General features: G+C 71.5%; 52 protein-coding genes, 1 tRNA gene and 2 pseudogenes (1 of these 55 running past the window's edge). 35 read left to right on the top strand and 20 right to left on the bottom strand.

Annotated features, from left to right (window positions below; translation table 11 throughout):
- Together ACZ4SW_RS14860 and ACZ4SW_RS14855 are read right to left on the bottom strand one after the other, a co-directional pair.
- On the bottom strand, positions 1–317 hold the beginning of the coding sequence (locus ACZ4SW_RS14860) for a class I SAM-dependent methyltransferase (protein WP_468242463.1). 337 nt of this gene lie to the left of the window's left edge; only the first 317 of its 654 coding nucleotides appear in the window; it begins with the start codon at positions 315–317; the stop codon falls past the left edge of the window.
- Between the two features lie 72 nt (positions 318–389).
- Complete coding sequence (locus tag ACZ4SW_RS14855; protein ID WP_468242461.1) at positions 390–956, bottom strand: nucleoside deaminase; 567 nt, start codon at positions 954–956, stop codon at positions 390–392.
- A gap of 83 nt (positions 957–1,039) precedes the next feature.
- On the opposite strand from ACZ4SW_RS14855, the gene ACZ4SW_RS14850 reads away from it, so the two are divergent.
- Both ACZ4SW_RS14850 and ACZ4SW_RS14845 read left to right on the top strand, forming a co-directional pair.
- Positions 1,040–2,005, top strand: coding sequence for an antibiotic biosynthesis monooxygenase (locus ACZ4SW_RS14850; RefSeq protein ID WP_468242458.1), 966 nt, complete (start codon positions 1,040–1,042; stop codon positions 2,003–2,005).
- Positions 2,006–2,120: 115 nt separating this feature from the next.
- Positions 2,121–3,497 (top strand): FAD-binding oxidoreductase, encoded by a 1,377-nt coding sequence (locus ACZ4SW_RS14845; protein WP_468242456.1) that lies wholly within the window; start codon positions 2,121–2,123, stop codon positions 3,495–3,497.
- A gap of 30 nt (positions 3,498–3,527) precedes the next feature.
- Here ACZ4SW_RS14845 and ACZ4SW_RS14840 read toward each other — a convergent pair whose 3' ends face one another.
- The 4 genes from ACZ4SW_RS14840 to ACZ4SW_RS14825 all read right to left on the bottom strand — a co-directional run bounded on the left by ACZ4SW_RS14840 (position 3,528) and on the right by ACZ4SW_RS14825 (position 9,880).
- The gene (locus ACZ4SW_RS14840; RefSeq protein ID WP_468242454.1) at positions 3,528–4,931 is read right to left on the bottom strand and encodes a TQXA domain-containing protein; all 1,404 of its coding nucleotides are present in this window, start codon (positions 4,929–4,931) and stop codon (positions 3,528–3,530) included.
- 283 nt (positions 4,932–5,214) lie between these two features.
- Positions 5,215–5,706, bottom strand: a complete 492-nt coding sequence (locus ACZ4SW_RS14835) for a single-stranded DNA-binding protein (RefSeq protein ID WP_468242451.1) — start codon at positions 5,704–5,706, stop codon at positions 5,215–5,217.
- A gap of 293 nt (positions 5,707–5,999) precedes the next feature.
- Positions 6,000–8,021 (bottom strand): YfjP family GTPase, encoded by a 2,022-nt coding sequence (locus ACZ4SW_RS14830; RefSeq protein WP_468242449.1) that lies wholly within the window; start codon positions 8,019–8,021, stop codon positions 6,000–6,002.
- 251 nt (positions 8,022–8,272) lie between these two features.
- The gene (locus tag ACZ4SW_RS14825) at positions 8,273–9,880 is read right to left on the bottom strand and encodes a dynamin family protein (protein WP_468242447.1); all 1,608 of its coding nucleotides are present in this window, start codon (positions 9,878–9,880) and stop codon (positions 8,273–8,275) included.
- A 302-nt stretch (positions 9,881–10,182) separates the two neighbouring features.
- On the opposite strand from ACZ4SW_RS14825, the gene ACZ4SW_RS14820 reads away from it, so the two are divergent.
- The 3 genes and pseudogenes from ACZ4SW_RS14820 to ACZ4SW_RS14810 form a co-directional block, all read left to right on the top strand.
- A tRNA-Arg gene (locus ACZ4SW_RS14820) sits at positions 10,183–10,255 on the top strand.
- Positions 10,256–10,380: 125 nt separating this feature from the next.
- Positions 10,381–10,539 (top strand): annotated as a pseudogene (locus tag ACZ4SW_RS14815) (IS630 family transposase); the annotation flags it as partial.
- 446 nt (positions 10,540–10,985) lie between these two features.
- A pseudogene (locus ACZ4SW_RS14810) lies at positions 10,986–11,123 on the top strand (GntR family transcriptional regulator); the annotation flags it as partial.
- A gap of 156 nt (positions 11,124–11,279) precedes the next feature.
- Here ACZ4SW_RS14810 and ACZ4SW_RS14805 read toward each other — a convergent pair.
- From ACZ4SW_RS14805 to ACZ4SW_RS14790, 4 genes are all read right to left on the bottom strand, one after another.
- A complete protein-coding gene (locus ACZ4SW_RS14805; protein ID WP_468242444.1) occupies positions 11,280–12,020 on the bottom strand; it encodes a class I SAM-dependent methyltransferase in 741 nt (246 codons plus the stop codon).
- Between the two features lie 129 nt (positions 12,021–12,149).
- Positions 12,150–12,446: a DUF6416 domain-containing protein gene (locus ACZ4SW_RS14800; RefSeq protein ID WP_468242681.1), complete on the bottom strand. Its 297-nt coding sequence runs from the start codon at positions 12,444–12,446 to the stop codon at positions 12,150–12,152.
- Positions 12,447–12,998: 552 nt separating this feature from the next.
- Complete coding sequence (locus ACZ4SW_RS14795; protein ID WP_468242442.1) at positions 12,999–13,655, bottom strand: TetR/AcrR family transcriptional regulator; 657 nt, start codon at positions 13,653–13,655, stop codon at positions 12,999–13,001.
- Between the two features lie 323 nt (positions 13,656–13,978).
- Positions 13,979–15,184, bottom strand: a complete 1,206-nt coding sequence (locus tag ACZ4SW_RS14790; protein ID WP_468242440.1) for a cytochrome P450 family protein — start codon at positions 15,182–15,184, stop codon at positions 13,979–13,981.
- 388 nt (positions 15,185–15,572) lie between these two features.
- On the opposite strand from ACZ4SW_RS14790, the gene ACZ4SW_RS14785 reads away from it, so the two are divergent.
- From ACZ4SW_RS14785 to ACZ4SW_RS14775, 3 genes are all read left to right on the top strand, one after another.
- Complete coding sequence (locus ACZ4SW_RS14785; protein ID WP_468242438.1) at positions 15,573–15,893, top strand: GYD domain-containing protein; 321 nt, start codon at positions 15,573–15,575, stop codon at positions 15,891–15,893.
- Between the two features lie 160 nt (positions 15,894–16,053).
- On the top strand, positions 16,054–16,689 hold the full coding sequence (locus ACZ4SW_RS14780) for a sortase domain-containing protein (RefSeq protein WP_468242436.1): 636 nt from the start codon (positions 16,054–16,056) through the stop codon (positions 16,687–16,689).
- A 30-nt stretch (positions 16,690–16,719) separates the two neighbouring features.
- Complete coding sequence (locus tag ACZ4SW_RS14775; RefSeq protein ID WP_468242434.1) at positions 16,720–17,679, top strand: D-2-hydroxyacid dehydrogenase family protein; 960 nt, start codon at positions 16,720–16,722, stop codon at positions 17,677–17,679.
- Positions 17,680–17,697: 18 nt separating this feature from the next.
- On the opposite strand, the gene ACZ4SW_RS14770 is transcribed toward ACZ4SW_RS14775, so the two are convergent.
- From ACZ4SW_RS14770 to ACZ4SW_RS14750, 5 genes are all read right to left on the bottom strand, one after another.
- On the bottom strand, positions 17,698–18,195 hold the full coding sequence (locus ACZ4SW_RS14770; protein ID WP_468242431.1) for a DUF5949 family protein: 498 nt from the start codon (positions 18,193–18,195) through the stop codon (positions 17,698–17,700).
- A 99-nt stretch (positions 18,196–18,294) separates the two neighbouring features.
- Entirely contained in the window at positions 18,295–18,606 is a 312-nt protein-coding gene (locus tag ACZ4SW_RS14765) for a hypothetical protein (RefSeq protein WP_468242429.1), read from the bottom strand.
- A gap of 134 nt (positions 18,607–18,740) precedes the next feature.
- Entirely contained in the window at positions 18,741–19,616 is an 876-nt protein-coding gene (locus ACZ4SW_RS14760) for a hypothetical protein (protein WP_468242427.1), read from the bottom strand.
- A gap of 250 nt (positions 19,617–19,866) precedes the next feature.
- The gene (gene chpG, locus ACZ4SW_RS14755; RefSeq protein WP_468242425.1) at positions 19,867–20,106 is read right to left on the bottom strand and encodes a chaplin ChpG; all 240 of its coding nucleotides are present in this window, start codon (positions 20,104–20,106) and stop codon (positions 19,867–19,869) included.
- A 621-nt stretch (positions 20,107–20,727) separates the two neighbouring features.
- Positions 20,728–21,687: a helix-turn-helix domain-containing protein gene (locus tag ACZ4SW_RS14750; RefSeq protein WP_468242422.1), complete on the bottom strand. Its 960-nt coding sequence runs from the start codon at positions 21,685–21,687 to the stop codon at positions 20,728–20,730.
- Between the two features lie 179 nt (positions 21,688–21,866).
- Between ACZ4SW_RS14750 and iolC the strand changes: the two genes are divergently transcribed.
- From iolC to ACZ4SW_RS14730, 4 genes are all read left to right on the top strand, one after another.
- Positions 21,867–22,820 (top strand): 5-dehydro-2-deoxygluconokinase, encoded by a 954-nt coding sequence (iolC, locus tag ACZ4SW_RS14745; protein WP_468242420.1) that lies wholly within the window; start codon positions 21,867–21,869, stop codon positions 22,818–22,820.
- Between the two features lie 329 nt (positions 22,821–23,149).
- Complete coding sequence (gene iolD, locus ACZ4SW_RS14740) at positions 23,150–25,033, top strand: 3D-(3,5/4)-trihydroxycyclohexane-1,2-dione acylhydrolase (decyclizing) (RefSeq protein WP_468242417.1); 1,884 nt, start codon at positions 23,150–23,152, stop codon at positions 25,031–25,033.
- A gap of 14 nt (positions 25,034–25,047) precedes the next feature.
- On the top strand, positions 25,048–26,550 hold the full coding sequence (gene mmsA, locus ACZ4SW_RS14735) for a CoA-acylating methylmalonate-semialdehyde dehydrogenase (RefSeq protein WP_468242414.1): 1,503 nt from the start codon (positions 25,048–25,050) through the stop codon (positions 26,548–26,550).
- Between the two features lie 312 nt (positions 26,551–26,862).
- On the top strand, positions 26,863–28,260 hold the full coding sequence (locus ACZ4SW_RS14730; protein ID WP_468242412.1) for an APC family permease: 1,398 nt from the start codon (positions 26,863–26,865) through the stop codon (positions 28,258–28,260).
- A gap of 15 nt (positions 28,261–28,275) precedes the next feature.
- On the opposite strand, the gene ACZ4SW_RS14725 is transcribed toward ACZ4SW_RS14730, so the two are convergent.
- The gene (locus ACZ4SW_RS14725) at positions 28,276–28,692 is read right to left on the bottom strand and encodes a GNAT family N-acetyltransferase (protein ID WP_468242409.1); all 417 of its coding nucleotides are present in this window, start codon (positions 28,690–28,692) and stop codon (positions 28,276–28,278) included.
- Positions 28,693–28,806: 114 nt separating this feature from the next.
- On the opposite strand from ACZ4SW_RS14725, the gene ACZ4SW_RS14720 reads away from it, so the two are divergent.
- On the top strand, positions 28,807–31,452 hold the full coding sequence (locus ACZ4SW_RS14720) for a CocE/NonD family hydrolase (protein WP_468242407.1): 2,646 nt from the start codon (positions 28,807–28,809) through the stop codon (positions 31,450–31,452).
- A complete protein-coding gene (locus ACZ4SW_RS14715; RefSeq protein ID WP_468242405.1) occupies positions 31,449–32,312 on the top strand; it encodes an ABC transporter permease in 864 nt (287 codons plus the stop codon). The genes ACZ4SW_RS14720 and ACZ4SW_RS14715 overlap by 4 nt, the downstream gene beginning before the upstream one ends.
- Positions 32,313–32,405: 93 nt before the next feature.
- Here ACZ4SW_RS14715 and ACZ4SW_RS14710 read toward each other — a convergent pair whose 3' ends face one another.
- Positions 32,406–32,813, bottom strand: coding sequence for a rodlin (locus ACZ4SW_RS14710; RefSeq protein WP_468242402.1), 408 nt, complete (start codon positions 32,811–32,813; stop codon positions 32,406–32,408).
- Between the two features lie 253 nt (positions 32,814–33,066).
- Here ACZ4SW_RS14710 and ACZ4SW_RS14705 point away from each other — a divergent pair, with 253 nt between their 5' ends.
- The 4 genes from ACZ4SW_RS14705 to ACZ4SW_RS14690 all read left to right on the top strand — a co-directional run bounded on the left by ACZ4SW_RS14705 (position 33,067) and on the right by ACZ4SW_RS14690 (position 35,437).
- The gene (locus ACZ4SW_RS14705; protein WP_468242400.1) at positions 33,067–33,477 is read left to right on the top strand and encodes a rodlin; all 411 of its coding nucleotides are present in this window, start codon (positions 33,067–33,069) and stop codon (positions 33,475–33,477) included.
- A gap of 436 nt (positions 33,478–33,913) precedes the next feature.
- Complete coding sequence (locus ACZ4SW_RS14700; protein WP_468242678.1) at positions 33,914–34,105, top strand: chaplin; 192 nt, start codon at positions 33,914–33,916, stop codon at positions 34,103–34,105.
- A gap of 136 nt (positions 34,106–34,241) precedes the next feature.
- On the top strand, positions 34,242–34,889 hold the full coding sequence (locus tag ACZ4SW_RS14695) for a chaplin (protein WP_468242397.1): 648 nt from the start codon (positions 34,242–34,244) through the stop codon (positions 34,887–34,889).
- 347 nt (positions 34,890–35,236) lie between these two features.
- On the top strand, positions 35,237–35,437 hold the full coding sequence (locus ACZ4SW_RS14690) for a helix-turn-helix transcriptional regulator (protein ID WP_468242394.1): 201 nt from the start codon (positions 35,237–35,239) through the stop codon (positions 35,435–35,437).
- A 74-nt stretch (positions 35,438–35,511) separates the two neighbouring features.
- Here the strand turns inward: ACZ4SW_RS14690 and ACZ4SW_RS14685 are convergent, their stop codons facing one another.
- Positions 35,512–36,555, bottom strand: coding sequence for a zinc-dependent alcohol dehydrogenase family protein (locus ACZ4SW_RS14685; RefSeq protein ID WP_468242392.1), 1,044 nt, complete (start codon positions 36,553–36,555; stop codon positions 35,512–35,514).
- A gap of 199 nt (positions 36,556–36,754) precedes the next feature.
- On the opposite strand from ACZ4SW_RS14685, the gene ACZ4SW_RS14680 reads away from it, so the two are divergent.
- Both ACZ4SW_RS14680 and ACZ4SW_RS14675 read left to right on the top strand, forming a co-directional pair.
- Positions 36,755–36,994, top strand: a complete 240-nt coding sequence (locus ACZ4SW_RS14680; RefSeq protein WP_468242390.1) for a heavy-metal-associated domain-containing protein — start codon at positions 36,755–36,757, stop codon at positions 36,992–36,994.
- An 86-nt stretch (positions 36,995–37,080) separates the two neighbouring features.
- Positions 37,081–39,345 carry a heavy metal translocating P-type ATPase gene (locus ACZ4SW_RS14675; protein ID WP_468242387.1) on the top strand — a complete coding sequence of 755 codons (2,265 nt, stop codon included), beginning with the start codon at positions 37,081–37,083 and terminating at the stop codon, positions 39,343–39,345.
- A 721-nt stretch (positions 39,346–40,066) separates the two neighbouring features.
- On the opposite strand, the gene ACZ4SW_RS14670 is transcribed toward ACZ4SW_RS14675, so the two are convergent.
- Positions 40,067–41,356 (bottom strand): citrate synthase, encoded by a 1,290-nt coding sequence (locus ACZ4SW_RS14670; RefSeq protein ID WP_468242385.1) that lies wholly within the window; start codon positions 41,354–41,356, stop codon positions 40,067–40,069.
- A 242-nt stretch (positions 41,357–41,598) separates the two neighbouring features.
- On the bottom strand, positions 41,599–43,878 hold the full coding sequence (gene recD2 / locus ACZ4SW_RS14665; RefSeq protein ID WP_468242383.1) for an SF1B family DNA helicase RecD2: 2,280 nt from the start codon (positions 43,876–43,878) through the stop codon (positions 41,599–41,601).
- A 246-nt stretch (positions 43,879–44,124) separates the two neighbouring features.
- Between recD2 and ACZ4SW_RS14660 the strand changes: the two genes are divergently transcribed.
- The 15 genes from ACZ4SW_RS14660 (at position 44,125) to ACZ4SW_RS14590 (ending at position 55,936) form a co-directional block, all read left to right on the top strand.
- The gene (locus ACZ4SW_RS14660; protein WP_468242381.1) at positions 44,125–45,165 is read left to right on the top strand and encodes a LacI family DNA-binding transcriptional regulator; all 1,041 of its coding nucleotides are present in this window, start codon (positions 44,125–44,127) and stop codon (positions 45,163–45,165) included.
- Entirely contained in the window at positions 45,162–46,691 is a 1,530-nt protein-coding gene (locus tag ACZ4SW_RS14655) for a sugar ABC transporter ATP-binding protein (protein WP_468242378.1), read from the top strand. The genes ACZ4SW_RS14660 and ACZ4SW_RS14655 overlap by 4 nt, the downstream gene beginning before the upstream one ends.
- Positions 46,681–48,630 carry an ABC transporter permease/substrate-binding protein gene (locus ACZ4SW_RS14650; protein WP_468242376.1) on the top strand — a complete coding sequence of 650 codons (1,950 nt, stop codon included), beginning with the start codon at positions 46,681–46,683 and terminating at the stop codon, positions 48,628–48,630. Before ACZ4SW_RS14655 ends, ACZ4SW_RS14650 begins: the two co-directional genes overlap by 11 nt.
- A gap of 67 nt (positions 48,631–48,697) precedes the next feature.
- Positions 48,698–49,702, top strand: a complete 1,005-nt coding sequence (locus ACZ4SW_RS14645) for a ribokinase (protein WP_468242374.1) — start codon at positions 48,698–48,700, stop codon at positions 49,700–49,702.
- On the top strand, positions 49,699–50,088 hold the full coding sequence (rbsD, locus tag ACZ4SW_RS14640) for a D-ribose pyranase (protein WP_468242371.1): 390 nt from the start codon (positions 49,699–49,701) through the stop codon (positions 50,086–50,088). The genes ACZ4SW_RS14645 and rbsD overlap by 4 nt, the downstream gene beginning before the upstream one ends.
- 257 nt (positions 50,089–50,345) lie before the next feature.
- A complete protein-coding gene (locus ACZ4SW_RS14635) occupies positions 50,346–50,669 on the top strand; it encodes a gas vesicle protein GvpO (RefSeq protein WP_468242676.1) in 324 nt (107 codons plus the stop codon).
- Between the two features lie 44 nt (positions 50,670–50,713).
- Positions 50,714–51,142, top strand: a complete 429-nt coding sequence (locus ACZ4SW_RS14630) for a gas vesicle structural protein GvpA (protein ID WP_468242674.1) — start codon at positions 50,714–50,716, stop codon at positions 51,140–51,142.
- A complete protein-coding gene (locus tag ACZ4SW_RS14625; protein ID WP_468242369.1) occupies positions 51,139–51,861 on the top strand; it encodes a GvpL/GvpF family gas vesicle protein in 723 nt (240 codons plus the stop codon). The genes ACZ4SW_RS14630 and ACZ4SW_RS14625 overlap by 4 nt, the downstream gene beginning before the upstream one ends.
- A gap of 40 nt (positions 51,862–51,901) precedes the next feature.
- Positions 51,902–52,165, top strand: a complete 264-nt coding sequence (locus ACZ4SW_RS14620; protein WP_468242366.1) for a gas vesicle protein GvpG — start codon at positions 51,902–51,904, stop codon at positions 52,163–52,165.
- A gap of 24 nt (positions 52,166–52,189) precedes the next feature.
- Positions 52,190–52,699, top strand: a complete 510-nt coding sequence (locus ACZ4SW_RS14615; RefSeq protein ID WP_468242364.1) for an ABC transporter substrate-binding protein — start codon at positions 52,190–52,192, stop codon at positions 52,697–52,699.
- Positions 52,692–53,840, top strand: a complete 1,149-nt coding sequence (locus tag ACZ4SW_RS14610; RefSeq protein ID WP_468242361.1) for an SRPBCC family protein — start codon at positions 52,692–52,694, stop codon at positions 53,838–53,840. The genes ACZ4SW_RS14615 and ACZ4SW_RS14610 overlap by 8 nt, the downstream gene beginning before the upstream one ends.
- Positions 53,841–53,921: 81 nt before the next feature.
- A complete protein-coding gene (locus tag ACZ4SW_RS14605) occupies positions 53,922–54,467 on the top strand; it encodes a gas vesicle protein (RefSeq protein ID WP_468242359.1) in 546 nt (181 codons plus the stop codon).
- Positions 54,468–54,472: 5 nt separating this feature from the next.
- Positions 54,473–55,285, top strand: coding sequence for a GvpL/GvpF family gas vesicle protein (locus ACZ4SW_RS14600; RefSeq protein ID WP_468242357.1), 813 nt, complete (start codon positions 54,473–54,475; stop codon positions 55,283–55,285).
- Positions 55,282–55,548 (top strand): gas vesicle protein, encoded by a 267-nt coding sequence (locus ACZ4SW_RS14595; protein WP_468242354.1) that lies wholly within the window; start codon positions 55,282–55,284, stop codon positions 55,546–55,548. Before ACZ4SW_RS14600 ends, ACZ4SW_RS14595 begins: the two co-directional genes overlap by 4 nt.
- Positions 55,532–55,936 carry a gas vesicle protein K gene (locus ACZ4SW_RS14590; RefSeq protein ID WP_468242352.1) on the top strand — a complete coding sequence of 135 codons (405 nt, stop codon included), beginning with the start codon at positions 55,532–55,534 and terminating at the stop codon, positions 55,934–55,936. The genes ACZ4SW_RS14595 and ACZ4SW_RS14590 overlap by 17 nt, the downstream gene beginning before the upstream one ends.
- The last annotated feature ends 152 nt before the right edge of the window (positions 55,937–56,088 follow it).

Genomic DNA, 56,088 nt, shown 5'->3' with positions numbered 1-56,088 from the left:
TTCACCGCCGCCATCGAGCCCACGTCGAACCGGAGGTTCGGATGGGCCTGCCGGGCCAACCCGATCATCGCGGGAGAGGCGTCGACGCCACATGCCGACAGCCCGAGCTCGTCCAGGTGAGCCGTGATATGGCCGGGTCCGCAGCCCAGATCCGCCACCCGACCGTTGCCGCCGGCCCTTACGACCTCGGCGAAGGCACTCAAGACCGCACGTTCCAGGGGCCTGCGGCGCAACTCGTCGCGGAACAGCCGCGCGTACAGGGGAGCGGCAGCGTCGTAGGCCTCGCGGGTGGCACCGAGGGCATCGTGTTCGACCATGGCCGCGACTGTATTCCCGACGCCGAGCCCGGCTGTCGGTCATGGCGAAACGTGGCGATGCCACTCCCGCGTTCAGTAGGCGTGCCGGTCGGGCTTCGCCGTCCAGGCCTCGTACGCCTTCGCGCCCAACTCCGGGTAGATCTGCTGGATGTGGATCCGCCGCTGGTCCATCGGCTTGGCGAAGTCCTCGTACCGGAAGGAGTCGTCGAAGCCGATCTCCCTCGTGGCCGCCAGGTCGCAACTGAAGTAGACGTCGTCGATGCGCGACCAGTAGATGGCGCTCATGCACATCGGGCAGGGCGCGCCGCTGATGTAGATGGAGCAGCCTCGGAGCATTCGGGCCCGCTCGGGAACCGGGTCGGGTGACCCTTCGGGACGCGGCACATACGCGAGGGTGCCCTCGTCCTGGTGCTCCTCGGAGATGGTGGGCGCCTGGGGGTTCAGGAGCTGGGACGCTTTGCGGATGGACTCCACCTCGGCGTGCGCGGTCGGATCTCCGGTGAGGAGCACACGGTTCTGGCCACGGGCGATGATCTCGCCGTCCCGGGTGATCACGGCGCCGAACGGGCCACCCCACCCGTGCTCCACCGACTCCGTGGCCAGCCGCACCGCCTCGGCCAGGAATTCCCTGTGCCCCATGACGACCTTCGCCTCACACCGACTGACACTGCCGCCTTCATTCCGTTTGTCCGATAAGTTCCCTTCTGTTTACGCTACTCGGTATGAGCGCCAGCGCCAACCGCGATCCCGGCGGAGCGGGAGCCACCGTCGTCATCTCCCAGAAGGTGGCCCCCGGGCGCGAGGAGGACTACAAGCGCTGGCAGGAGCAGGTGAATCGGGCCGTACGGGACTTCGACGGCTTCGAGGGCACTGAGCTGTACCCGCCCGCCTCCGAGGAGGACAACCAGTGGGTCGTGGTGTTCCGTTTCTCGGGCGTCGACCAGTTGAGTTCATGGCTCCACTCGGAGACGCGCCGGGGCTTTCTCCGTGAGGGCCGCGAACTGTTCGAGGAGGAGCCGTCGCAGGAGGTTCTCAGCGGCGGGAAACCGGCTCAGCAAGCGGTGACGGCGGTCATCTCGCACGAGGTGAAGCCGGGCAGGGAACCGGACTTCGTGCGCTGGCAGGAGAAGACCCTCAAAACACAGGAGAAGTTCGCGGGGTTCATGGGCTCCGAACTCTTCGCGCCGGTGGAGGGGATCCAGGACCGCTGGGTCGTCGTGTTCCGGTTCGACACGCGTCAGCACCTCGATCAGTGGCTGAAGTCGGACGTCCGCACGAAACTGCTGGAAGAGGGACGCGAATATTTCGTCGGCTACGACGTCCGCGAGATCGCATCGGCCTTCAGCGGATGGTTCCGTTTCGGTAAAGGGGAACAGGCGGGCGTCCCGCCCAACTGGAAGCAGGCCATGTCCGTTCTCCTCGCGCTCTATCCCACCGTCATGGTGCTCAACCTCACCGTGGGCCGTGTCCTCACGGATGCCGGTGTTGCGGGGTACCTCGGCCTCTTCGTGGGAAACGTGCTGAGCGTCGCGATTCTGACGTGGGTTCTGATGCCGGTGGTCAATCGCGCGCTGTCCTTCTGGCTGGCGCCGGACAGGCCGCGTTCACTGCGCGTCGACCTTGCGGGCGCGACCGTGGTGGCCGTGTGTTACGCGGCCCTCATCGCCGTTTTCGGCCTCACCGCCTGAGGGAGCCGCGCATCACCGGACCACACGTCTTCAGCAGCGTCATCGGCATCGGCGGCCTCCGCGCGTTCTCCGCCCACGGCGTGAAACGGGATACTCGTGGCAAGGAGCAGGGGTGATGAGCCACCACAGGCGGCTACGCGGCCTTGAGGGAATGTGGGTCCGGCGGGGCGACCCCGGTTACCAGGACGTCCACAGGACCGCGGTGTGGAACGGCCTCACACCGGCCCGGTTCCCGGACGTCATCGTCCGTCCGGCCTCGGCCGGCGATGTCAGTGACGCGATCCGCCTGGCCCGGTCGGAGGGACTCCGGGTCGCCATGCGGTCGGGTGGACACAGTTGGTGCGGGTCACCGCTGCGCGACGGCGGAATGCTCATCGACCTGTCCGGGCTCCGCACGTGCACGGTCGACCCCGTCTCGGCGACGGCGAGGGTGCAACCCGGGATCACGGGCGGTGAGCTCACACCCCAACTCGGCCGTCACGGGTTCGCCTTCCCCACGGGCCACTGCGGCTCCGTCGCCGTCGGCGGGTACCTCCTCAGCGGAGGGCTCGGGTGGAACTCCGGAGTCCGAGGACCGGCCTGCGCCGACGTGGTGGAGATCGAGGCCGTCACCGCGGACGGCGACCAGGTCATCTGCAACGAGCGCCGGCACCGGGACCTGTTCTGGGCGGCGCGCGGAGCGGGACCCGGATTCTTCGCCGCGGTCACCGCCTTCCGCCTCAGGCTGTATCCGCGTCCCGGGGTGATCACGAGCACCACATGGACCTTCCCCCTCGCCGACGTCGCCCAGGTGACGCAGTGGGGGACCGCGGTCTCCGCAGAACTCCCCCCGAGCGTGGAGTTGAGCTTCTCCCTTGCCTCGGCGCACCCCGGCAAGGCGCCGGACCCCAAGGTGGTGGCCGTGACGGGCACCGCCTTCGCCTCCTCCCGGCAGGAGGCGCACGACTTCCTGGGACCGCTCCGGGTCTGCCCCATCGCCGAACGCTCCCTCTCCCGGCAGCCGGACGAGCCGATGACGTTCGAGAGCCTGTACGGCCTCTCGGCCGCCCTGTGGGGCCCGGATCACCGTTATGCGGCGGAGACGCTGTGGTCGGACGCCGACTACCCCACGCTGCTCGGGCGGCTCGCCGACGCCTTCCGCGCGGCCCCGTCGAGCAGGTCGTTGGTCCTCGCGCCGCTCTCACCGGCCGGTCGGCCACCCCAGGACATGGCCTTCTCGGCGCTCGGTGACAGCTACGTCGTCCTGTACGCCGTCTGGGACGACCCCCGCCAGGACGCCGCCAACATCACCTGGCTGCGACAAGCCCTGCACACGGTCGAGCCCCTGGGGACAGGGCACTACATCGCCGAGGCCGACCTCACCGCCGCACCGTCCCGCGCCCGCCGGTCCTTCGCCCCGGACGACTGGCGCCGGCTGCGGGAACTCAAGGCGCAGTACGACCCCAACGGGGTCTTCTGGTCCTACCTGTCACCGGATGATGCCGGTCCGTGACGATTTCCGCCCACGACCGCCTCGTACCGCTCAGTCCTGCGCCCCTGTCTGCCTCCCGCGGACCAGGAGGAGGACCGCGCCGCCGATCACGACCAGGGCTATCGCCGTGCCCGCGATGAGCGGGGTCGCGTTCGACGTGCCCGTCTCGGCGAGGTTGGTGTCCGTCGCCGTGCCGCCCACCGTGGCCGGGCTGGGTTCGCTGAGCGTCTGGATCTTCAAGCCGCCCATGCTGCTCTCCGTCCTGCAGTCGAGGACGCCCCTGACCCACTTCCGGTAGCCGGACGGGCCCTTGATCGTGAAGTCGTAGGGCTGATCCTCCTGCAACGGGATGCTCACCTTCTGTGAGGCGCCCGCGGGGATCGTGTGCTCGGCGCCCATCAACTCGAACGTGAACGCCTTGTCACCCTTGTTCACCGCGGTGATGTCCACGGCGCCCTCGGCGCAGTCCCGCTGGGCCGACAGGGCCGGTATCGCACCCTTCTTGGCCCAGGTCGCCGTGGCGGTGGCCGAGACGGAGGACTCGCTGGAGCCGGCGAGTATCTGGGTCTGGCTGCGGGTCTCGGAGACGAAGGCCCGGCCGACCGGCACGGTGGTCGACGCCTGAACACTCACTTGGGCCCAACCGTCCTGCGCTGTCTTCGGCACCTGGAAGTAGATCCGGCTGCCGTCGGCCGCGGTCGTGACCGGCTTGCCGTTCTTGTCCACGATCTTCACTCCGGTCATGGCGGCGTCCGCCGGCGGGGTCACCGCGACACTGTCCGCGTTCGTGTGCACCGTGACCGGCCCGAGCCGCTCGCCCGGATGGCCCGAGACCGCCGACGGACCGAGGGTCAGGGACGCGGCGGGCTCCGGAAGGTCACGGGCGTGCTTCTCCAGGTAGTCCGCGAGTCTTTCGGCCTGCGGGTCGACCGCGTCCACGTCGGCGCCGTCCGAATAGCGCCAGATGGCCACCTGGGTGCCGGCCGCCGCGTCCTGCTCGGTCAGCCCCTTGGCCTTGGCCCTGACCGCCAGCTCCGCCAGATTGTTCACCTGCGGGTAGGAGTTCTGCAGGATCCAGCGGATCTTTCCGGCGTTCTTGTTGCCGTTCAAGGAAGTGCCGCTCCACGACGTCTCGTCGTACCTGGCCTCCCTCTGCGTGGGGTTGTGGATGTCGACGCCGTACGTCTGCAGGGTGCCGCCGTCGTCGACGGACATCTCGAACAGGCCCGCCGGCACCTGCTCGTCCGTGCCGCCGTCGTGGATGACGGCGGCGCCGTACGTCTTGAGGCCGCCGATGGTCGCGGACGCCCCGCCCTCGCTCTGCGGCGTCCCCTCCGCGGCCGTCGCCGCGGTGGCCAGCAGGCCCGACGCGACGACACCGGACACCAGCGTCGCGGCGGCGAGGCGGGCGGCCCCTCGCCTACGCTCGGACGGCGCAGAGAACGCAGCAAACACAGAATTCCCCTTCGAGCAGGACCCGTTGACGTGGGGGGCTGGTCCCACCAGCAGAGTCAGAAGCCCCGAGAGCTATGCCCGGCATCCTAGGGACGCCGCGATACCCCACTCCCCGATCATGTGACCGAACGCCAGATCCGACTCGTAATCGTTATCGCTCACACAGCCTGTGAGCTGCGCTTTTCAGCCATGGATGGGGATCGTCGGGATATGGGCCGACACATGCGGTGATAAACGGCAGTCGGGCCGGTAGGGGTCAACCGTTCAACCGGCCCGCCTGACTTCATGTCACCCCTGCGGGCTCCAGGCGCTGTTGGTCCACCGCTTCCGGCGGCTGCGTCTCCTCCGGCATCCGACTCGCCGGTTCCGTCTCCCAGTTGGGCTCCGGCTGCGCTGTCACCGCGGTCTGCGACTCGGGCCGGGACGACCGCCGGAAGGCGGACGTGCCGCGCGACAGGTCGTGGCCGATCGCCGCCGCGTCCAGATCAGCCGACAGCCAGCCCTGGCCGTCGCGCTGCTCGGTCCGCACCTTCAACCGACCCTGGACGACGAGCGGATCGCCCACCGCCACCGACGCGGCGACGTTCGTGGCCAGCGAGCGCCGGGCCCACACGGTGAAGAAGTTGGTGTGCCCGTCCGTCCACACGTTCTTCTCGCGGTCCAGATACCGCGCCGTCACCGCCAGCCGGAAGCGGGCGGTGGGTCCCGTCGGCGACTCCCGGTACACCGGCTGGGTGGCGACGTTGCCGACCACGCACACCATCGTCTCGTTCATGGCGAAACCCCTCCCTCGCCCCGGTTGCGCGCCGGAGCGGAACGCGTACGGGCCCGTCCCGCACGGATGCGTCTGCCGCGGCGGTCACGCCCTGTCGCATGCCGCCGCCGGTGCGACGACCGCGCTTGTCACGATCGCCGCGAAGCCAGACTGCCTCCGCCGGCCCGAGCCCGCTGGACGCTGTGGGCTACCGCCCGGTTGTGGAAAACTCCGCCACCCGAACGAGCCCCTCCGCTCTTCCCGCGCCTGGCCGACGCTCCTGTCAGCTCCCCGACGCGGCGGCCGCACCGCGCTCACCCCACCCGCGCACCCACCCCCGCCACCTTCGCGTACTGCTCCCGCACCTCCCCGTACCGCAGCAGTTCCGCCGCCACCGGATCCAGGACCCGGGCCCGCCCGCACCCCGCCGCCGCCTCACGCAGCCGCCGTTCCGCCTCGAGCCCGTACCGCCGGGCCGGTCCCCGTGCCGCCATCACACAGCCCCACTCGACGGCCGGGGCGCCCGCCAGACCGACCAGCAACAGCAGCAGCGCCATCCCGAGGCCCGACGGCAGGAAACCGATGACCTGCCCCAGCAACCACAGGGACCCCAGAAGCTGCAGGAGCGTCATCGACGCCTGGGCGAGCACGGCCACCGGCCACCAGCCGGGCCGGGGCGGCCGCCCCGACGGCACCACGGCGCGCGCCGCCAGCTCGTCCAGCGCCTCGGGCAGCCCCTGCGCGCCCCGTACCGCGGCCTCGCGCACCGCCTGGGCCCAGGGCACCGGAAGCCCGGCCGCCGCCCGGTCCGCCACGATCCGTACGGCCTGCTCGACGCGCTGCCGAGCGGTCACCTCCTCGTCCGGGGGCACCGGCACGGGGAGATGTCCCATGGAGGGTTCGCGCCGGTCCCGGTACCACCGCCACAGCCGCAGCCACGGCGTGCCGCACGCACGGTTGGCGTGCCGCAGCCAGGCGCGCTCGGCGGCCTCCCCCGCGGCGGTCGCGCCGACCGCGTCCGCGAGCCGCCCGGCGAACTCCTCACGCGCCTCCTCGCTGAGCCCGGCGCGCCCCGCGGTGGCGTAGACGGGCCGCAACCGGGCGGCGGCCGCGTCCACGTCCGCGGAGACACGGCGCACGGCGGCCCCGCGCCTGGCCACGAACTGTCCGAGCACCTCGCGCAGTTCGCCCACGCCCTCGCCGGTGAGCGCGGACAGCGCGAGCACGGTCGCACCCGGCTCGCCGTACTCGCCCAGGGCGATCCCGTCGCCGTCGAGCAGCCGCCGCAGGTCGTCGAGCACCTGCTCGGCGGCCTCCCCGGGCAGCCGGTCGACCTGGTTGAGGACGATGAACATGACCTCGGCGTGCCCGGCCAGGGGCCGCAGATAGCGTTCGTGGAGGACGGCGTCGGCGTACTTCTCGGGATCCACCACCCAGATGACGGCGTCCACGAGCGTCAGGATGCGGTCGACCTGTTCCCGGTGCTCCAGGGCCGCGGAGTCGTGGTCGGGCAGGTCGACCAGGACGAGTCCGCTCAACTGCCCCTCGCCGTCCGGGTTCGCCAGGGGGCGCCGACGCATCCGTCCGGGGACGCCGAGGCGGTCGAGGAGCTGGCCCGTGCCCTCGCTCCAACTGCACGCGATCGGCACGGCGGTGGTCGGCCGGCGCAGCCCTGTCTCCGACAGGGGCACGCCGGCGAGCGCGTTGAACAGCGTCGACTTGCCACTGCCGGTGGCGCCCGCTACGGCGACCACGGTGTGTTCCCCGGAGAGCCTGCGACGCGCGGCCGCCTCGTCCAGGACCCGGCCCGCCTCGGCGAGCGTGCGGCTGTCCAGACGGGTCCGCGACAGGCCCACGAGTTCGCGCAGCGCGTCCAGTCGGGAGCGCAGGGGGCCGTCGTAGGCGAGCGGCGCGGGCTGCCGTACGGCAGCGTCATGGGCCTCGCCCGGTGGGGTGTCGTCCTGCGGTTCGGCCGTACCGGGGATCCGGCGGGCGATCAGTCCGTCGTCCCAGACGGCCGGGGTCTCCGTACGCGCCGCCGGGTCGCCGCGAGGCACGCACGCGTGACCGATGTCGTCCGCCGAGCACCCGGGCGGGGGCGTCTGCTCCGGGAAGCCCACCAGGAAGCCGTGCGGCACGCCGATGTCCGCACCGGTGTCCTCATCGATATCCGCACCGGTGTCCGCACGGGTGTCCGCACAGGTCTGCACCCCGGTCGCCTCTGTCGCGGAATGGTGCTCCACGCGCGTGTGCTCGCCCGCGCGGCGTTCGTCGCCCGCTCGGTCCGCTCCCGTGGTTACCGGCTCCTCCGGGAGGCCGTGGGCTGCGTTGTTCATGTGACCGAAGTGACCAAAGAAATCGCTGTGATCGAAGTGATCAACGTGATCGCGGTGATCGACGTGATCGATCTGATCGCTGTGGTCGATCTGATCCCTGTGGTCGATCTGATCGCTGTGGTCGATCTGATCGCTGTGATCCATCTGATCTACGTGATCTCTGTGATCGGCTTGATCTCTGTGATCGGCTTGATCTCTGTCATCCCTGTGATCTGGGTGTTCATTGTGATCGGTGGCGGTGGTCACCGCGGTCACCTCTCCTTCTCCAGTAGGGACAGCGCGGCGATGAGTTCGGCCTGGGGCTCGGCGTGGACGTCGAGGGCGTCGAGGGGGGCGAGGCGGCGTTCGCGTTCCGTGCGCAGGGCCCGGTCGAGGTACTCCGAGAGCAGCCGCGCGGCGCGGTCGCGCAACCGCAGCGCCCGTTGTGCCCCGATCCGCTCGGCGAGCCCCTCGCCGGCCGCGCGTGCCCGCCGTCCGCCGAGCAGGGCCGTGGCGACGAGGGCGGCCACCTCCTCGGCGTCCGGAGCGGCGCTCTTGTCGAGGTCGCGCACCGTTTCCTCGGAGTACTCCTCCAGCACGCGCCGCCAGCGTCGTACGGCCATCCCGATGCGGTGTTCGGCGCTGTCCAGCGTGGGGTCGGGGTGCGTCAGTTCCGGGGCGGCCGCGGCCGGTTCGCGCCGCCAGACCTCCTCGACGCGCTCGTCGGCGGCTGCGACGGCGCACAGCAGCAGGGCTCCCAGGCTGTCGACCAGGGCGTCCAGGAGTTCCCCGGCGGTGCAGTCCACGGGGCGACCGCGCCAGCGTTTCAACGCGTCGCCGGAGAGGACGGCCCCGGACTCCAGACGCTCCCGCAGGCGCGCGTACTCGCTGTCGTACGCCGTGTCGACGGCTGCGGTGAGCCGGAGAGCGGCGGCGTACTGGGCCGCGGCGGCGCCGGCCAGTTCGGGCAGCCGGGTCCGCAGCGAGTCCAGGACGCCGTGGGCCGTCCGTGTCATGGCGGCCTCCCGGGCGGCGGGGTCCCGCACGAGGTGCGCGAGCCACACCCGCAGGGGCTCGACGGCGGTGGCGGGCAGCAGTCCCCCGCCCCAGGCGGACTCGGGCAGCTCGGGCACGGTGAAGCGCGGGACGTCACCGAGCCCGGCCTTGGAGAGCAGGGCGCCGTACTGCCGCGACACCTCGGCCACGACCTGGTGCGGTACCCGGTCGAGCACGGTGACGAGGGTCGCGCGGTACTCCTTGGCGGTGCGCAGCAGGTGCCACGGCACGGCGTCGGCGTAGCGGGCGGCGGTGGTGACCATGACCCAGATGTCGGCGGCGCACATCAGCTCGGCGGCGAGGATGCGGTTGCCGGCGACCAGGGAGTCGATGTCGGGCGCGTCGAGGAGGGCGAGGCCGCGCGGGAGCGTGTCGGCGGTCTCGATGCGCAGCACCCGCTCCTCGCGGCCGGCAGGGGTGCGCGGATCGTCGCCGGACTCCTGCTGCGGCACCCACACGCGCGGAAGGGCGGGCAGGACACGCATACGGCTGAACCAGTGGTGGTCCTCCGGATGGCAGACGAGGACGGGCGTACGGGTGGTGGGCCGCAGGACACCCGCCTCGCTCACCTTGCGCCCCACGAGGGAATTGACGAGCGTCGACTTGCCGCTCCCGGTGGATCCGCCCACGACGGCCAGCAGGGGCGCTTCAGGCTCTCTCAGCCGGGGCACGACATAGTCGTCGAGCTGTGCGAGAAGCTCGTCGCGGTTGGCACGCGCGCGTGGAGCCCCCGCCAGGGGCAGCGGAAAGCGTGTTGCGGCGACGCGGTCGCGCAGGGCGGAGAGTGCGTCGAGCAGATGAGGCCGTACGTCCAAGGTCACCACATGCGAAGAATGCCCAATTTTGGAGGCTTTCTGAAGCATATGACGATCTCTGCGCGCCGAAGGACAGACGGGACGGAAGGGGCGACTGGGACGCAGGCATAACGAGTGCACAACACCCGGGGCGGCGAGCGCCAAAAGCGATGCACGATTCGCACCTGCCTGCGATTATCGGACCGCTTCACTGAACCTCCACACAGAGCCACGGAGGCGAAGCAACAGGGACAAGGGCGCGGGGAGCCCTATCCTTGTCCCCGGCAAGGTCACGGATCAGCCCACCCGGGCCCCACGACAGGCCACCACAGGCCCCCGTAGCTCAGTGGATAGAGCAGGCGCCTTCTAAGCGCTTGGCCGCAGGTTCGAGTCCTGCCGGGGGCGCCGTTTTCCGCCCTCCCTTCGGGGAGGGCTTTTTGCTGGTCAGGGTGGGTGCAGGTCTACACACAAGAGCGCCGGGCCGCTCCTGGTGGTAGCGGGGAGAGTCCGGCGCTGTCCGGCTGTCACCGGGCATCTGGTCCCTGGTCAAGCGCGACATCGGCAACCTCGCCGCCGCCAACCTGAGCCAGATCACCAGAGCCATCAGAGGCCGGCTCAAGCGCATCCAGTACCGCCCGGACCTCGTCGACGGCTGTCTCGCCGAGACCGGCCTGATCATGGACGGCTGACCACCGACATCACGCTTTCAACTTCAGTAGCCGTCGAACTTGGGCTGAAAGACCAAGCCGCCGGGCAGCGCTCCGGGCGGGGGCAACCGGTCACGGGCCTGCGCCAGCATCGGTTCTACCGGGGGCCGCAGCACCGTACGTCCGGTCTACGACTGGGACCCCGGCCCCGCGACCGGAAGAAGCGGTTGTCGGTTCCGCGTGACCGCGCGCGGCCCGGCCCCCGGCCGGGCCTGCGCTCATGTCTCCGCCCCGCTCCAGCCGGGCCGGCGTCCGTGCCGCGCGCACAGCAACCCTGGTCGTCGAGGGTTTCCGAGGCCTGCTCCAGCAGCTCAGCTGCCGTTCCCAGTTGCACCGCTGAACGAACTGCGGCTCCTCCCGTGGGCGGGGCCGGAGGGAAAACCCTGCTACCTGAGTACCGATGACAGGGACGGCTACATGTCCCGCCTGGCGGACAACATCGAGCGCTCGTGACGCACATTCGGCGGACGTACTACAGCGACGAAGGGCGGCCCGTCGAGACAGCGGACATCGTGGTGCCCGCCGCGCACTGCGAGATCGTCCACGAGATCCCGATCAACCGCTAACCGTCGCTGCGAGGGCGGCTGACGGCCGCAGCGTGAGGTGCAAAAGGCGTGCGCCCCGTCGACGACAGTTGGTCGTCAGCGAGGCGCAACTGCGAGATCAGCGGTCCCTTAGGCCTGCCGGCGAGGGGATGCCTTCACGTCTCGGCGCGGCGGAACTTACAGTTTGTGGGTTACCCAGAGCAGTTCCGCCGGCCAGCGGTGTGCCCAGTCGGGTGGGTCGGTTTCGTTGTAGCCGTTGGGTGTTCCGGGTTCGGGCCGCGGCTCGATGAGGTCGTCGATGACGAGACCCGCGCCGCGCAGGACCCTGACCCAGTCGCCGTAGGTGAGCTGATAGCTGGTCGCGTCGCCGCCTTCGGCAATGGTGTTCAGCCCGAAGTATTCCTTCTGCAGCGTCGTGGTCACGCGGCTGGCGGCTTCGTCGTAGCAGACTTCGAACCATGGGCTGGCGACGTTGAACACCAGGCGCCCGCCTGGGCGCAGGACGCGCGCGGCCTGCGGGACGGCCAGGTGCGGGGGTGCCCAGCTGAGCCCACCGAAGTCGCAGAACACCAGGTCGAAGCTGTCGGCGGCAAAGGGGAGTCGTTCGGCGGCACCTTGCACCAGCGGATAGCGGGCCGCTCCCATCGCGCGGCTCGCTGCGGCGAGTTGGGCTTCGGACAGGTCGAGCCCCACCACAGTGGCGCCCTCGGCGGCGAGCGCCCTGGACCACTGGCCGGCGCCGCAGCCCAGTTCGAGGACGCGCTTGCCGGTGACGTCGCCCAGGGCGTGCAGGTGCGCATCGGGGATGGAGTACATGCCCCACAGTCGGGGGGTGGCCCCGATCTGCGGGTCGTGTTCGCGCTGGTAGGCGCTGCTGATCTGGTTCCAGAGCCGCCGGTTGGCGGGGATGCTGTCCACGTGCCGACTCCAGCACCGCCTGCCGCGGGCGGTCAACACGATTAGGGCACTGGCCGGCCCTCGCCTCGGTCCGGCCCTGGCTCGGCCCATGATCCGCCGGCCAGAACACCTAGGCCATGAGCGATGGAGTTACTCGCCGGGCTGAGCGGCCAGGAACACCGCTGCCACCGAGGGGCGGACTGCGTACGTCGCGCCCGCGCTCCCCTCGGGTGCCTCCCACCAGTAGAACGGAAGCCGCCGCCCACTGTTGCTGTGTCCCTTGCTCATCCCGGACAGCACCCCTGCCACGCGCCGCGCCGGATCACTCTCGTTCGGCCCGTCCAGGGCCTTGTCCACCAGCTCCGTGCAGTGGATCCGCCGGCCAGGGTTGCGCGCCAAGTACTCGAGCACCTGCCGGGCCTGCGGTGCGAGTTCAGCCAAGAACACCGCGGCGCGCTGCAAGTCCTCCGGACCCCATTCCGGGGCGCCGTAGTGCCCCTCTTCGCCCGAGTGCTCAGCCCATCGCGGATCAACCTCAGACAGATACTCCGTCATGCCCGCCCCCGACAGTTAGTACTCGGCGTGTGTGTCGTTGGCACCGTACAGAGCCACCAGGACACTGCGTGTCGAATCCGTGTCGAAGTTCTACCGACAAGCCGCTCAGCTGAGGAGGGGGCCATGGGATACGGACGGTTGAAGATCCGCCACGCACGGCGTTGAGGCCCAACCGGTACCGGGACGAGCCCCGTGACGATACGGGCTTCCGCCCAGGGGTGGCGGTCGGGCAAGACGGGGTGTTTCTCGCCGCAGGGCTGCTCAGTCCTCGCCCACTTGCAACAACACCACGGCGAAACCATTGCCAACCCCCGCGACGACACCGTCGAAGGTGTGCCGGGTGACCGGATCCCATGCGCGCTTCCACCGCCCCCTGCTCGACTCATGGGCCTACCAGCGGCCCACTACACCTCGACAGGTCGACGATCTCGCTCGCAGCCTCGTTCAACGCCGCCGGTGCGGGCCGAGTTCGAGGAGCACGTCGCCGAGCTGGGCGGAGGTCAGGGATGCGCCGGGCAGGGCGGGCGCGGCCGGGTGGGCGCGGAAACCGTCGATGAGCAGGGCAAGCGGGCGAGTCCAGGCGTCCGGGGCGACGGTGCTGAGTGCAGGGATGACCCGGCCCAGCGCCGCGAGGGCGAAGAGGACGTCCTCGGTGGTGAGGTCCGGGCGGACGGTGCCCTCCGCCTGGCCGCGGCGGAGCAGGTCCGCGATGGTGACGCGATTGTGGGCGTGGACGGCCTCCAGAGAGGTCACGCCTTCCAGGCTCGTGGTCATGAGGTCGTTGGTGCCGCGGTCCGCGGCAAGTGTCGAGAACACGGTGTGCAGGTACTGGGTCAGTCCTGTCCACGCGTCCTCGGCGGTGCGGGCTCGCGCGCCAGCGGCCATGGTCTCGGTGAGAGCATCCCGGAAGACCTCGTCCACGAGCGTGGCGCGGGTCGGAAAGTGGCGGTAGAGGGTCGCGTTGCCCACGCCCGCGCGCCGGGCGATGACGTCGAGCGGAGCGTCCAGCCCCTGTTCGGCGAAGACCTCGCGGGCCGTCTGCGTCAGCAGCTTCCGGTTGCGCAACGCGTCGCGGCGCCCGGTCGGCGCGTGGCCGCCCATCGTGTCTCCTTCTGCTCCGTCTCGGCCCCGTACCGGAGAGTGCTCCCCGGTACGGATGCTACCGCCGATCGAGCAAACTGGGATCATTCCGCCCTTTGCTGCTGTGGACACGAGCCCGCCGCTACCGAAAGGGGGCCTAGTGTACGGCTCGCTCGGCGTTCGTGCCCGGCGGCGGGCAGGGGTCGGCTGACGGGGCGTCGGCGAGGCCGGGATCGGTCTCAGGGGCGACTTCAAGGTGCCGCTGCGGTCGGGTGTGCCGTCGGCGGAACCGTACGCGCGCCGGCTCGCCGCCGGATTGACTCGTCGTCACGAAGAGCCCCTGTCTACCAGCGCACCGGCAGCTCTCGTAGGCCCCGCATGAGACTGGTGCGCCACTGCGGTGTGCCGTCACCGTCGAAGGCCAGGCCGGGGAAGCGGTCCAGCAGGATGCGCAGGGCCAGGGTCGCCTCCAGGCGGGCCAGCGGGGCGCCCAGGCAGTGGTGCAGGCCGTGCCCGAAGGCGAGGTGGGCGCGGGTCGTGGCCGGATCGCGGCGGATATCGAACCGTTCGGGGGCGGGGAAGCGGGCGGGGTCGCGGTTCGCGGCGGCGATGGAGAGCACGACACGCGCGCCTGCCGGTATCCGGACGCCGCCGAGGGTGATCGGTTCGGCGGCGTAGCGGTAGGTGCCCGCCGGCACGGGAGACTCGAAGCGGAGCGTCTCCTCCACGGCGCCCTTCAGCAACTCGGGGTCGGCGCGGAGGGCGGCGAGCTGCTCGGGGTGGCCGAGCAGCAGGTGGACGGCGTTGGCGATGAGGTTGACGGTGGTCTCGTGCCCTGCGACGAGCAGCAGGAAGGCCATGCCGAGCAGTTCCTCCGGGGTGAGCCGGTCGGTGCCGTCCCCGTCGTGGGTGCTGACCAGGGCGTACAGCAGATCGCTCTCCGCCGCGTCCCGCAGCCGCCGTTTCTCCTCCGCCAGCCCCGCGAGGTACGCGGCCATCTCCTGCGAGGCGCGGGCGGACTGCACCGCATCGTCGAGTGCGACGACCTTGGTGGACCACGCGCGGAAGGCAGCCCGGTCCACGTGCGGCACGCCGAGCAGCTCGCAGATGATGGTGAGCGGCAGCGGATAGGCGTATGCGGCCACGAGGTCGGCACGTCCGTCGGCGGCCACGGCGTCCAGGAGCGCACCGGCCGCCTCCTGAACGCGGGGCCGCAGCGCCTGGACGCGGCGGGCCGTGAACTCGCGGGCCACCAGCGTCCGCAGGCGGGTGTGATCGGGCGGATCGACCTGGAGCATGTTGCGGCCCACAGAGTACAGCCCGTCGTCCTCGAAGTCGGCAGAGTGCCGCACGTCGTTGCGCAGCCTCGGGTCGGCGAACGCGGCGCGCACTTCCTCGTGCCCGACCACCAGCCACGACTCGTCCCCGGTGGGGAAACGCACGTGGTGGACAGACCCGCGGGAGCGCAGCGCGCTGAAGGCGGAGTAGGGGTCGGCGGTGAAGTCCTCGGTGAGGTCGGCGAGTCGGACGGTGGGGGGCTGCGTGTGCATCGGCGGCTCCTGAGACCAAGGAAGTGGGGAGGATTCCCCGATGAGGCGGCAGAAGTGACCATAGCAATAAACGGGGAGTGGTCCTCGTTTCTTCCGACGGCGAGGGCGGTCCTCAAGGTGTCCGCATGACCGCGGCAGAGAGCGGGGCAGGAGGCCTGCCACTCGTCGTGGAGTTCAGCCGGGACCGCGGCGGCGAGCCGGTCGAGGCCCGCGAGATGGGGGAAGGTCTGGACAACGTCGGCTCGCCGCTCGGTCCCCCTTGCCGTCCCACACATGCAGGTGCGGCTGGGCCTTACGGGTGAATCCAGCCGTTCGTTGAGTCGCAGCCGACGTGACAGCGGGAAGGCCATGGTGCGTACCAGACGAGTCACGGGCAGGGAGCGCCCCTATGCCGAAGTTCCTCATCCAGGCCACCTACACGCCCGAGGGGACGAAGGGCCTACTCAAGGAGGGCGCAAGCGGCCGTCGCGCCGCCGTCGACCATGTCGTCGCCGGTCTCGGCGGGACAGTCGAGGCCATGTACTTCGCCTTCGGAGAGGACGACCTCGTGTGCATCCTCGACTTCCCCGACCCGGTCTCCATGGCGGCCGTCAGCCTCAGCGTCAAGGCCAGCGGAGCGCTCCACACCCGGGCCACTCCCCTCCTCACCCTCGACGAGATCGACGAGGCCGCCCGCCGACAGGTCTCCTTCCGTCCTCCCGGCGCGTAAGGCGAGATGGTCCGGCCCCGGGAGAGCGTGCCGGACGCGTCCTGATTGCTCTCTTCCAGTGTCGCTTTCCCCCGGGGCGTGTCATCCGGAAACGACCGGCGGGCGGTTCTCCTATCCTCCGCGGTGTTCACCTCGCCGGAAAGAATCCAGGGGTCCCCTCGTGCCTGTCGTCCTCTTCGCCGGTCCGACCGTGCGCCGCCTCGCGGTCACAGCGGTTCTCCTGGCCGGCATCGGCAGCGCGACGGCTGCCTGCGGCCCCGGCCACGGCTTGGCGGGCCGGCACCCCGCGGCCGGTGCGTCGGTCGGGGCGCCCGGCGATCCCCTGAGCGCGTCCAAGCCGGTGAAGCTCAAGATCCCGTCCGCGGAGGTGGACTCGGGCCCCCTACTGGAGCTGGGCCTGGACGACAAGCGGCGACTCCAGCCGCCGCCCGTGGACCGGGCGGAGAGGGCCGGTTGGTACACCGGCAGCGTCACGCCCGGCGAGAAAGGCGTCTCCGTGCTCCTCGCGCGTTTCAACACCGCGAACGGTCCGGCGCTCCTGCACAACATGCCTCTGGTGAAAGTCGGGGACCGCATCGAGGTGCGGCGGGAGGACGGGCGGACGGCCGCTTTCACCGTACGGACGATCCAGCAGGTGGCCAAGGAGAAGGTCACCGTGCAGGACTTGCAGGACCTGAAGCCGTCCGGGCAGCACGCGGAACTTCGTCTGGTCGTCTCCGCGACGAACGACAAGGCCCGTTACAACATGGTTTTCCACGCCGACCTGACGAAGAGCGGGCCGCAGGCCGTCCGATAGGGTGCCCCCGTTGATCAGAAGGGGGCTGACATGCGGCTTCGCTGTGCCGTGCTCGACGACTTCCAGCAGATCGCAACCTCCGTCGCGGACTGGTCGCCGATCGCGGACCGGGTCGAGGTGGTGTCCTTCGCCGAGCACTTCGGCGACGAGGACGCCCTGGCCGAGGCGCTGGCGGAGTTCGACATCGTGGTCACACTGCGCGAGCGCGTGCCGTTCCCGGGCTCGCTGTTCGCCCGGCTGCCCCGGCTCCGGCTGCTCGTCGCCTCCGGCATGCGGAACAGCGTCATCGACTACGCCGCCGCCGAGGCGCACGGCGTGACCGTCTGCGGCACGGAGAGTTCCGGCACACCGCCCGTGGAGCTGACCTGGGCCCTGCTGCTCGGGCTGGCGCGTGGCATCGTCGAGGAGAACAACTCCCTGCGGCAGGGCGGCCCCTGGCAGCGCACCGTGGGCGCGGACCTGCACGGACGGCGGCTCGGCGTGCTCGGTCTGGGCAGGATCGGCAGCCGGGTGGCGCGGGTCGGACTCGCGTTCGGAATGGAGGTCGCCGCCTGGAGCGAGCACCTCACCAAGGAGCGCGCGGACGACGTCGGGGTGGAACTCGCGCCGTCCAAGGAGGACTTGCTCGCCGGCAGCGACTTCGTCTCGGTGCACCTCGCGCCCGGCGACCGCACCCAAGGGCTGGTCGGTGCCCGTGAACTGGCGCTGATGAAGCCGTCCGCCTACCTGATCAACACTTCACGTGCCGCCATCGTCGACCAGGAGGCTCTGCTCGCGGCCCTGCACGAGGGACGCATCGCGGGGGCGGGCGTCGACGTGTTCGACGTGGAGCCGCTTCCGGCCGACCACCCGATGCGCACCGCCCCGCGCCTGCTGGCCACACCGCACCTGGGCTACGTCTCGCGCGCCAACTACGCGACGTACTACGGCCAGGCCGTGGAGGACATCGAGGCGTATCTGGCCGGGAGGCCGGTGCGCCGTCTCGGCTGATCCGCGACCCCCGGGGGGTCAGCCCCGCAGGCTTCGGACCGGCACGAGGACGTGCGCGGCGGTGGTCAGCGTCTCCGCGGCGCCCGCGAACGCGGTCAGCCGCTCCGGCTCGACGGGCCGGCCGGGCGCGGCCTCGGGCCACGGGCGGGTGGCGAACAGGAAGTAGGCGTGGCCGCGTGCGCGGAGCGCGGCGAGCCACTCCGGCGGCACGGTGCACTGGGCGTTCAGATACGGCATCGTGACGACGGCCTGGCCCGCCTCGACCAGCAGCGTGACGGGCAGGCCGGGGCGCTGGGTGCCGTCGATGAGCGGGTCGCCCGGGTTCAGTCCGTTGGCGCGCAGCAGCGTCTCGACGGCGGCCGCCGAGCCCTCCGGACCGCTCTCGCCGTCGCCGAGGGAGTAGGCGAGCAGATAGGGCATGTCGCCGCCGGGGGCCTCGCCGCTCCAGGCGAGGACGACGAGCGTGCCGAGGTCGGCGGCGCGGAAGGGGCGTGTTGCGCTGGAAGTCGTGGTCACCGCGGAACCGTATCGACGGCCCGGTGGGTCACAGGGCGGTTCCTCGCTCGACCGGGGGATGCGGACGGCGGCGACCACACGAACGAGGGACAGGGGCGGCTACCGGCCGCGGAGCGGAAGACCCCCGAGCAGTCCGGCGGTGCCGCCGTGCCGGTTGAGGGTGGCCGCCGCGCCGTTCACGGTGCTCAGCACGGAGTGCTTGTTCTCGGTGTCCAGGGTGTCGGACTGGTGGGCGATGGGACGGACGTCGAGGGTCTTCTGGGTGGCGATGGTCTGCAGGGCGCCGTTGAGGCTGGAAGGCGTCAGGTCGGACGCGTCGTCGGCGAAGGCGGGTGCGGCGAAGGCGGGTGCGGCGACGCCGGCTGCGACCAGGGACCCGGCGACGACGGCGACGGCCTTGAGGGACTTCATCCGTGTTCCTTTCCTCGGCGACCGAAGTCACCGGAGCTTCGGTGACTTCGGTCACCGGAGGGGACGGTTGCGTCCTGGCTAACGAGCCCCCGACCCGGCGGAAACCCCGTGTGCGGGGATTCAGGTGGCCCGGTTCAGTGCCTGGGGTGCGCCGGCATGGCCGAGACCGTGTGCTGCGGCGGGTCCGTGGGCGTGCCGGACGGCGTGGTCTTCGCACTCGGGGACGCGGAAGACGCGGAAGAGGTGGGCGTCATCGTCGGGCTGGGCTTCGTGCTCGCGGACCCGGAGGCCGTCGACGTCATCGTCGGGCTCGGCTTCGTGCTCGCGGACCCGGAGGCCGTCGACGTCATCGTCGGGCTCGGCTTCGTGCTCGAGGACGCGGAAGCCGTCGGCGTCGTCGTCGGAGTGGGCTTCGACGTGGGGTTGGCGGTGGGCTTCGGCATCATCGACGGCGGAAGGCTGGGCAGGCTGGGCATCGCGGGCATGGTCACCCCACTGGCCACGGAGGCGACGAGCACGCCGATGAGCCTGTTCAGCACGGTTGTGGCCGCCGGCATCACCTGACCGGTGTTACCGGACGTGGTCGCCGTGACCAGGTCGTCGACCGCCTTGCGCAGCGCGGCGAGTGCCTCGCTCCTCATGTCGTCGCCCGACATGTCGTTGCGCGAGGGCATGGGCACGGTGGGGGCCGGTGTGGGCGGGGCTATGCGGGTGACGGCGTCCTCGGCGGCCTTGCCGAGCCTGGCCGCCTCGTCGGCGGGCAGGCGGTGCTTGTCCGCCGTGAGCGCGGCCTTGAGCAGCTCGGCGACCGGGCCCACGGCACGGTCGGCTTCGGCGAGCTTCTGCACCCGGGGCAGGAGCACGTCGGGGCCGGGCAGCGGGGCGGAGGCGTGGGTACGGCCACGGGGCGCGTCGCGGTCGGCCGCCATCGCGGCGGGCCCGGTGATCCCGAGCAGCAGGGTGGCGCAGACAACGGTGGAAGCCAGGCGACGGGGGGGCAGGGCAGGCATGGATGGTCCCTTCGTGGTCGGTGAGGGGTACTTGTGCTCACCGTGGAAGGAGCCGCGATGGAGTGCAACAGATCGACTGCGTGGAGTAGCGCCCATGGCCCGTCGTCCACCGCGTTGCCGCTGGTCAGAGGCCGTTTGAGGGTGTCGGAGGCGGGACCACCCGTTCGGTGCAACGCCGAACGGGCGGTACGACGCCAACCGGCCGTCCCCCCGAGGGGGGACGGCCGGCAGAAGGGTCCGCTGTCGGGCGTCAGCCGTTGGCGCAGGTGTTGCCGAACGCGGGGTTCAGCAGGCCGATGACGTCGATCGTGTTCCCGCACACGTTGACCGGAACGTGAACCGGGACCTGCACGACGTTGCCCGACAGAACGCCCGGAGAGTTGTCGGCAGCGGCGCTTGCGCCGCTGTCGGCGGCGGCGATGCCGGCGGTGCCCGCCACGGCCGCAGCGGCAACGGAGGTCAGGGCCAGGCCCTTCGCGATACGCGACATGGAGAGGTGCTCCTTGGGGATCGTCACAACAGCCGGGCGGAATGCCCGACGTTGAGTCAACTGCGATGCACCCGCCCGGGTTGCGCCTCCGATGGGGTGATATCCGGAATTGCCGCGCGCTTCACCTCTCCGACACACTTGACTCGATTCGTACACCGTAGGGGTCGGCCCGTCACGCCGTCCGGACCATCGCCGTCGGACCGAGGGTCACGTCGGGCCGTGGCCGCACCGTCCCCGTCCCCGTCCCCGTCCCACCGCAGGCCACGTCGGGCCATGGCCGCACCGCCCCGCCGCCCCGCAGGCCACGTCAGACCGCGACCCGACCGCCCCGTCGCACCGCAGGCCACGTCCGGCCGTGCGGCCGCACCGCCCCGCAGGCCGCGTCAGACCGCGACCCGACCGCCCCGTCGCACCGCAGGCCACGTCAGACCGTGCCCCCACCGTCCCCATCAGGCCACGTCAGACCGCGACCCAACCGCCCGGTCGCGTCGTGCGAGCCGGCGTCCGGTGCGGGCCCGGCCGCCCCTGCCCCCGTGCAGGGCGGGCCGGACCCGCTGCGCCGGGCCCGGCCCGCCGGTCCGCGCGTCCCCCCGCAGCGACCGCCGCAGGCCCAGCCTGCCGTCAGGCGATCCGCCCGGTCTTGGAAAAATGCGCACCGCCGTTCGGCGAGAGCACCAGGCTCGTCGCCTCCCCCGTCATCCGGTCGGCCCCGGGCAACCCGGCACGCACCGCCGCGACCGCCCCGCGCGCCGCCGCGAACTCCCGGGGTGTGCACCCGGTCATCGCCCGGAACTCCCCGCTCAGATGCGCCTGGTCGTAGAAGCCGCAGAGCGCCGCGGTCTCGGCGGCCGACCGCCCCGAGGCGAGCAGCCGCTGCGCGCGTTGCAGCCGCAGCACCCGGGCAGCGGCCTTCGGGCCGACCCCGATCTGTTCGCGGAACCGGTTCTCCAACTGCCGTACGCTCCACCCGACCTCGTCCGCGAGCCGCGCCACCGGCACGGCGCCCGCGCTGCGCCGCAACAGCGACCAGGCGCGCACCACCCGGGCGGAACTCGGCGGTCCCGCGTGCAGCCGGCGCGCCAGCACGTCGTCGAGGAACCCGAAGCGCTCCGTCCAGCCGGGCAACGCGGCGAGCGCGTCGGCGAGCTCGCCGACGTCCGCCGGGCCGCCGCGCTCCGGCGGCCGCGGCAACTCGTCCGGGTCGACGGGCCGGTTGGTCAACTCGTACTGGGAGGTGCCGAAGAGCGTGAACGCGGCCCACGGGGCGAGCAGGATCTCGATCCCGGAGATGCGGCCGCCGTGCTCGCCGACGGCCGCGGTGGTGTTCAGCGCGGAGTACACCGACTTCAGGGTCGTGGCGGGCCGGCCGGGGCGTGCGATACGGACGGAGCCCTCGAAGCCCAGCAGGAGCGTGGCCGCGCCGATGGGGGTCTCCAGGCGGCTGCGCGGCCCGTCCAACGCGAGCCGGATCCCGCGGTAGCTGATCACACCGGGGCGTAACCGGGGGTGCGGCCGCGCGACGACGGTCTCCCAACTGCCGCGCGGTCCACGCCCGGTGCGCGCCACCATCCCGCTCGCCATCCGCCCTCCCGGCACACCGCGGAAACCCCCATGCTGCCCCTCCGCAACGGCCTCCGAAAGCCCGCCAGGCCGTCGGTTTCGCGAAACACGTCACGACGACATCCGAATGTCCGGACAAAACATTGACAGGGCTGCCCCGCACGGCTAGACCTGGGGACAGCCGATGCGAAGGGAACCCGATGGAGGCCTACGACCTGATCACCATGGGCCGGATCGGCGTGGACCTCTACCCGTTGCAGACCGGGGTGCCCCTGCCGCAGGTGACGTCCTTCGGGAAGTTCCTCGGGGGTTCGGCGACGAACGTCGCGGTCGCCGCCGCCCGGCTCGGCCGCCGTACGGCGGTGATCACGCGTACGGGCGACGACCCCTTCGGCGTCTACCTCCACGAGGCGCTGCGCGGCTTCGGCGTCGACGACCGCTGGGTCACCCCGGTGGCGGGGCTGCCGACACCGGTCACGTTCTGCGAGGTGTTCCCGCCGGACGACTTCCCGCTGTACTTCTACCGGCGGCCCAAGGCGCCGGACCTGGAGATCGACGCGCACGAGCTGGACCTGGACGCGATCCGTGCCGCGCGCGTCTTCTGGATCACGGGCACGGGCCTGTGCGAGGAGCCCAGCCGCACCGCCACGCTCGCCGCGCTCGCCCACCGCGCCAAGTCCGGTACGACGGTCTTCGACCTCGACTGGCGGCCCGTGTTCTGGAGTGATCCGGACTCCGCGCGCCGTTTCTACGCCGAGGCCCTGCGCCACACCACCGTCGCCGTCGGCAACGTGGACGAGGTGGAGATCGCCACCGGTGAGCGCGATCCGCACACCGCCGCGCGCGCCCTGCTGGACGCCGGTGTCGACCTGGCGGTGGTCAAACAGGGGCCCAAGGGCGTCCTCGCGGTGAGCAGCACGGGCGAGTCGGCCGAGGTGCCGCCGCTCCCGGTGACGGTCCTCAACGGTCTCGGCGCGGGCGACGCCTTCGGCGGGTCCCTGTGCCACGGGCTGCTGGCCGGCTGGGACCTGGAGCGGATCATGCGGTACGGGAACGCGGCGGGGGCCATCGTCGCCTCCCGTCTGGAGTGCTCGTCCGCGATGCCCACGGCCGACGAGGTCGAGGCGGCGATCACGGCGGGGGCGGTGCTGTGACCGCCGCGGGGGGCCGCATGAGCACGCAGTCGCCCCGCCGTGGAAACGGTACCGTGCACATAGAGGACAAAACGTAGCAACTCCCGGGCGGGGACGCCGTGTTCGCGGAGACGACCGACTCCGCGCACGGGTCCGGACCCCCCGGGCACCGATCGCCTCCGGCGCGGGGGCCGCTTCGCCCTGGCAGGAGCGAAGAGCGGGCGCTGACTCCCCGCCCGCTACGGCCCCGCGCCGGAGGTCCGAGCGACGTACGGTCGAGACGTGCAGGGCGGCAGGGCCGTACCCCAGGTGCGGATCTGCTTCCACCCGGACCACACGGAGGGATACCGATGACCTCAACGACGAGGCTCACGGTCGCTCAGGCGCTCGTACGCTTCCTGGCCGCCCAGTACACCGAGCGCGACGGCGTGCACCGCCGGCTGATCGGCGCCACCTGGGGCATCTTCGGGCACGGCAACGTCGCGGGCCTCGGGCAGGCGCTGCTCGAGTATCCCGATGCCATGCCGTACCACCAGGGCCGCAACGAGCAGGCGATGGTGCACGCGGCGGTCGGCTACGCCCGCCAGTCGAACCGGCTGTCCGCGCACGCGGTGACGACGTCCATCGGCCCGGGCGCGACCAACCTGGTCACGGGTGCCGCCCTCGCCACGGTCAACCACCTCCCGGTCCTGCTGCTGCCCGGCGACGTCTTCGCCACCCGCCCGGCGGACCCCGTGCTCCAGCAGATAGAGGTCCCGTACGCCGGCGACGTGTCCGTCAACGACTGTCTGCGCCCGGTGTCGAGGTACTTCGACCGGATCACCCGCCCGGAGGCCCTGATCCCGGCCGCGCTGCGGGCGATGCGCGTGCTCACCGACCCGGTGGAGACGGGCGCGGTCACGCTGGCGCTCCCGCAGGACGTGCAGGCGGAGGCGTACGACTGGCCGGAGGAGTTCTTCACCGAGCGGACCTGGAACGTGCGCCGCCCGGGCCCCGACCCGGTCGAACTCGCCGAGGCGGTCCACACGATCCGCGCCGCCCGGCGCCCGCTCGTGATCGCCGGCGGCGGCGTCCGCCACAGCCGGGCCGAGGACGCCCTCGCCGAGTTCGCCGAGGTCACCGGCATCCCGGTCGCCTCCACCCAGGCCGGAAAGGGCTCGCTGCGCTGGGACCATCCCCAGGACGTCGGCGGCATCGGGCACACCGGCACCGCGGCCGCCGCCGAACTGGCCCGCACCGCCGACCTGGTCATCGGCGTCGGCACCCGCTACACGGACTTCACCACGGCCTCCGGGACCCTCTTCACCGGCGCGGGCGTCCGCTTCCTCAACCTCAACATCGCGCCGTTCGACGGGCACAAGATGTCGGGGATGCCGCTGGTCGCGGACGCGCGCAGCGCACTGGAGGAGCTGACCGAGGCGCTGGAGCTGCACGAGCACCGGGTCGATCCGGCGTACGTCACCGAGTACACGGAGGACAAGGAGCGCTGGGAGCAGCGCGTGGAGGCCTGCTTCGAGGCCGAGGAACCGGATCTGCGGCCGACGCAGGCGCAGGTCATCGGCGCCCTGGACGCGGTGGTGGACGAGTCCGACGTGATCGTGGGCGCGGCCGGTTCGCTCCCCGGTGATCTGCACAAGCTGTGGCGGTCCCGCTCCCGGGACCAGTACCACCTCGAGTACGGCTACTCGTGCATGGGCTACGAGATCCCGGCCGCGATCGGTGTGAAGATGGCCGCTCCGGACCGGCCCGTGTGGGCGCTGGTCGGCGACGGCACCTATCTGATGATGCCGACGGAGATCGTGACGGCCGTGCAGGAGGGCATCGCCATCAAGGTGCTGATCGTGCAGAACCACGGCTACGCGTCCATCGGCGGCCTGTCGGAGTCCGTCGGCTGCGAGCGGTTCGGCACCGCCTACCGCTTCCGCTCCGACGACGGCACGTACACCGGGGCGAAGCTGCCCGTGGACCTCGCCGCCAACGCGGCCAGCCTCGGGATGCGGGTACTGCGCGCGAAGACCGTGCGCGCGCTGGGCGACGCGCTCGCCGAGGCGCGGGCCGCGGACACTCCCACATGTGTCTATGTGGAGACCGAAACCGCAGACACTGTGTCGGGCGCGCCCCCGGCGCAGGCCTGGTGGGATGTACCCGTGGCCGAGACCGCGACCCGGCCGTCCGCGGTCAAGGCGCGCGAGGTCTACGAACGGCACGTTGCCACCCGGCGCCGCCATCTGTGAAGGAGTTCTCGGGCATGACGAAGATCGTCAACCACTGGATCGGCGGCAAGACCGCCGAAGGCGCGTCGGGCACGTACGGGCCGGTGACGGACCCGGCGACCGGGGCGGTCACCACGAAGGTCGCGTTCGCGACCGTGGAGGAGGTGGACGCGGCCGTCGCCGCGGCCAAGGAGGCCTACGCGACCTGGGGCCAGTCCTCGCTGGCCCAGCGCACCGCGATCCTGTTCAGGTTCCGGGCGCTGCTGGACGAGCACCGTGACGAGATCGCGGAGCTGATCACCGCCGAGCACGGCAAGGTGCACGGCGACGCGCTCGGTGAGGTGGCGCGCGGCCTGGAGATCGTCGACCTGGCCTGCGGCATCAGCGTGCAGCTCAAGGGCGAGCTGTCCACGCAGGTCGCCAGCCGGGTGGACGTGGCCTCGATCCGGCAGCCGCTGGGCGTCGTCGCGGGCATCACGCCGTTCAACTTCCCGGCGATGGTGCCGATGTGGATGTTCCCGATCGCCATCGCGTGCGGCAACACCTTCGTGCTGAAGCCGTCCGAGAAGGACCCGTCGGCGTCGATCCGCCTGGCCGAGCTGCTCGCCGAGGCGGGGCTGCCGGACGGCGTCTTCAACGTCGTGCACGGCGACAAGGTGGCCGTGGACCGGCTGCTGGAACACCCGGACGTCAAGGCGGTGTCGTTCGTCGGTTCCACCCCGATCGCCCGCTACATCCACACGACCGCCTCCGCGAACGGCAAGCGCGTCCAGGCCCTGGGCGGCGCCAAGAACCACATGCTGGTCCTGCCGGACGCCGACCTGGACGCGGCGGCCGACGCGGCGGTCTCGGCCGCGTACGGCTCCGCGGGCGAGCGCTGCATGGCGATCTCCGCGGTCGTCGCGGTCGGCTCGATCGGCGACGAGCTGGTGGAGAAGATCCGCGAGCGCGCCGAGAAGATCAAGATCGGCCCCGGCGACGACCCGACGTCCGAGATGGGTCCGCTGATCACCGCCGCCCACCGCGACAAGGTCGCCTCCTATGTGTCGGGCGCGGCCGCCGAGGGGGCCGAGGTGGTGCTCGACGGCACCGGCTACACCGTCGACGGCTACGAGGGCGGTCACTGGATCGGCATCTCCCTGCTGGACAAGGTGCCGACCACCGCGAAGGCGTACCGGGACGAGATCTTCGGCCCGGTCCTGTGCGTCCTGCGCGTGGACACCTACGACGAGGGCGTGGCGCTGATCAACAGCTCGCCGTTCGGCAACGGCACCGCGATCTTCACCCGGGACGGCGGCGCGGCCCGCCGCTTCCAGCTCGAGGTCGAGGCCGGCATGGTCGGCGTGAACGTGCCGATCCCGGTGCCGGTGGGCTACCACTCCTTCGGCGGCTGGAAGGACTCGCTCTTCGGCGACCACCACATCTACGGCAACGACGGCACGCACTTCTACACCCGCGGCAAGGTGGTCACCTCCCGGTGGCCCGACCCGGCCGACGCCCCGGCGGGCGTGGACCTGGGATTCCCGCGCAACCACTGACCGCCGGCCCCGTGGGGCCGATGACACCGATGAGGCCGTCCGTTATGCGGACGGCCTCATTTTTTTACGGAGGCGCGTTGCGGTTCCCGTATGCGCGCAAGATGCCGAACACACGGACCGATTGACGCGCGATTCAGTCGTAGATCGCGTTTCTGGTGCGGATTCCGTAGGTGAACACCCATTGACGCGGCGGTTTTCGTCGGGGTTCGATGCGTGCGCCGGGAGCGGACCAGTGCCCGCAGGACCGAAGCCGCCGGAGGCGATAGCGCTCCCGACCCCACCATGTCGCACGAGTCGATCGGAAACCGCCGCATGACCGATACGCTCCGCCCCGTCGAGAACGCCGCCGTCCCGGCACCGGGCAGTCCCCAGAAGCTCAAGCGGTCCATCGGCGTCGTCGGCGGCACCCTGCTCACCCTGTCGTGCGTGACGCCCGCCTCCACGCTCTTCGTGGTCGTCCCCGACCTGTTCGGCTCGCTGGGCACCGCGACCGCGCTCACCATCGCGATCGGCTCCCTCCTCTGCATCGCCGTGGCGTTCTGCTACTCGGAGCTCGGCACCCTGATCCCCAGCGCGGGCGGCGAGTACGCCATGGTGTCGACGCTGGCCGGACGGCTCGCGGGCTGGCTGGTGTTCGTGCTGTCCCTGCTGGTCGTCATGATCGTGCCGCCGGTGATCGCGATGGGCACGGCGGACTACCTGGCGCCGGTCGTGCACCTCGACCCGGCGATGACGGGCGCCGGGGTCATGCTCCTCGCCACCCTCGCCGGCCTGCTGGACCTGCGCGCCAACGCCTGGATCACCGGCATCTTCCTGGTCCTGGAGGTCGTGGCCGCGGGCCTCGTCGCGGTCCTCGGCTTCGCACACGGCCGGCGCGGGGCCGGCAGTCTGGTCTCGATGCAGGTGACCGGCGCCGGCGGGCACACGGACCACGTGACGGCCATGATGGTCGTCTCCGGCCTCGCCATCGCCCTCTTCGTCACCCAGGGCTTCTCCACCGCCGTCTACCTCTCCGAGGAACTGGAGAACCCGCGCCGCACCGTCGCCCGGACGGTCCTCGCCACCCTCGCGATCTCCTCGGTCGTCATCCTGGTCCCGGTCGTCGCGATCACCATGGGCGCACCCGACCTCAAGGCGCTGACCGGCGGCGACCTCAGCACCATGGTCACCGCCTGGTCCGACACGGCCGTCGGCACCTTCGTGAGCCTGTGCGTGGCGCTCGCGATCATCAACGCGGGCATCGTCATGGTCATCCAGAACTCCCGCGTGCTGTTCGCCTCGGCCCGCGACAAGGCCTGGCCCGAGCCGGTCAACCACGCGCTCGCCCGGCTCGGCCGGTTCGGCTCCTCCTGGGTCGCCACCCTCGTCGTCGGCGTCCCCGGCGCACTGCTCTGCTTCGTCAACCTGGACACGCTCTACGGCGTCACGGGCGTCTCGGTGACCGGCATGTACCTGCTCGTCGCGGTCGCCGCCCTGCTCGCCCGGCGGGGCGCGCACGCGCACACGCCGGCCTGGCGGATGCCGCTGTGGCCCGCGATGCCGGTCCTGCTGATCGCCGTCCTGGGCTACATCCTCACCCAGCAGGAGGCGGGCTACCTGCTGTGGACGGGCGGCATCACGGCCGCCGCCACCCTGTACTGGGCCCTCTACCTGCGCCCGCGCCGCGCGACGCGCTGGCTGGTGTCCCTCCCGGAGGACGCGCGGGCCTGAGTCCCCCGGCCCGGTTCAGGTGAAGTCCCAGGTCACCACCGAGCACGTTCCGTCGTCCTTGCCGCCCGCACTGCGATAGGCGGCAAGGGCGATGTCGTTCCCGGCGTCGGCCGGCACCCACATGCCGTAGCAGCCCAGCTCGCGGCCGAGCGCCGCGAGCCGCCGCACGAGTGCTCGCCCGATACCCCGGCGCCGGTACGGCTCCGCGACCGCCAGCTCGTACAGGAACATCTCGGCGCCCTTGTCGGGATGGAGGGTCTCGACGCCGCTGACGAACCCGACGGGCCCGATCTCGCCGTCCTCGTAGGCCAGGAGGAGGTGGTGTCCGGTGGCGGCCAGGAAGCGTTCCGCCCACTCCGCGCGGACCGGGTGATCGAACAGGTGCTCGGCAGCGGCGACTTCGGTCACGACGGTGGCGCGGCGAATCTCCATGCGTCTTCGTACCACGGCCGCAGTACGCGGCGCGGGCTCGTACGCCCGTGGAAGGGCCCGCGGTTCAGTCCGGCGGCTGCTCCGGTTGTCGGTGGCGGCCCTTACCGTGGACGCATGGATCTTCGACTGCCCGCAGTCCGGGGGCTGCGCCGAGGGGCCGTGGCCGCCGTGGCCGCGGTCCTCCTCGTGCTGGCCGGTGTCGGGACGTGGACGGCCGTCGCCTCGGACGAGCCACCCGCCGTGCACCGCGCCGACAGATACCTGGACATGGGCGGCGGAGTGCGGATCGACACCTCTTTCTTCACGTCCGGATCCGGCGGCCGCCGCCCGGCCGTCCTGCTGGCGCACGGCTTCGGCGGCAGCAAGGACGACGTCAGGGACCAGGCGGTCACGCTCGCCCGGGACGGATACGCGGTGCTGACCTGGTCGGCGCGCGGCTTCGGCAGGTCCACGGGGAAGATCGGGCTGAACGACCCGAAGGGCGAGGTCGCCGACGTCTCCCGGCTCATCGACTGGCTGGCGAAGCAGCCGCAGGTCCGACTGGACAAGCCGGGCGATCCGCGCGTGGGCATGGCCGGAGCGTCCTACGGCGGTGCGATCGCGCTGCTGGCCGCGGGGTACGACCACCGGGTGGACGCCATCGCCCCGGAGATCACGTACTGGAACCTGGCGGACGCCCTGTTCCCGGACGGCGTGTTCAAGAAGCTGTGGGCCGGTGTCTTCGTGAACTCCGGCGGAGGGTGCGCGAAGTTCACGGCCGAGCTGTGCCGGATGTACGAACGGGTCGCGGAGTCCGGCAAGCCGGACGCCGAGGCGCGTGCCCTGCTCCAGGCGCGTTCGCCGTCCGCCGTCGGCAAGGACATCAAGGTGCCCACCCTGCTCGTGCAGGGCCAGTCCGACTCGCTGTTCCCGCTCGGCCAGGCGGACGCGGCGGCCCGGACGATCCGCGCCAACGGGGCGCCCGTGGACGTCGACTGGATCGCGGGCGGACACGACGGCGGCGACCTGGAGACGAGCCGGGTGCAGGCGCGCGACATCGCCTGGTTCGACCGCTACCTGAAGGGTGACAAGGACGTCGACACCGGACCCGCGTTCCGGATCACCCGCACCGGCGGCATCGACTCCACGGACGGCGCCGCCCAGTTGAAGGGCGCGAGCGCGGCCTCCTACCCGGGGCTGGAGAGCGGGCGGCGGACGGTCCAGCTCAGCGGCCCCGAGCAGCGCTTCGCCAACCCGGCCGGGGCGAGCCCGCCCGCGGTCTCCGCGCTGCCCGGCCTCGGCGCCTCGGGCGGCCTGTCGCAACTGTCGTCGCTGGGCGTCGGGGTGTCGCTCGACTTCCCCGGCCAGTACGCACGGTTCGACTCGCGTCCCGTGTCCCAGGACCTGTGGATCACCGGCTCGCCGACGGTGACGGTGCATGTGACGTCGACGAGCGACGACGCCGTGCTGTTCGGGAAGGTGTACGACGTCGGCCCCGGCAAGGGGCAGCCCGTCCTGCCGTCGCAGCTCGTCGCCCCGGTGCGGGTGGAGGGCGCCAAGGCGGGCAGGGACGTCACACTGACCCTGCCCGCCGTCGACCACAAGGTGCAGAAGGGACACCGGCTGCGCCTGGTCCTCGCCTCCACGGACCTCGGCTACGCCTCCCCGGCCGCGCCCGCCACATACACGGTCTCCCTGAAAAGCGGCCTGAAAGTGCCCACGGCACCCGGGGTGCGGACCGCGGCGGCCCAGCTTCCCTCCTGGGTGTGGTGGCTTCCGGCGGCCGGAGCGGTGACCGCGGTGGCGCTGCTGCTCACGGCCCGCCGCCGTACGACGGCACCGGCGCCCGACCCCGCGCTCGCCGAGATCCCGCTGGAGATCACCGGCCTGAGCAAGCGGTACGCGAAGTCGGCGGACCGGTACGCGGTCAAGGACCTGTCCTTCCGCGTGGAGAAGGGCCAGGTGCTGGGCCTGCTGGGACCGAACGGCGCCGGCAAGACGACCACCCTGCGCATGCTGATGGGGCTGATCCGGCCGGACGGCGGCGAGATCCGCGTCTTCGGCCATGCGATCCGGCCGGGTGCGTCGGTGCTGTCACGGGTCGGGGCCTTCGTGGAGGGCGCCGGCTTCCTGCCGCACCTGTCCGGCCGGGAGAACCTGGAGCTGTACTGGCGGGCGACGGGCCGCCCGGCCGAGGACGCCCACCTGGACGAGGCGCTCGAGATCGCGGGGCTCGGCGACGCGCTGGAGCGCGCGGTGCGCACCTACTCCCAGGGCATGCGGCAGCGCCTGGCCATCGCCCAGGCGATGCTCGGACTGCCGGACCTGCTGATCCTGGACGAGCCGACCAACGGCCTGGACCCGCCGCAGATCCGCGAGATGCGCGAGGTCATGATCCGGTACGCGGCGGGCGGCCGCACGGTCATCGTCTCCAGCCATCTGCTGGCGGAGGTCGAGCAGTCCTGCACCCACCTGGTGGTCATGGACCGCGGCCGGCTGCTCCAGGCCGGCCCGGTCAAGGAGATCATCGGCTCGGGCGACACCCTGCTCGTCGGCACCGCCGCACCCGTGGAGGATCCCCTCGTCGAGAAGGTGGGCGCACTGCCGGGGGTGGCCTCGGCGGTGCGCACGGAGGACGGGCTGCTGGTCCGGCTGGACACGGGCGGCAGCGCGCGGCGGCTGGTCGCGGAGCTGGTGCGGCTGGACGTCCCCGTGGAGTCCGTGGGTCCCCACCGGCGTCTGGAGGACGCCTTCCTGACCCTGATCGGAGGTTCCGCATGAGTGCGCTCGCCGAACGGGCGGAGACGGCCGAGGGATACCGGGCGCGGCGGACGCTGCCGCTGCGTGTCGAGCTCGTCCGGCAGCTCAAGCGGCGCCGCACCCTGGTGATGGGCGCCATCCTGGCCCTGCTGCCGTTCGTGCTGGTCGTCGCGTTCGCCATCGGCGGCGACCCGGGCTCGCGCAACGGCCAGGTCACGCTGATGGACACGGCCACCGCGTCGGGCGCCAACTTCGCCGCGGTGAACCTCTTCGTCTCCGCCGGGTTCCTGCTGGTGATCCCGGTGGCCCTGTTCTGCGGTGACACGGTCGCCTCCGAGGCGAGCTGGTCGTCGCTGCGCTACCTGCTCGCGGCACCCGTCCCCCGCGCCCGCCTGTTGTGGTCCAAGCTCGTGGTGGGGCTCGGCATGAGCCTCGCGGCCATGGTGCTGCTGCCGGTGGTCGCGCTCACCGTGGGTACGGCCGCCTACGGCTGGGGGCCACTGCAGATACCGACCGGCGGCTCCCTCTCCCCGGGCACGGCGGCGCAGCGGCTCGTCGTCGTGGTGGCGTACATCTTCGTGTCCCAACTGGTCACCGCCGGGCTCGCGTTCTGGCTGTCGACGAGGACGGACGCACCGCTGGGCGCGGTGGGCGGCGCGGTCGGCCTCACCATCGTGGGGAACGTGCTGGACGCGGTCACCGCTCTCGGCCACTGGCGCGACTTCCTGCCGGCGCACTGGCAGTTCGCCTGGGCCGACGCGGTCCAGACCCAGCCGGAGTGGGCCGGCATGATCCAGGGCACGGCGATCTCGGTGACGTACGCGCTGGTGCTGTTCGCCCTGGCGTTCCGCGGTTTCGCCCGCAAGGACGTCGTCTCCTAGCGCGACGCAGGACGCCCGGACGCAGCGGCCCCGGGCGCAGGTGAAGGAGCGGCCCGCCGAACCGGTCGGCGGGCCGCTCCTCGTGCGCCGGGCTCAGCCGTTGTCGGTGCCGTTGGCGGACAGGACCGGAACGTCGTCCAGGACGTGCGACAGCGGCTCGTCACCCTTGGCCTGGGTGGAGTTCTCGGTGCACTGCTGGTTCTGCGGCGCCGAGAGGATCGGGACGTCCTGCACGGCCACCGGCACCACGCCGACGAGCGAACCGGCGTTGACCTTCGCGGGCAGACCGACGCAGGGCTTGTTCAGGGAGCCCTGGACGAGCGCCATCTGGGGGCTGTTGACGCCGTAGGTGGCCGAGTTGCCGTACTGCTGCGTCGAAGTGTTGCCGTTGGTGGACGTCGTCCCGGTGTCGTCGCCGAGCGCGAGCGCCTGGGGAGCCGCCGCGGCGGAGACGCCCACCACGGAAGCCGCGACGGCCGCGGCGGCCATGAACCTCTTCATCACTTGCCAGTCCCTTCTGGAAAAACCCCGTCCACCGGAGCGCTCTGGACAACTGCCGCAGGGGGGCATGGTTGCTCCGCTTCACTCCGATGGCCCATACCGGCAGGCGCATGCGGAGCAGTATGCGGGGCGCGTATTTCCCAATTACCGCCCGCGGATGGGCCCGACCGGGTGAATGACCGAAACCAATGCGAAGGCGCCGGGTTGGTCGCAGCGCAGGAACACGTGTCTTCGGTCAGGAAAGGAACGCGACATGTTCAAGAAGGCGATGGCCGCGGCAGCGGTCGCGGCTTCCGTGGTGGGCGTATCCGCCGCGACTGCTCCGCAGGCGCTGGCGCTCGGCGACGACACCGGGACGACGTCCACCAACGCGAACACCATCTCGGAGTCGTACGGCAACTCCGCGACCTCGGGCGTCAACAGCCCCCAGATGGCGCTCGTCCAGGGCTCGCTGAACAAGGCCTGTGTCGGCCTGCCCGCGAAGGCCAACGCGGGCTCGCTCGTCGGCGTGGTGCCGGTGGCCGTGCAGGACGTCCCGATCCTCTCGGCGCCGCAGAACCAGCAGTGCACCGAGAACTCCACCCAGGCCAAGGGTGACGAGCCGCTGTCGCACCTGCTGGACGACGTTCCGGTCCTGTCCGCCAACGGCACCGGCAACCGCTGACCGCCGCCGCGCACCGGCCGGCCGCCCGTCCCTCACATGTGCGGTGGCACGGGTACCGGCGGTCGTCGGAATATTGGTTTTTCCCGGCGTCCCCTCGACGACTTCCTTCCGCGTGACGTCGCATGACTCCGCACGACTTCGCATGACTTATTCATGACTTACGCATGACTCCGCACGGCGTTCGCAGGCACCGGACCGCGCCGACGGCCCGCCGGGCCTTTCGTGTGCATTCACGATCGGCGTTCGGGTGAATTACGCGGCGGCTCGTGTGAGGGAGTTGCTTCGCCCGTCTATTCCTCGTTTCACAGATGCAGGTCGTGCGGCGGGCAGTTTCAAGCCGTGCTCGCTCGGTTTCGGCCGTCACAGGGGCACGACCGCTCAGAAGGGAAATTCCGTGAAGCACACGAAGAGCGCCGCCGTCGTGGCCGGCGCCATCATGACTCTGGGAATGGCCGCCCCCGCCATGGCGGACTCGGGAGCCGAAGGCTCCGCGACCAACTCCCCGGGCGTCCTGTCCGGGAATGTCATCCAGGTTCCGGTGGACGTGCCCGTCAACGTCTGCGGCAACAGCCTCGGCATCATCGCGCTGCTGAACCCCGCCGCCGGAAACGCGTGCTCGAACACCTGACGCCATGGCCGCCCACGGCTGATGTCGTCACACACCAGCCGTCCGGCTGTGTCACGGCCGGCCTTGGACTGCGTTTCTCGGTTCCAGGGCCGGCTTTACCACTTCTCCCACCTCTACCAGCAGGAAGACAACGAGATTGCGACAGACCCTGAGCAGGGGAATGGTCGCGGCGGCCGCCGCGACGGGCATTCTGTCCCTGTGCGGCAGCCCGGTGTTCGCCGACTCGAGCGCCGACGGCGCCACGACCGGATCGCCGGGCGTCCTGTCCGGTAACACCGTCCAGGCCCCCGTGAACATCCCCGTCAACGTCTGCGGCAACACGGTCAACGTGATCGCCGCCTTGAACCCGGCGTTCGGCAACGCATGTGCCAACGGCCGGGGCGCCAAGGCGTCCCCTGCGCCCGTGACCCCCGCCCCCACGCCGACCGTCCCGGCGCAGACGCCGCCCAGCGGCAGCGGTTCCACCACCCCGACCGGATCCGGCCAGACGAGCACCCCCACCCCCACCGGCTCCGGCACGACGCCCCAGACGCCGGGCACGGGAGTGGGAAGCAACCAGCCGGGCACCGGGACGACCCCGCCGCAGGGCACACTGCCGCCCCAGGCGGTCCCCCAGGCGGACGTCCCTCGGGCCGGAGCTCACCCCGTCGTGGCCTCGCACACCCTGCCCGCCCTGGCCGAGACCGGCAGTGAGGGCATCCTCGCGGCCTCGGCCGTCAGCGTCGCGATGCTGGCCGGCGGGCTCATCCTGTACCGGCGGGGCCGGGTCGCCTCCCACCGGTGACGTGCCGGGTGCCGGGCGTTGCGCGTCCGGCACCCGTTGCGTCGTCCACGCGTCCCTTCCCTGAAGTCCACCGTCCAGGGGCGGCACCCACTCCGGGTGCCGCCCCTGGACGTTTCCTCCGCGAAGCACCCCCGCCCCGGTGCACCGCCCGTGTCACAAAGAACCCCTCCCCGTCACGCATGTCCCGGCTCTGCGGGCCTTCTGTCACAGCCGGTTCACAGGCCCTTTCCCCGGTGCGCCGGGGCTCGTTGACCCGGCACAGGCTTTGTGATCGCCGGCGCAGGCCCGGCTCCCCCGACGACCTCCCCCCGGTCGCCGCCGTGGCCTGCGCGAGGAGGTGCTTCAAGATGACCGACCGTCGCCTCTGGTCCTACAAGGAGATCGCCGCACACATCAGCGTGCAGCCGGACACCGTCAGGTCCTACCGCAAGCACGGGCTGCTGCCACCACCCGACCATGTGGAGAGCGGAAAGCCCTACTGGTACGCCGACACGGTCCGGGCCTGGGTCGCCTCCCGCCCCGGCAACCGCGGCCGCGGAGAGCCCTGACCGCTCCCCCGTCCCCTCACGTGGCCCGCCCCGGCCGGGGCGGGCCACGCCGCTGCCGCCGGCGGCCGGCCGTCTCAGCGCCACGGCTCGACGACCGTCACCCCCTGCCCCGGTGCCGTCCCCATGGCCGCCAGGGCCGCCGGGGACGCCGCCAGCGGAATGGCCGACGTGACCAGGAGGTCGGGGCGCAGCGCGCCGGACCGGACCAGTTCCAGCATGGGCGGATAGGTGTGGGCCGCCATGCCGTGGCTGCCGAGGATCTCCAGTTCCAGGGCGATCACCCGGGCCATGGGGACCGGGGTGGCGCCGTCGGGTGAGGGCAGCAGGCCGACCTGGACGTGGCGCCCGCGGCGGCGCAGGCCGTTCACCGACGCGGCGCAGGTCGCGGGGGAGCCGAGCGCGTCGAGGGAGACATGGGCGCCGCCACCGGTCAGGGCGCGGACCGCCTCGGCCGTGTCGTCGGTGCCGGTCGCGTCCACGCACTCCGCCGCGCCCGCCTTCCGTGCCAGCTCAAGGGCCCGGGGGGACACGTCGACGGCGACGACCCGGGCCCCCGCGGCGGCCGCGATCATCACCGCGGACAGTCCGACACCCCCGCAGCCGTGCACGGCGACCCACTCCCCCGCGGCCGGCCGGCCCTGCTGGACGACCGCCCGGAAAGCGGTCGCGAACCGGCACCCGAGCGCCGCCGCCGTCCGGAACGACATCTCCTCCGGCACCGCCACCAGGTTCACGTCCGCATGCTCGAGCGCCACGTACTGCGCGAAGGACCCCCAGTGCGTGAACCCCGGCTGGGTCTGCCGCTCGCACACCTGCTGGTCGCCCGCCGCGCAGGACGGGCAGCCGCCGCAGGCGCACACGAACGGCACGGTGACCCGGTCGCCCGGCCGCCAGCGCGTCACCCGGGCTCCGACCGCCTCGACGACACCGGCGAGTTCATGGCCGGGCACGTGCGGGAGCGTGACGTCCGGGTCGTGCCCCATCCAGCCGTGCCAGTCGCTGCGGCACAGCCCCGTGGCCTCGACCCGCACCACGACCCCGTGCGCGGACGGTTCCGGGTCCGCCACCTCCCGCACCTCGGCCGGCTCCCCGAACCGCTCGAACACCACCGCACGCATACGACCGCACCCTCCGCCCCGGTCCGAACCCTGCACCGGAGATCGTCTCGCGGCGGAAGGCGGCCGCGCACCCGGGCCGGGTATCCGTCCCGGAGCGGAACGCGCGTCACCGACGCGCCCCACCTCCCTTCGAACGGGTACCCCCAGGGGGTATAGTGGGAAGCACGTAAGCCCCATCCGTCCCCTGAGGAGTAATGCCATGACCGCACAGACCGACACCCCGGGTTCCGTGACGACCGTCTACAAGGTGAGCGGGATGAGCTGCGGGCACTGTGAAGGCTCCGTCTCCGGCGAGATCTCCGGCATCGACGGAGTCACCTCGGTCACCGCCGTCGCGTCCACCGGCGAGGTGACGGTCGTCTCGGCCGCCCCCCTCGACGAGGAGGCCGTGCGCGCCGCCGTCGACGAGGCCGGCTTCGAACTCGTCGGCCAGGCCTGAACCACCGGCATCGTCCACCGCACCGGGCCGTACCGACCAGCTCATACTGGCTCCGCACGGCCCGGTCCGTTGTCTGGAGTCCGGACATGACCAGCACCACAGCACCAGCCCCCATGAGCGACACCACCGCACACTCCGAGGTCGAACTCACCATCGGCGGCATGACCTGCGCCTCCTGCGCGGCCCGCGTCGAGAAGAAGCTCAACCGGATGGACGGTGTCACCGCCACGGTGAACTTCGCGACGGAGAAGGCGAAGATCTCCTACCCCCGGGGGATCGAGGTCGCCGATCTGATCGCCACCGTGGTGAAGACCGGCTACACCGCCGAGGAACCCCCGCCGCCGCAGCCGGAAAAGCCCGCGGAGAGCGAGGAGTCCGCGGCGCCCGCGGAGGACCCCGAGCTGACCTCTCTCCGCCGGCGTCTGACCGTCTCCGCACTCCTCGCCCTGCCCGTCGTGCTGCTCGCGATGGTCCCGGCCCTGCAGTTCGACAACTGGCAGTGGCTGTCGCTCACCCTCGCCTCGCCCGTCGTGGTCTGGGGCGGACTGCCGTTCCACAAGGCGGCGTTCACGAACGCCCGGCACGGCGCGGCCACCATGGACACCCTCGTCTCCGTCGGCACGCTCGCCGCCTTCGGCTGGTCCCTGTGGGCACTGTTCTGGGGACGGGCGGGCATGCCCGGCATGCGCCACGGCTTCGAGTTCACCGTCTCCCGCACCGACGGGGCGTCCACGATCTACCTCGAAGTGGCCGCCGGCGTCGTCGCGTTCATCCTGCTCGGCCGCTACCTTGAGGCCCGCTCCAAGCGGCGCGCGGGCGCGGCCCTGAGGGCGCTGCTCGAACTGGGCGCGAAGGACGTCGCGGTGCTGCGGGAGGGACGTGAGGTACGCGTTCCGGTGGAGCGGCTGGCCGTCGGCGACCGGTTCGTGGTTCGGCCCGGTGAGAAGATCGCCACCGACGGGACCGTCGTGGAGGGCGTCTCCGCGGTCGACGCCTCCATGCTCACCGGCGAGTCGGTGCCGGTCGACGTGACGGTGGGCGACTCCGTGACCGGCGCGACCGTGAACGCCGGGGGCCGGCTGGTGGTCGAGGCGACCCGGGTCGGCGCGGACACCCAGCTCGCGCGGATGGCGCGGCTCGTGGAGGACGCGCAGAACGGCAAGGCGGAGGTGCAGCGCCTCGCCGACCGCGTCTCCGGGATCTTCGTGCCCGTGGTGCTGCTGATCGCGCTCGGCACCTTCGGGGGGTGGCTCGGCGTCACCGGGGACACCGTCGCCGCCTTCACCGCGGCGGTCGCGGTGCTGATCATCGCCTGCCCGTGCGCGCTGGGCCTCGCCACCCCGACCGCCCTGATGGTCGGCACGGGCCGCGGCGCCCAGCTCGGCATCCTCATCAAGGGCCCGGAGGTGCTGGAGTCCACCCGGCGGGTGGACACCGTGGTCCTGGACAAGACCGGAACGGTGACCACCGGCCGGATGACGCTCCAGGAGGTGTACGCCGCCGAGGACACCGACGAGAAGGAGGTTCTGCGGCTCGCCGGGGCTCTGGAACACGCCTCCGAGCACCCGATCGCCCGGGCGGTGGCGGAAGGCGCTCAGGCGAGGGTCGGCGACCTTCCCGCGCCGGAGCACTTCGAGAACGTACCCGGGCTCGGCGTGCGCGGGCGTGTCGCCGGGCACGAGGTCACGGTGGGCCGCTTCCCGGGAGCGCTCCCGGAGCCGCTGGCCCGCACGAAGGCCGAGGCCGAGACGGAGGGACGTACGGCCGTCGTGGTCGCCCGGGACGGTGTGGCACTGGGTGTCCTCACCGTGGCGGACGCGATCAAGGAGACCAGCGCGGAAGCCGTACGGGAGCTGCGGGCCCTGGGGCTGCGGCCGGTGCTGCTGACCGGGGACAACCGGGCGGTGGCCGAGGCGGTGGCGCGCGCCGTCGGCATCGACGGCGCGGACGTGATCGCCGAGGTGCTGCCGGAGGACAAGGTCGGCGTCGTCCGGCGGCTCCAGGGCGAGGGGCGGACCGTCGCGATGGTCGGCGACGGCGTCAACGACGCGGCCGCCCTCGCCACCGCCGACCTGGGACTGGCCATGGGCACCGGGACGGACGCGGCGATCGAGGCGGGCGATCTGACGCTGGTGCGCGGGGACCTGCGGGTGGCCGCGGACGCGATCCGGCTCTCCCGGCGCACGCTCGCCACGATCAAGGGGAACCTGGCGTGGGCGTTCGGGTACAACGTGGCCGCGCTGCCGCTGGCCGCCGCGGGTCTCCTCAACCCGATGATCGCCGGTGCTGCCATGGCCTTCTCGTCGGTGTTCGTGGTCACGAACAGCCTGCGCCTGCGGACGTTCTCGTGAAGCGCTTGCCATGACAGAGGAGTAAGAGTCCCTCTAGAGTCCGGCGCGTGCCTCACATAAGCTCTTCACAAGGCTCGCGCACCATCCTTACGCTGGGGCCTCGATCAAGGTGTCGAGGCTCTTGCGTATCTTCAGGACATACGCAAGAGACACAGATCACAGTGACGTGAACGTAACCAGCGGAAGGGTTCGTGGGTCTAAGTTGGCGATGTCGGAAGCGTCTTGGGGGGCGTGACTGACATCTGGGGATGTCTTGGGGGACGTTCCCGGGAAACTGCGTTGCCGGGGCACGTACACCGGGGAGCTTTGAGCGGCCCTCCCGTCCGTACGCGTCCCGGCAGACCGCATCGCAGTGGTACGCCGAGTTCTGCTCGTTTTGCTCACAGCGATTCAGGCGCTGTCCCGCAGACGCCCGGCCGGATCCCGTGGGGGGAATCCGCACCGGGACATGGGAAGGCGCCCTGGTCGTCGGCCCGTGGGGGGACCGGCGCGCCGGGGCGCCTTCCGCTTTTCCGCTCCTCCGTCTGACGCACGAGGCGTACGCCGCGCTACGACAACGGCGTACGCCTCGTGTACGTACCCGCCCGACCGCACCTACGGCCCGGGCTCAGCGCTCCGCGAGCGCGACCGACGTGGCGCTCGGCCACGGCCGTGGCCGCCTGCCCCGGGGAACACGCGCCGGTCCCCCGGCCGGCGACGTGGCACCCCTCACCGGCAGGTGTCAGCGCTCCTCGACCGGGACGAAGTCGCGCTCGACCACGCCGGTGTAGATCTGGCGCGGACGGCCGATCCGGGAGCCCGGCTCCTTGATCATCTCGTGCCACTGGGCGATCCAGCCCGGCAGGCGGCCGAGGGCGAACAGGACCGTGAACATCTCGGTCGGGAAGCCCATCGCGCGGTAGATCAGGCCGGTGTAGAAGTCCACGTTCGGGTAGAGCTTGCGCTCGACGAAGTAGTCGTCGGACAGCGCGTGCTCCTCGAGCTTCAGCGCGATGTCGAGGAGCTCGTCCTCCTTGCCGAGGGCGGAGAGCACATCGTGCGCGGCGGCCTTGATGATCTTGGCGCGGGGGTCGAAGTTCTTGTAGACCCGGTGGCCGAAGCCCATCAGGCGGACGCCGTCCTCCTTGTTCTTCACCTTGCGGATGAAGGTGTCGACGTCGCCGCCGGAGTCGCGGATGCCCTCGAGCATCTCCAGGACGGACTGGTTGGCGCCGCCGTGCAGCGGGCCCCACAGCGCGTTGATGCCGGCCGAGATCGAGGCGAACATGTTGGCCTGCGAGGAGCCCACCAGGCGGACCGTGGAGGTCGAGCAGTTCTGCTCGTGGTCGGCGTGCAGGATCAGCAGCTTGTCCAGCGCGGAGACGACGACCGGGTCGAGATCGAACTCCTGTGCGGGGACCGAGAAGGTCATGCGCAGGAAGTTCTCGACGTAGCCGAGGTCGTTGCGCGGGTAGACGAACGGGTGACCGATCGACTTCTTGTACGCGTACGCCGCGATCGTCGGAAGCTTGGCCAGCAGCCGGATGGTGGAGAGGTTGCGCTGCTTCTCGTCGAACGGGTTGTGGCTGTCCTGGTAGAAGGTGGACAGCGCCGAGACGACCGACGACAGCATCGCCATCGGGTGGGCGTCGCGCGGGAAGCCCTTGTAGAAGTTCTTGACGTCCTCGTGCAGCAGGGTGTGCTGCGTGATGTCGTTCTTGAAGGCGGAGAGCTCGTCGACCGTGGGCAGCTCGCCGTTGATCAGCAGGTAGGCGACCTCCAGGAAGGTGGAGCGCTCGGCCAGCTGCTCGATCGGGTAGCCGCGGTACCGGAGGATGCCCTGCTCGCCGTCGAGGTAGGTGATGGCGGATTTGTAGGCGGCGGTGTTGCCGTAGCCGCTGTCCAGGGTCACCAGACCGGTCTGGGCGCGGAGCTTCCCGATGTCGAAGCCCTTGTCACCGACGGTGCTGTCGACCACCGGGTAGGTGTACTCGTTGCCGTCGTACCGCAGTACTACAGAGTTGTCGCTCACGTCTTCCCTCACCGACATAGTGCCTCATCTTCGAGGTGCCCTGACTGTCTCTACCATCCCCCATTTGGCGCAGGAGAGTGCACTCGGGGTCGGCCGTTGGGCTCATCGGCGGCACTGAGTGCCGTCAACCTGCTCATCCTGCCCCCCTTCGACCGGTTCCGGAAGTGCTCTGTGACCTTCGCGACTCATTTGATCGATCATTTTTCCCGGCGGCCGGGGACGGGGTCCGAGGGCGGGAGGGCTCAGCCTTCCAAGGGCCGCCGCGACAGCCTGAAGTCCAGGGCCGTGCAACGGCGTCCGGCCGAGACCGTACGCACCGCCTGCCCGATCGCCTTGCGTGAACCGACGAGCACCACCAGCTTCTTGGCCCGGGTGACCGCGGTGTAGAGCAGGTTGCGCTGGAGCATCATCCAGGCTCCGGTGGTGACCGGGATGACCACCGCCGGATACTCGCTGCCCTGGGAGCGGTGGATCGTCACCGCGTACGCGTGGGCCAGCTCGTCCAGCTCGTCGAACTCGTACGCCACCTCCTCGTCCTCGTCCGTCAGCACCGTCAGGCGCTGGTCGACCGGGTCGAGCGCGGTGACCACGCCGACGGTGCCGTTGAAGACACCGTTCTTCCCCTTCTCGTAATTGTTGCGAATCTGGGTCACCTTGTCGCCGACACGGAAGACGCGGCCGCCGAACCGCTTCTCGGGCAGGTCGGGGCGGGCTGGGGTGATCGCCTGCTGGAGCAGACCGTTGAGGGTGCCCGCGCCGGCGGGTCCGCGGTGCATCGGCGCGAGCACCTGGACGTCGCGGCGCGGGTCGAGGCCGAACCGGGCCGGGATCCGCCGTGCCGCCACGTCCACGGTGAGCCGTCCGGCGGCCTCGGTGTCGTCCTCGACGAACAGGAAGAAGTCCTTCAGGCCGTCGGTGAGCGGGTGCTGTCCGGCGTTGATGCGGTGCGCGTTGGTGACGACGCCGGACTGCTGGGCCTGCCGGAACACGCGGGTGAGACGGACGGCGGGGATCGGGCTGCCGTCGGCGAGCAGGTCCCGCAGGACCTCCCCGGCACCCACGCTCGGCAACTGGTCGACATCCCCGACGAAGAGCAGGTGGGCGCCCGGCGGCACGGCCTTGACCAGTTTGTTGGCGAGGAGGAGGTCGAGCATGGACGCCTCGTCGACGACGACCAGGTCGGCGTCGAGCGGGCGGTCCCGGTCGTAGGCCGCGTCGCCGCCGGGCTTCAGCTCCAGCAGCCGGTGGACGGTGGAGGCCTCGGCACCGGTCAGCTCGGACAGGCGCTTGGCGGCACGGCCGGTGGGGGCGGCGAGCACGACCTTGGCCCGCTTGGCCCGGGCCAGCTCGACGATCGACCGTACGGTGAAGGACTTGCCGCAGCCGGGGCCGCCGGTCAGGACGGCGACCTTCTCGGTGAGCGCCAGCCGTACGGCCTGCTCCTGCTCGGGAGCGAGATCGGCGCCCGTGCGGCCCTTGAGCCAGCCCAGCGCCTTGTCCCAGGTCACGTCCCGGAAGGCGGGCATCCGGTCCTCCTCCGTCCGCAGGAGGCGCAAGAGCTGGGCGGAGAGGGAGAGTTCGGCGCGGTGGAAGGGGACCAGGTAGACGGCGGTGACGGGTTCGCCTCCGTCGGGTCCCGGCACCCTCTCGCGGACGACACCGGGGTCCTCGCCGTCCTCCGGGGGCGCCGCCAGCTCGGCGAGGCACTCGATGACGAGCCCGGTGTCGACCTGGAGCAGCTTGACGGCGTCGGCGATGAGCCGCTCCTCGGGGAGGTGGCAGTGCCCTTGGTCGGCGGACTGCGACAGCGCGTACTGCAGGCCGGCCTTGACGCGCTCCGGACTGTCGTGCGGGATGCCGACGGACTGGGCGATGCGGTCGGCGGTGAGGAAGCCGATGCCCCAGACGTCGGCGGCGAGGCGGTAGGGCTGGTTCCTGACGACGGAGATGGAGGCGTCGCCGTACTTCTTGTAGATGCGGACGGCGATGGAGGTGGACACCTCGACGGTCTGCAGGAAGAGCATGACCTCCTTGATCGCCTTCTGCTCCTCCCACGCGTCGGCGATCTTCTTGGTCCGCTTCGGGCCGAGGCCGGGGACCTCGATCAGCCGCTCGGGCTCCTCTTCGATGATCTTGAGCGTGTCCAGCCCGAAGTGCTGGGTGATCCGGTCGGCGAAGACCGGGCCGATGCCCTTGACGAGTCCGGAGCCCAAGTAGCGGCGGATGCCCTGGACGGTGGCCGGGAGGACGGTCGTGTAGTTCTCCACGGTGAACTGCCGGCCGTACTGGGGATGCGACCCCCAGCGTCCCTCCATCCTCAGCGACTCCCCCACCTGGGCACCGAGGAGCGCGCCCACGACCGTGAGCAGATCGCCTCCGCCGCGACCCGTGTCGACGCGGGCGACGGTGTACCCGTTCTCCTCGTTGGCGTACGTGATCCGCTCGAGCACACCTTCGAGCACGGCGAGCCGCCGCTCCCCGGCTGCCGCCGCCTGCCCCGCCCGACTCGCCTCCTTGGTCATGATGCGACGTTAGCGCCGGGGTGTGACAGGCGGGGGCGGGTGGGCCGGACAGCGGGGGGCACCCGGCGGTTCCGCTCCGGGCCCGGCAGGCCGCTCTAACGGAACGTCACATGGTCACAATCCGGCCTCGCCGCCCGCCACCCCCTTGCCCAGGCTCCGTGTAATCGATTCCAATCTGTCCCACGCACGGTCGTGTAAACGATTCCACGACTCGAGAACCGGACTCACAAGGAGGTGGTCCCGGCGATGGCGAGCATCAAGGACGTCGCCGCCGAGGCGGGTGTCTCCGTCGCCACGGTGTCCCGCGTCCTGAACGACCACCCGTCGGTCAGCGCCGAGGCACGCACCCGTGTGCTGGCCGCCGTGGAGGCGCTGGGCTACCGCCCGAACGCCGTCGCCCGGTCCCTGCGCACCGACCAGACCCACACCCTCGGCCTGGTCATCAGCGACGTGCTCAACCCGTACTTCACGCATCTGGCCCGCTCCGTGGAGGAGGAGGCCCGCGCCCTCGGCTACAGCGTGATCATCGGCAACGCCGACGAGCGGCCCGACCTCCAGGAGCACCATGTGCGGACCCTGCTGGACCGGCGGATAGACGGACTGCTCGTCTCCCCGACGGACGGCGGCTCGCCGCTCATGCTGGACGCCGCGCGGGCCGGCACCCCGATGGTCTTCGTCGACCGGTGGATCGCGGGCGTCGACGTGCCCGTCGTGCGCTCCGACGGCCGCGCCGCCGTCCACGATCTGGTCCGGCATCTGCACGGGCTCGGCCACCGGCGGCTCGCGATCATCGCGGGCCCCGCGGCGACCACGACCGGCCGTGAGCGCGTCGAGGCCTTCCGCGAGGCCCTGGCCGAGTTCGGGCTGCCCCTGCCGGACGCCTACATCGGCCAGGGCGACTTCCAGGCGGAGAGCGGGCGCCGGGCCACCGAGCGGTTCCTCGACCTGCCCGAGCCGCCCGAGGTGGTGTTCGCCGCCGACAACCTGATGGCGCTCGGCGCGCTGGACGCCGTCCGTGCGCGCGGGCTGCGGGTGCCGGACGACATCGCCCTCGCCGCGTTCGACGACATCCCCTGGTTCGTGCACACCGATCCGCCGATCACCGCGATCGCCCAGCCCACGGGCCGGCTGGGGCGCGCCGCCGTGCGCGCGCTGGTCGACCGCATCGAGGGGCGGCCCCCGAAGTCCGTCACCCTCCCCGCCCGTCTCGTCGTACGCCGCTCGTGCGGCGAGCCGTCTGCACAGGCCCCCGCTGTGCAGTACCCCGTACAAAGGAGCCAGTCGTGAGCAACCCTGACGAGTTGCTGCGCATCGAAGGCATACGCAAGACCTTCCCCGGCGTGGTCGCGCTCGACGGCGTCGACTTCGATCTGCGCCGCGGCGAGGTGCACGTGCTGCTCGGTGAGAACGGCGCGGGCAAGAGCACCCTCATCAAGATGCTCTCCGGCGCCTACCGCCCGGATGCCGGGCGGATCCTGGTCGGCGGCGAGGAGGTGCGCATCCACGGTGCGCAGGACTCCGAGCGCCTCGGGATCGCCACCATCTACCAGGAGTTCAACCTCGTTCCCGACCTGACCGTCGCCGAGAACATCTTCCTGGGCCGCCAGCCGCGCCGCTTCGGGATGATCGACCGCAAGAGGATGGAGGCGGACGCCGCCGTACTCCTCGAACGCGTCGGCGTGAACGTGTCGCCCCGCGCGCGCGTGCGTGAACTGGGCATCGCCCGGCTCCAGATGGTGGAGATCGCGAAGGCGCTCAGCCTCGACGCGCGCGTGCTCATCATGGACGAGCCGACGGCCGTGCTCACCTCGGAGGAGGTGGAGAAGCTGTTCGCCATCGTGCGCACGCTGCGCGAGGACGGCGTCGGCATCGTCTTCATCACCCACCATCTGGAGGAGATCGCCGCCCTCGGGGACCGGGTGACCGTCATCCGTGACGGCAGGAGCGTCGGCCAGGTGCCCGCCGCCACGCCCGAGGAGGAGCTCGTGCGCCTCATGGTGGGGCGGTCCATCGAGCAGCAGTACCCACGCGAACGGCCCGACACCGGCGCCGCGTTGCTCACCGTCGAAGGACTCACCCGGGACGGTGCCTTCCACGACGTGTCCTTCGAGGTGCGGGCCGGCGAGGTCGTCGGCATCGCGGGGCTCGTGGGGGCCGGCCGTACGGAGGTCGTCCGGGCCGTGTTCGGCGCCGACCCCTATGACCGGGGGACCGTGCGCGTGGCCGGCGCCCAGGTGCGCCGGCACGACGTGAACGCCGCGATGGAGGCGGGGATCGGGCTCGTGCCCGAGGACCGCAAGGGCCAGGGCCTCGTGCTGGACGCGTCCGTCGAGGAGAACCTCGGGCTGGTGACCATGCGGGCCGCGACCCGCGGCGGGCTCGTCGACCGCAAGGGGCAGCGCGCCACCGCGTCCCGGGTCGCCGAACGGCTCCGGGTGCGGATGGCCGGACTCGGCCAGCACGTGCGCACGCTCTCCGGTGGCAACCAGCAGAAGGTCGTCATCGGCAAGTGGCTCCTGGCGAACACCAAGGTGCTCATCCTGGACGAGCCGACGCGCGGCATCGACGTCGGCGCCAAGGTCGAGATCTACGAGCTGGTCAACGAACTCACGGCCGCGGGCGCCGCCGTCCTGATGATCTCCAGCGACCTTCCCGAGGTGCTCGGCATGAGCGACCGGGTGCTGGTGATGGCCCAGGGCCGGATCGCGGGCGAACTCCCGGCCGACGAGGCGACGCAGGACTCCGTCATGGCGCTCGCCGTCAGCACACCCACCACGTCTGTGAACGAAACGGAGGCCACCGGTGGCCACTGACACGCTCAAGAGCACAGCGGGCGCCGGTGGCGCCGGGGGGCTGCGCCGCCTCCTGCTCGACAACGGCGCGCTCACCGCGCTGATCGTCCTCGTCATCGCGATGTCGGCGCTGTCCGGCGACTTCCTGACGACCGACAACCTCCTCAACATCGGCGTCCAGGCGGCCGTCACCGCCATCCTCGCCTTCGGCGTCACCTTCGTGATCGTCTCGGCGGGCATCGACCTGTCGGTGGGTTCGGTCGCCGCGCTGTCGGCCACCGTCCTCGCCTGGAGCGCCACGTCGGCGGGCGTCCCGGTGGCGATGGCGGTGGTCCTGGCGATCGCGACCGGCCTCGCCGCCGGACTCGTCAACGGCGTCCTGATCTCCTACGGGAAGCTCCCGCCGTTCATCGCGACGCTCGCCATGCTGTCGGTGGGCCGCGGTCTGTCGCTGGTCATCTCGCAGGGCTCACCGATCGCCTTCCCCGACTCGGTCTCGCACCTCGGTGACACGCTGGGCGGCTGGCTGCCCGTGCCGGTCCTCGTCATGGTCGTCATGGGCCTGATCACCGCGTTCGTCCTGGGCCGCACGTACATCGGCCGTTCCATGTACGCGATCGGCGGCAACGAGGAAGCGGCCCGTCTGTCGGGTCTGCGGGTGAAGAAGCAGAAGATCGCGATCTACGCGCTGTCGGGTCTGTTCGCCGCGGCCGCGGGCATCGTGCTCGCCGCGCGCCTGTCCTCCGCGCAGCCGCAGGCCGCCAACGGCTACGAGCTGGACGCGATCGCCGCGGTCGTCATCGGCGGCGCCTCCCTCGCGGGCGGCACGGGCAAGGCGTCGGGCACGCTGATCGGCGCGCTGATCCTCGCGGTGCTGCGCAACGGCCTCAACCTGCTGTCGGTGTCCGCCTTCTGGCAGCAGGTCGTCATCGGTGTGGTGATCGCCCTGGCGGTGCTCCTCGACACCGTGCGGCGCAAGGCAGGGGCCACCCCCGTGGCGGCCGGTACGACGGCTCCGGGCGGGAAGGGCCGGCAAACGGTCACCTATGCGCTGGCCGCCGTGGTCGCGGCGGCCGTGGTGGGCGCGATGTCCTTCCTGCACGGCGGTTCGTCCTCCACGACGCCGAAGATGGGTCTGTCGCTGTCCACCCTCAACAACCCGTTCTTCGTGCAGATCAAGCAGGGCGCGCAGGCGGAGGCGAGGAAGCTGGGCGTCGACCTGACCGTCACCGACGCGCAGAACGACGCCTCGCAGCAGGCCAACCAGTTGCAGAACTTCACCAGTTCGGGCCTCGGCGCGATCGTCGTGAACCCGGTGGACTCGGATGCGGCGGGCCCGGCGGTGCGCGGCGCGAACAAGGCCGGCATCCCCGTCGTGGGCGTCGACCGTGCCGTCAACAACGCGAAGACGGCCGCGCTGGTCGCCTCCGACAACATCGAGGGCGGCAAGCTCGCCGCGAAGGCGCTGGCCGAGAAGCTCGGCGGCAAGGGCAGGATCGTCATCCTCCAGGGCCAGGCGGGAACCTCCGCCAGCCGGGAGCGCGGCGCGGGCTTCGCCGAGGGGCTCAAGGCCTACCCGGGCATCCAGGTCCTCGCCAAGCAGCCCGCCGACTTCGACCGGACCAAGGGCCTGGACGTGATGACGAACCTGCTCCAGGCACACCCGGACGTCCAGGGCGTCTTCGCCGAGAACGACGAGATGGCGCTCGGCGCGATCAAGGCGCTGGGTTCGAAGGCCGGGAAGTCCGTCCAGGTGATCGGCTTCGACGGTGAGCCGGACGGGCTCGCCGCGGTCAAGGCGGGCACGCTGTACGCGTCGGTGGCGCAGCAGCCGACCCAGCTCGGCCGGATCGCGGTGGACAACGCGCTGCGGGCCGCCGAGGGCGAGAAGGTCGAGCAGACGGTGAAGGTTCCGGTGAAGGTGGTCACGAAGGAGAACGTGGCCGGGTTCAGCGGCTGACGCCGCACAGCGGGCGGGTGGTCACGGTGACCACCCGCCCCCATGTCATCTCTCAGGGAGTCCATACATGTACGACTACGACCTCCTGGTCGTGGGATCGGCCAACGCCGACCTGGTGATCGGGGTCGAACGGCGGCCCGCCGCCGGGGAGACCGTGCTCGGCTCCGACCTGGCCGTCCACCCGGGCGGCAAGGGCGCGAACCAGGCGGTGGCCGCGGCACGCCTCGGAGCCCGTACGGCGCTGCTGGCGCGGGTCGGCGACGACGCGCACGGCCGGCTGCTGCTGGACGCGCAGCGCGCGGCGGGCGTCGACACGGTGGGCGTCCTGGTCGGCGGGGCGCCCACCGGGGTCGCGCTGATCACGGTGGACCCCTCGGGCGACAACAGCATCGTGGTCTCGCCGGGCGCCAACGGCCGGCTCGCCCCCGAGGACGTCCGGGGCGCGCAGAGCCTGCTGCGCGCCTCCCGGGTGGTGTCGGCGCAACTGGAGATCCCGCTGGAGACGGTGGCGGAGGTCGTACGGAACCTGCCGTCCGGTACCCGCTTCGTGCTGAACCCGTCGCCGCCGCGGCCGCTGCCCGCCGAGGTGCTGGCGGCCTGCGATCCGCTGATCGTCAACGAGCACGAGGCGCAGGTCATCGCGGGCGGTGGGCTGGGCGGGGCGCCCGAGGACTGGGCGCGGGCGCTGCTGGCGCTCGGTCCCCGCTCGGTGGTGGTGACGCTGGGCGCGGAGGGCGCCCTGGTGGCGGCCGACGGTTCGATGACCCGGGTCCCGTCGGTGAAGGTGGACGCCGTCGACACGACGGGTGCGGGGGATGCGTTCACGGCGGCGCTGGCCTGGCGGCTGGGCACGGGCGCGTCGCTGCCGGAGGCGGCCGCGTACGCGGCACGGGTGGGGGCGGCGGCGGTCACGCGCCCCGGCGCCCAGGAGTCGTACCCCACGGCCGACGAGGTGGAGGCCTGGTGCCGTGTCGACCCGGGGGACGCGGCGTCCGGCAGCGGCCGCGCCACGGGCCGGATCCCCGGCGGACACGGTGAGCCGGGAGCGTCCCTGCGAGGTGAGGCCCGGTGAAGAAGGCCGGAATCCTGAACCGTCATCTCGCGGACGCGCTGGCCGAGTTGGGGCACGGGGACGGTGTCCTGATATGCGACGCGGGCATGCCGATCCCGGCGGGTCCCCGGGTCGTGGACCTGGCGTTCCGCGCCGGGGTGCCGTCCTTCGCCGAGGTCCTGGACGGTCTGCTGGAGGAGCTGGTGGTGGAGGGCGCCACCGCCGCGCGCGAGGTGCGGGACGCCAATCCGCAGGCCACGGCGCTGCTGGAGTCCCGCTTCCCGGAGCTCGGGCTGGTCCCGCACGAGGAGCTGAAGCGGCTCACGGCCGACGCGCGCCTGGTCGTCCGCACCGGTGAGGCCCGCCCGTACGCGAACGTGCTGCTGCGCTGCGGCGTCTTCTTCTGACCGGCCGCCCTCGCCCGGGAACGTTTCGAGGGGCCCGGTCACAGCCCGGGCCCCTCGGCTTCCCCCCCACCCCGCCAGAACCCCCGTGATCCCCCCAGATCCCCCCGGGGAGTCCTGACTCTCCTTACGACACGCAGAGGGCGGCAGGGGTTGCACCGTTCGCGGAGGAATTTTTCCCGGGGTCCGGTGCGGACGGCCGAAGACTGGCACGGGCTGTGGACAGGGTCGATGATGGAAGGAGAGCAAGAAGGTGATGGATCACGAACGACCGTGAGCCGGACAGGGAAGACTCCTCGTCGCGGAAGGCGTCCGCGCCGAAGCGGGCGTCGGCTCCCGAGGCCATGCGGAGCGCGGCCGCGCAGCTCACCGAGCTGCTCGGGCGGGCTCCTCAGTCCGTTTCCGCGCTGAAGCCGACCGGTGACGGCTGGGAGGCCCTCGTCGAGGTCGTGGAGCTGGAGCGCGTTCCGGACACGAGCAGCGTGATGGCCAGCTACAAGGTCGTTCTGGACCCCGCGGGCAATCTGATGGGCTACGAACAAGTACGCCGCTACACCCGCGCGCAGGTCGACAAAGGCCGCTGACGGCGGCCGACGCCCTTCGCCTGAAGGGACAAGGGATCGTGACTGTGGTGCCGCAGGGCGGTGGTGTGCCGGCCGGCGGGGGCGGCGGAGGATCGGGCAACCTCTACGACGTGCTGGAGCTGGTCCTCGACCGGGGACTGGTCATCGACGCGTTCGTCCGGTTGTCCCTCATCGGCATCGAAATCCTGAAGGTGGACGCCCGCGTGGTCGTGGCCAGCGTCGACACCTATCTGCGCTTCGCCGAGGCCTGCAACCGGCTGGACCTGGAGTCCGGCCGCAAGGCCCCCGCGACGCTGACCGACATCACCGAGAGCGTCACCGAGGGTGGCGCCCGGGGCAAGAGCAAGGGCGCGCTGACCGGCGCGGTCGAGGCGTTCACCGATTCGCTCCAGAAGGGGCGCGAGCGCGAGAAGGAACCCGAGCGCGCCGAACGTGACTCCGGCCGCCGTTCCTCGAAGGACCGGGAGGAGTGAGCGAGCCGATGTCGCTGTACGTGTACGCGATCACCAAGGACTCGCATCCGCTGGATCTGGACGGGGTCAAGGGCGTGGGCGAGGCCCCCGCCGAGTTGCGCGCCGTCCGCAGCAGCTCGCTGTGCGCCGTCGTCAGTGACGCCCCGGAGGACCTGGCGGTCGCGCGCCGGGACCTGGAGGCGCACAACGAGGTCCAGGGACGTCTGTGGGCCGGCGGCAGCATCCTGCCGCTCGGCTTCGGATACGTCGCCGAGAACGAGGACGCCGTACGCGCCGTGCTGGACTCGCGGGCCGAGGAGTTCTCCCAGCGTCTCGACGAGCTCACCGGGCGGGCGGAGTTCAACGTCAAGGGCGTGTGGCAGGAGGACGCGCTGCTGCGCACCGTCCTCGAGGAGTCCGACCAGGCCCGCGAGCTGAACGCGCGGACCCGTGAGGGCGGCAGCTACGAGGACCGGCTGGCGCTGGGTCAGCTCATCGCGCAGGAGGTGCAGAACCGTCAGGACGCGCAGGCCGAGGCGGCCCTGGCGGCGCTGCGGCCGCTCGCACAGTCCGAGAAGGTCGCCCCGCCGTCCAAGCAGTACTTCCTGAACGCGTCGTTCCTGGTGGACGGCGACCGCACCGAGGAGTTCACGCGGGCCGGGCAGGAACTGGCCGAGCGCCTCGGAGAGGGCATCGAGCTGCGGATACGGGGGCCGCTGCCGCCGTACAGCTTCGCCTGACCGGCCGCGAACGACCGACCCGACGGCATGAGGAGGCGCTGTGGGAGGACTGGTCACCGGGATCCTGGGGCTGCCGCTGGCCCCGTTCAGGGGCATCGGCTGGGTGCTCGACAAGGTCGTCCAGACCGCGGAGCAGGAGTACTACGACCCGGCTCCCCTCCAGGAGGAGCTCATCAACCTGGAGCAGGCGCGGACCGAGGGCCGTATCGACGAGGAGGAGTTCGCGCGGCGCGAGGAGGCGCTGCTGCACCGCCTGGAGGAGATCAGGGCCTACCACCTGCGGCGTGCGCAGGGCGGGCACTGACACGGGAAGGAGAAGGAGGACGGGATGATGAACAACGCCAAGCTCGGCGCGGCTGTCCTCGGCGGCTACCTGCTGGGCCGGACCAAGAAGGGCAGGCTCGCTCTGAGTGTGGGCGCGGCGCTGGCCGGATCGCGGATGAGGCCGGGCCAGGTCGGCAAGCTGCTCCAGGACTCCCCCGTCCTCGGCAATGTCAGCAAGCAGGTGCGCAGCGAGCTGGCGGGCGCGGGCAAGGCCGCGGCCACCACCGTGCTGTCCGCGAAGGCCGAGAGCCTGGCCGACGCCCTGCACGAACGCACCGCGGGACTGAAGGAGAGGGCGCACGGCGAGGGCGGGAGCGGGCGGGACGAGGACGCCCGCGACGAGGAAGGCGCCGACGAGGAGGACCGGGAAGACCGGGACGAGGGCGACCGGGACGACGGAAGCCGGAGAGAGCGTCGCAGCGGAGCGGCGGAGGAGCCGGATCGCCGGAGCGAGGGGCGCGGGAAGAAGGCGAAGAGCGGGTCCGCACGATCGAGGAGGCCGGACGATGGTTGAGGGCACCCTCAACAAGGTTCGTGATCAGGTGCAGGGGAACCCCGGCGCGGAGCGGCTGAAGGAGGAGCTGGAGGACTACCTGCAGGCCCGGCTCCAGGTGATGCTCGAAGGCATGGGCGAGCGGCTGGGCGAGGGGGCGCGCCGGCTGGCGGAGACGCACGTCGGTCCCGGCATGCTGACCAAGCTCGCCCTCAAGGGCGGCAAGAAGCTCCTCGGAGGCGGAGGGGCAGGGGCGGGGGCGGGTGCGGGTGCGGGCGGGCTGCTGTCCCAGGCCAAGGACACGCTGCTCGGCAAGGCCAAGGAGGCGGCGGGCGGAGGGGGGAAGAAGGCCGGCGGACCGCAGCGGGGGCTGACCATCATCGAGGACGTCGACGTGGGCGTGCCCGTGCGCGAGGCCTACAACCAGTGGACGCAGTTCAAGGACTTCGGACGGTTCGCCAAGGGTGTCGAGGACGTCCGGCAGGACGACGAGACCACGACCCACTGGCAGGCGAAGATCGCCAAGTCCCGTCGCCAGTGGCGGGGCATCGTCACGGAGCAGGTGCCCGACGAGCGCATCGCCTGGACCAGCGAGGGCCCCAAGGGCACGAACAAGGGCGTCGTCACCTTCCACCCGGTCGGGGACAACCTCACCAAGGTGCTGCTCGTCCTGCAGTACTACCCCAAGGGCCTGTTCGAGAAGACGGGCTCCCTGTGGCGCGCCCAGGGCCGCCGGGTGCGGCTGGACCTGAAGCTCTACCGCTCGTTCGTCATGACCCGTGGAGAGGCCACCGGCGCCTGGCGCGGCGAGATCCGCGACGGGGAGGTGGTCCGCAGCTCGGAGGAGGTCGAGCGGGAGGAGGAAGAAGAGGCACAGGCCGGCGAGGAGCGTGAGGGCGAGCCCGAGGAGCGCCGTGGAGAGGGCGAGGAGGAGCCCGAGGAGCGCGGCGGGGACGAGGAAGAAGAGGAAGAAGAGGAAGACCGGGGAGAGGGACGCCGGGGACGCCGGGAGGAGGACGACGAGGAACCCGAGGACGAAGAGGGCGACGAGCCCGAGGAGGAAGACGAGTGGGAGGAGGACGAAGAAGACGAAGAAGACGAGCAACCCGACGACCGCTACGACGAGAGGGAGGCACCCGCAGGGCGTCGGCGCCGCGGATAGTTCCGGGTGCTGAGGTGTGCGAACCTGCCGGTTTCCGCGCCGCCGGCGTCGGGTGCCCCGGGAAACGAGGTCGAGTGTGCCGTGTCCGAGCCCGCCGTCCCCGCGTCGCGCCCCCTGACCCCCTACAGCCAGGGGTCCTCCGGCGCGAACCTGGCCGACATCCTTGAACGTGTGCTCGACAAGGGCATCGTGATCGTCGGCGACATCAAGATCAACCTGCTCGACATCGAACTGCTCACCATCAAACTCCGGCTTCTGGTGGCCTCCGTGGACAAGGCACGGGAGATCGGCATCGACTGGTGGGAGCACGACCCGGCGCTGTCCTCCCGCGCCGACGGCCGGCGCAGCCTCAGGGAGCAGAACGAGCGGCTGCGGGCCGAAGTGGAGGAGTTGCGCGATCAGCTCGCGTCCTCCCCGGCGCCCGAGCTGTCCGAGGGCAGGACCGGCCGCCGCAGCCGGCCGCGGGAGGACCGGGACACGGACCGCGACACCGAACGGAAACGGCGTCAGGACCGTGACCGCGAGCGGGAGCCGCGGCAGGACCGTGACGCCGAGCGGGAGCCGCGGGAGCCCCGGCGCTCCCGGCGCCGGGCCGACGGCGGCGACAACGACGACGACCGGAGCTGAGGACGGTGGACGAGCAGCTTTGCTACGCGTATGCCGTGCTGGGGGCGTCCGCCCTGGACGAGAGCGCGCTCGCCGCCGTCCGGGGAGTGGCGGACACGCCGGTCACCCTGGTCCGCTCCGGCCCGGTGGCCGCCGCGGTCAGTCCGGTGCCCGCGGCCGAGTTCTCGGAGGCCGCCCTGAGGGCGGGCCTCGAGGACCTGCGGTGGCTGGAGGCCGTGGCCCGGGCGCACCACTTCGTGATCGAAACCCTGGCCGCGCACACCACGGTCCTTCCGCTGCGGCTCGCCACCGTCTACCTGGACGAAAGCCGGGTGCGGGAGATGCTGGCCGGGCGGGAGGCGGAGTTCGCGGCGCTCCTCGACCGGCTCGCCGAGCACGTGGAGTGGGGCGTGAAGGTGTACGCCGAGGCGCCGCCCGGGCGCCCGCCCGCCCAGGCGGCCGCCGGCGCCCCGGCGGGCGAGGAGAACCCGGGGCGGGCGTATCTGCGCAGCCGCCGGCACCAGCGGCAGGAGCGCGAGGACGCGTGGCGGCTCGCCGAGGAGGCCGTACGGCGCACCGAGGAGCAGGCCAGGGGCCTGGCGGTGGAGCGCACCCGGCACCGGCCGCAGCAGGCGGGCCTCGCGCAGGTGCCGGGCGAGAACATCGCCAACGACGCCTATCTGGTCCCGCGCCGGCTGTCCGAGGAGTTCCGCGACCGGATGCTGCACGCCGCCGACGGCCTGCCCGGGGTCCGCGTGGACGTGACCGGGCCGTGGGCGCCGTACTCCTTCACCGCGCCCCTCGCGCCCGACACGCCGGAAGGGGCCGGGCAGCGGTGAGCGAGTACGACCCGTACGACGACCGCCCGGTCGTCCAGCCGCAGGTGGCGCTGATCGACCTGCTGGACCGGCTGCTGAGCGGCGGTGTGGTGCTCACCGGCGATCTGGTGCTGTCCATCGCCGACGTCGACCTGGTGCGGATCTCACTGCGCGCGGTGATCGTCGCGATCCGCGAGGAGCTGGACGAGCAGTGGGCGACGTTCCTGCCCCCGGGACGGTCCGCGCTTCCGGCCCACGGGAGCCACGGTGACGGGCCCGGCTGACGACCCGCGCGGGGACCGGCTGCGGGAGGTGGCCGAGGCCGCGACCCGGGCGTTCTCCCTGCTGCCCGCCCGCCCGGACGAGGTTCCCCCGCCGTCCGCCGGCCGGGGCGGGGACGTCGCGCGCCGTCTGCACGCCGACCCGGAGACGGTGGAACGGGACCTCGTCAAACTGGTCCTCACCATCGTCGAGTTGCTGCGCCAGCTGATGGAGCGGCAGGCCCTGCACCGCGTCGACGAGGGGAACCTGAGCGAGGAGCAGGAGGAACGGCTCGGGCTGACCCTGATGCTCCTGCACGACCGGATGGCCGACCTGTGCGACCAGTACGGCCTCACCATGGCCGACCTCAACATCGACCTGGGACCGCTGGGCACGCTGCTTCCGCCGTGAGAGCCGGCTCAGCCTTGCGGGGCAGCGGGGACCCGGGACAGGGGAGCGGGGGGGGGCGCTCCCGACCGACGCGTGCAGGGAGGTGCCAGATGAACCGATTTCCAAAACAAACCACCGTGCCCCCTCAGGACCCCCCATCCTCCCCCCCACCA

This window comes from Streptomyces sp. NPDC028331, from assembly GCF_055565775.1.
Note: the sequence above shows the minus strand (reverse complement) of the source record. Positions and strands in the feature narration are given on the sequence as shown.

What these genes read in the sequence shown, in the direction of transcription:
- ACZ4SW_RS14855 (WP_468242461.1), bottom strand. Translation starts at nt 956, where the DNA reads ATGGGGCACAGGGAATTCCTGGCCGAGGCGGTGCGGCTGGCCACGGAG.
- ACZ4SW_RS14850 (WP_468242458.1), top strand. Translation starts at nt 1,040, where the DNA reads ATGAGCGCCAGCGCCAACCGCGATCCCGGCGGAGCGGGAGCCACCGTC.
- recD2 (WP_468242383.1), bottom strand. Translation starts at nt 43,878, where the DNA reads ATGACCAAGGAGGCGAGTCGGGCGGGGCAGGCGGCGGCAGCCGGGGAG.
- ACZ4SW_RS14660 (WP_468242381.1), top strand. Translation starts at nt 44,125, where the DNA reads ATGGCGAGCATCAAGGACGTCGCCGCCGAGGCGGGTGTCTCCGTCGCC.
- iolC (WP_468242420.1), top strand. Translation starts at nt 21,867, where the DNA reads ATGGAGGCCTACGACCTGATCACCATGGGCCGGATCGGCGTGGACCTC.
- ACZ4SW_RS14720 (WP_468242407.1), top strand. Translation starts at nt 28,807, where the DNA reads ATGGATCTTCGACTGCCCGCAGTCCGGGGGCTGCGCCGAGGGGCCGTG.
- ACZ4SW_RS14790 (WP_468242440.1), bottom strand. Translation starts at nt 15,184, where the DNA reads ATGCACACGCAGCCCCCCACCGTCCGACTCGCCGACCTCACCGAGGAC.
- ACZ4SW_RS14725 (WP_468242409.1), bottom strand. Translation starts at nt 28,692, where the DNA reads ATGGAGATTCGCCGCGCCACCGTCGTGACCGAAGTCGCCGCTGCCGAG.
- ACZ4SW_RS14710 (WP_468242402.1), bottom strand. Translation starts at nt 32,813, where the DNA reads ATGAAGAGGTTCATGGCCGCCGCGGCCGTCGCGGCTTCCGTGGTGGGC.
- ACZ4SW_RS14690 (WP_468242394.1), top strand. Translation starts at nt 35,237, where the DNA reads ATGACCGACCGTCGCCTCTGGTCCTACAAGGAGATCGCCGCACACATC.
- iolD (WP_468242417.1), top strand. Translation starts at nt 23,150, where the DNA reads ATGACCTCAACGACGAGGCTCACGGTCGCTCAGGCGCTCGTACGCTTC.
- ACZ4SW_RS14685 (WP_468242392.1), bottom strand. Translation starts at nt 36,555, where the DNA reads ATGCGTGCGGTGGTGTTCGAGCGGTTCGGGGAGCCGGCCGAGGTGCGG.
- ACZ4SW_RS14610 (WP_468242361.1), top strand. Translation starts at nt 52,692, where the DNA reads ATGGTTGAGGGCACCCTCAACAAGGTTCGTGATCAGGTGCAGGGGAAC.
- ACZ4SW_RS14715 (WP_468242405.1), top strand. Translation starts at nt 31,449, where the DNA reads ATGAGTGCGCTCGCCGAACGGGCGGAGACGGCCGAGGGATACCGGGCG.
- ACZ4SW_RS14765 (WP_468242429.1), bottom strand. Translation starts at nt 18,606, where the DNA reads ATGAAGTCCCTCAAGGCCGTCGCCGTCGTCGCCGGGTCCCTGGTCGCA.
- ACZ4SW_RS14675 (WP_468242387.1), top strand. Translation starts at nt 37,081, where the DNA reads ATGACCAGCACCACAGCACCAGCCCCCATGAGCGACACCACCGCACAC.
- ACZ4SW_RS14705 (WP_468242400.1), top strand. Translation starts at nt 33,067, where the DNA reads ATGTTCAAGAAGGCGATGGCCGCGGCAGCGGTCGCGGCTTCCGTGGTG.
- ACZ4SW_RS14795 (WP_468242442.1), bottom strand. Translation starts at nt 13,655, where the DNA reads ATGGGCGGCCACGCGCCGACCGGGCGCCGCGACGCGTTGCGCAACCGG.
- mmsA (WP_468242414.1), top strand. Translation starts at nt 25,048, where the DNA reads ATGACGAAGATCGTCAACCACTGGATCGGCGGCAAGACCGCCGAAGGC.
- chpG (WP_468242425.1), bottom strand. Translation starts at nt 20,106, where the DNA reads ATGTCGCGTATCGCGAAGGGCCTGGCCCTGACCTCCGTTGCCGCTGCG.
- ACZ4SW_RS14760 (WP_468242427.1), bottom strand. Translation starts at nt 19,616, where the DNA reads ATGCCTGCCCTGCCCCCCCGTCGCCTGGCTTCCACCGTTGTCTGCGCC.
- ACZ4SW_RS14830 (WP_468242449.1), bottom strand. Translation starts at nt 8,021, where the DNA reads ATGAACAACGCAGCCCACGGCCTCCCGGAGGAGCCGGTAACCACGGGA.
- ACZ4SW_RS14775 (WP_468242434.1), top strand. Translation starts at nt 16,720, where the DNA reads ATGCGGCTTCGCTGTGCCGTGCTCGACGACTTCCAGCAGATCGCAACC.
- ACZ4SW_RS14730 (WP_468242412.1), top strand. Translation starts at nt 26,863, where the DNA reads ATGACCGATACGCTCCGCCCCGTCGAGAACGCCGCCGTCCCGGCACCG.
- ACZ4SW_RS14750 (WP_468242422.1), bottom strand. Translation starts at nt 21,687, where the DNA reads ATGGCGAGCGGGATGGTGGCGCGCACCGGGCGTGGACCGCGCGGCAGT.
- ACZ4SW_RS14835 (WP_468242451.1), bottom strand. Translation starts at nt 5,706, where the DNA reads ATGAACGAGACGATGGTGTGCGTGGTCGGCAACGTCGCCACCCAGCCG.
- ACZ4SW_RS14615 (WP_468242364.1), top strand. Translation starts at nt 52,190, where the DNA reads ATGATGAACAACGCCAAGCTCGGCGCGGCTGTCCTCGGCGGCTACCTG.
- ACZ4SW_RS14645 (WP_468242374.1), top strand. Translation starts at nt 48,698, where the DNA reads ATGTACGACTACGACCTCCTGGTCGTGGGATCGGCCAACGCCGACCTG.
- ACZ4SW_RS14845 (WP_468242456.1), top strand. Translation starts at nt 2,121, where the DNA reads ATGAGCCACCACAGGCGGCTACGCGGCCTTGAGGGAATGTGGGTCCGG.
- ACZ4SW_RS14680 (WP_468242390.1), top strand. Translation starts at nt 36,755, where the DNA reads ATGACCGCACAGACCGACACCCCGGGTTCCGTGACGACCGTCTACAAG.
- ACZ4SW_RS14700 (WP_468242678.1), top strand. Translation starts at nt 33,914, where the DNA reads ATGACTCTGGGAATGGCCGCCCCCGCCATGGCGGACTCGGGAGCCGAA.
- ACZ4SW_RS14785 (WP_468242438.1), top strand. Translation starts at nt 15,573, where the DNA reads ATGCCGAAGTTCCTCATCCAGGCCACCTACACGCCCGAGGGGACGAAG.